Annotated in this window: 48 protein-coding genes and 2 pseudogenes; 16 read left to right on the top strand and 34 right to left on the bottom strand. The window is 73.1% G+C overall.

What is annotated here, in order from left to right:
* Positions 1-144: 144 nt before the first annotated feature.
* Positions 145-444 (bottom strand): antibiotic biosynthesis monooxygenase family protein, encoded by a 300-nt coding sequence (locus SZN_RS13645; RefSeq protein WP_007495292.1) that lies wholly within the window; start codon positions 442-444, stop codon positions 145-147.
* 290 nt (positions 445-734) lie between these two features.
* Between SZN_RS13645 and SZN_RS13640 the strand changes: the two genes are divergently transcribed.
* Together SZN_RS13640 and SZN_RS13635 are read left to right on the top strand one after the other, a co-directional pair.
* On the top strand, positions 735-1,109 hold the full coding sequence (locus tag SZN_RS13640) for a roadblock/LC7 domain-containing protein (RefSeq protein ID WP_043730436.1): 375 nt from the start codon (positions 735-737) through the stop codon (positions 1,107-1,109).
* Between the two features lie 206 nt (positions 1,110-1,315).
* On the top strand, positions 1,316-1,660 hold the full coding sequence (locus tag SZN_RS13635) for an ArsR/SmtB family transcription factor (RefSeq protein WP_007495286.1): 345 nt from the start codon (positions 1,316-1,318) through the stop codon (positions 1,658-1,660).
* Here the strand turns inward: SZN_RS13635 and SZN_RS13630 are convergent.
* The 9 genes and pseudogenes from SZN_RS13630 to SZN_RS13590 all read right to left on the bottom strand — a co-directional run.
* Positions 1,644-2,717 carry a glycoside hydrolase family 43 protein gene (locus tag SZN_RS13630; protein WP_007495284.1) on the bottom strand — a complete coding sequence of 358 codons (1,074 nt, stop codon included), beginning with the start codon at positions 2,715-2,717 and terminating at the stop codon, positions 1,644-1,646. The two genes, SZN_RS13635 and SZN_RS13630, sit on opposite strands and share 17 nt — an antisense overlap.
* A 175-nt stretch (positions 2,718-2,892) precedes the next feature.
* Positions 2,893-4,038 carry an AI-2E family transporter gene (locus SZN_RS13625; RefSeq protein WP_007495282.1) on the bottom strand — a complete coding sequence of 382 codons (1,146 nt, stop codon included), beginning with the start codon at positions 4,036-4,038 and terminating at the stop codon, positions 2,893-2,895.
* A gap of 142 nt (positions 4,039-4,180) precedes the next feature.
* Entirely contained in the window at positions 4,181-5,905 is a 1,725-nt protein-coding gene (locus SZN_RS13620) for an acyl-CoA dehydrogenase family protein (RefSeq protein WP_007495280.1), read from the bottom strand.
* 73 nt (positions 5,906-5,978) lie between these two features.
* Positions 5,979-6,536 (bottom strand): PadR family transcriptional regulator, encoded by a 558-nt coding sequence (locus tag SZN_RS13615; protein ID WP_007495278.1) that lies wholly within the window; start codon positions 6,534-6,536, stop codon positions 5,979-5,981.
* A 197-nt stretch (positions 6,537-6,733) separates the two neighbouring features.
* Complete coding sequence (locus SZN_RS13610; RefSeq protein ID WP_007495276.1) at positions 6,734-6,982, bottom strand: helix-turn-helix domain-containing protein; 249 nt, start codon at positions 6,980-6,982, stop codon at positions 6,734-6,736.
* Positions 6,982-7,467, bottom strand: a complete 486-nt coding sequence (locus SZN_RS13605; protein ID WP_007495275.1) for a DUF2975 domain-containing protein — start codon at positions 7,465-7,467, stop codon at positions 6,982-6,984. Before SZN_RS13605 ends, SZN_RS13610 begins: the two co-directional genes overlap by 1 nt.
* A 175-nt stretch (positions 7,468-7,642) precedes the next feature.
* Entirely contained in the window at positions 7,643-7,975 is a 333-nt protein-coding gene (locus tag SZN_RS13600) for a hypothetical protein (RefSeq protein WP_043730432.1), read from the bottom strand.
* 258 nt (positions 7,976-8,233) lie between these two features.
* Positions 8,234-9,175 carry an SDR family oxidoreductase gene (locus SZN_RS13595; RefSeq protein WP_007495271.1) on the bottom strand — a complete coding sequence of 314 codons (942 nt, stop codon included), beginning with the start codon at positions 9,173-9,175 and terminating at the stop codon, positions 8,234-8,236.
* A gap of 597 nt (positions 9,176-9,772) precedes the next feature.
* A pseudogene (locus SZN_RS13590) lies at positions 9,773-10,531 on the bottom strand (glycerol-3-phosphate dehydrogenase C-terminal domain-containing protein); the annotation flags it as partial.
* A gap of 37 nt (positions 10,532-10,568) precedes the next feature.
* Here SZN_RS13590 and SZN_RS43170 point away from each other — a divergent pair.
* The gene (locus tag SZN_RS43170; protein WP_279627018.1) at positions 10,569-10,697 is read left to right on the top strand and encodes a hypothetical protein; all 129 of its coding nucleotides are present in this window, start codon (positions 10,569-10,571) and stop codon (positions 10,695-10,697) included.
* Between the two features lie 96 nt (positions 10,698-10,793).
* Here SZN_RS43170 and SZN_RS13585 read toward each other — a convergent pair whose 3' ends face one another.
* From SZN_RS13585 to SZN_RS13575, 3 genes and pseudogenes are all read right to left on the bottom strand, one after another.
* Positions 10,794-11,225: an ATP-binding protein gene (locus SZN_RS13585; protein WP_007495265.1), complete on the bottom strand. Its 432-nt coding sequence runs from the start codon at positions 11,223-11,225 to the stop codon at positions 10,794-10,796.
* 118 nt (positions 11,226-11,343) lie between these two features.
* Positions 11,344-12,105, bottom strand: coding sequence for an ANTAR domain-containing protein (locus SZN_RS13580; RefSeq protein ID WP_007495263.1), 762 nt, complete (start codon positions 12,103-12,105; stop codon positions 11,344-11,346).
* Between the two features lie 369 nt (positions 12,106-12,474).
* Positions 12,475-12,807, bottom strand: a pseudogene (locus SZN_RS13575) (transposase); the annotation flags it as partial.
* Positions 12,808-13,107: 300 nt separating this feature from the next.
* On the opposite strand from SZN_RS13575, the gene SZN_RS13570 reads away from it, so the two are divergent.
* On the top strand, positions 13,108-13,797 hold the full coding sequence (locus tag SZN_RS13570; protein WP_043730429.1) for an SDR family oxidoreductase: 690 nt from the start codon (positions 13,108-13,110) through the stop codon (positions 13,795-13,797).
* Positions 13,798-13,876: 79 nt separating this feature from the next.
* On the opposite strand, the gene SZN_RS13565 is transcribed toward SZN_RS13570, so the two are convergent.
* The 6 genes from SZN_RS13565 to SZN_RS13545 all read right to left on the bottom strand — a co-directional run bounded on the left by SZN_RS13565 (position 13,877) and on the right by SZN_RS13545 (position 23,089).
* Positions 13,877-15,694, bottom strand: a complete 1,818-nt coding sequence (locus SZN_RS13565) for an ATP-binding cassette domain-containing protein (RefSeq protein ID WP_007495257.1) — start codon at positions 15,692-15,694, stop codon at positions 13,877-13,879.
* 68 nt (positions 15,695-15,762) lie between these two features.
* Positions 15,763-17,574 carry an ATP-binding cassette domain-containing protein gene (locus tag SZN_RS13560; RefSeq protein WP_050815055.1) on the bottom strand — a complete coding sequence of 604 codons (1,812 nt, stop codon included), beginning with the start codon at positions 17,572-17,574 and terminating at the stop codon, positions 15,763-15,765.
* 156 nt (positions 17,575-17,730) lie between these two features.
* Positions 17,731-17,856 (bottom strand): SapB/AmfS family lanthipeptide, encoded by a 126-nt coding sequence (locus SZN_RS39725; protein ID WP_007495253.1) that lies wholly within the window; start codon positions 17,854-17,856, stop codon positions 17,731-17,733.
* A 93-nt stretch (positions 17,857-17,949) separates the two neighbouring features.
* Positions 17,950-20,499, bottom strand: a complete 2,550-nt coding sequence (lanKC, locus tag SZN_RS13555) for a class III lanthionine synthetase LanKC (protein ID WP_007495251.1) — start codon at positions 20,497-20,499, stop codon at positions 17,950-17,952.
* 296 nt (positions 20,500-20,795) lie between these two features.
* Positions 20,796-22,232, bottom strand: a complete 1,437-nt coding sequence (locus tag SZN_RS13550; RefSeq protein WP_244313347.1) for a serine hydrolase domain-containing protein — start codon at positions 22,230-22,232, stop codon at positions 20,796-20,798.
* A gap of 326 nt (positions 22,233-22,558) precedes the next feature.
* Positions 22,559-23,089: a GNAT family N-acetyltransferase gene (locus tag SZN_RS13545; RefSeq protein WP_007495247.1), complete on the bottom strand. Its 531-nt coding sequence runs from the start codon at positions 23,087-23,089 to the stop codon at positions 22,559-22,561.
* Between the two features lie 507 nt (positions 23,090-23,596).
* On the opposite strand from SZN_RS13545, the gene SZN_RS13540 reads away from it, so the two are divergent.
* A complete protein-coding gene (locus tag SZN_RS13540) occupies positions 23,597-24,190 on the top strand; it encodes a DUF4291 domain-containing protein (protein WP_043730426.1) in 594 nt (197 codons plus the stop codon).
* A 348-nt stretch (positions 24,191-24,538) separates the two neighbouring features.
* Here the strand turns inward: SZN_RS13540 and SZN_RS13535 are convergent, their stop codons facing one another.
* From SZN_RS13535 to SZN_RS13485, 11 genes are all read right to left on the bottom strand, one after another.
* The gene (locus SZN_RS13535) at positions 24,539-25,861 is read right to left on the bottom strand and encodes a phosphatase PAP2 family protein (RefSeq protein WP_007495243.1); all 1,323 of its coding nucleotides are present in this window, start codon (positions 25,859-25,861) and stop codon (positions 24,539-24,541) included.
* Between the two features lie 242 nt (positions 25,862-26,103).
* Entirely contained in the window at positions 26,104-28,419 is a 2,316-nt protein-coding gene (locus SZN_RS13530) for an FdhF/YdeP family oxidoreductase (RefSeq protein WP_007495241.1), read from the bottom strand.
* 34 nt (positions 28,420-28,453) lie between these two features.
* Positions 28,454-28,972, bottom strand: coding sequence for an SRPBCC family protein (locus SZN_RS13525; RefSeq protein WP_007495239.1), 519 nt, complete (start codon positions 28,970-28,972; stop codon positions 28,454-28,456).
* 211 nt (positions 28,973-29,183) lie between these two features.
* Positions 29,184-29,387: a cold-shock protein gene (locus SZN_RS13520; protein WP_007495238.1), complete on the bottom strand. Its 204-nt coding sequence runs from the start codon at positions 29,385-29,387 to the stop codon at positions 29,184-29,186.
* Between the two features lie 601 nt (positions 29,388-29,988).
* Entirely contained in the window at positions 29,989-30,777 is a 789-nt protein-coding gene (locus SZN_RS13515) for an enoyl-CoA hydratase/isomerase family protein (RefSeq protein WP_007495236.1), read from the bottom strand.
* Positions 30,774-32,024: a cytochrome P450 gene (locus SZN_RS13510; RefSeq protein WP_007495234.1), complete on the bottom strand. Its 1,251-nt coding sequence runs from the start codon at positions 32,022-32,024 to the stop codon at positions 30,774-30,776. The genes SZN_RS13515 and SZN_RS13510 overlap by 4 nt, the downstream gene beginning before the upstream one ends.
* A 93-nt stretch (positions 32,025-32,117) precedes the next feature.
* Positions 32,118-33,485: a cytochrome P450 family protein gene (locus tag SZN_RS13505; protein WP_043730420.1), complete on the bottom strand. Its 1,368-nt coding sequence runs from the start codon at positions 33,483-33,485 to the stop codon at positions 32,118-32,120.
* Between the two features lie 11 nt (positions 33,486-33,496).
* Positions 33,497-34,057: a GTP-binding protein gene (locus SZN_RS13500; RefSeq protein WP_043730417.1), complete on the bottom strand. Its 561-nt coding sequence runs from the start codon at positions 34,055-34,057 to the stop codon at positions 33,497-33,499.
* 3 nt (positions 34,058-34,060) lie between these two features.
* Positions 34,061-34,447 carry a DUF742 domain-containing protein gene (locus SZN_RS13495; protein WP_007495230.1) on the bottom strand — a complete coding sequence of 129 codons (387 nt, stop codon included), beginning with the start codon at positions 34,445-34,447 and terminating at the stop codon, positions 34,061-34,063.
* Entirely contained in the window at positions 34,440-35,288 is an 849-nt protein-coding gene (locus SZN_RS13490) for a roadblock/LC7 domain-containing protein (RefSeq protein WP_007495229.1), read from the bottom strand. Before SZN_RS13490 ends, SZN_RS13495 begins: the two co-directional genes overlap by 8 nt.
* Positions 35,285-36,466, bottom strand: coding sequence for an ATP-binding protein (locus tag SZN_RS13485; RefSeq protein ID WP_043730414.1), 1,182 nt, complete (start codon positions 36,464-36,466; stop codon positions 35,285-35,287). The genes SZN_RS13490 and SZN_RS13485 overlap by 4 nt, the downstream gene beginning before the upstream one ends.
* 656 nt (positions 36,467-37,122) lie before the next feature.
* Here SZN_RS13485 and SZN_RS13480 point away from each other — a divergent pair.
* From SZN_RS13480 to SZN_RS13460, 5 genes are all read left to right on the top strand, one after another.
* A complete protein-coding gene (locus tag SZN_RS13480) occupies positions 37,123-38,199 on the top strand; it encodes a YihY/virulence factor BrkB family protein (RefSeq protein ID WP_007495227.1) in 1,077 nt (358 codons plus the stop codon).
* Positions 38,200-38,488: 289 nt separating this feature from the next.
* A complete protein-coding gene (locus SZN_RS13475; protein ID WP_007495226.1) occupies positions 38,489-39,445 on the top strand; it encodes a GlxA family transcriptional regulator in 957 nt (318 codons plus the stop codon).
* Between the two features lie 163 nt (positions 39,446-39,608).
* Positions 39,609-40,607 (top strand): type I glyceraldehyde-3-phosphate dehydrogenase, encoded by a 999-nt coding sequence (gap, locus tag SZN_RS13470; protein WP_007495225.1) that lies wholly within the window; start codon positions 39,609-39,611, stop codon positions 40,605-40,607.
* 293 nt (positions 40,608-40,900) lie between these two features.
* Positions 40,901-41,896 (top strand): phosphotransferase family protein, encoded by a 996-nt coding sequence (locus tag SZN_RS13465; protein WP_007495223.1) that lies wholly within the window; start codon positions 40,901-40,903, stop codon positions 41,894-41,896.
* Positions 41,897-41,993: 97 nt separating this feature from the next.
* Complete coding sequence (locus SZN_RS13460) at positions 41,994-42,812, top strand: SAM-dependent methyltransferase (protein WP_043730438.1); 819 nt, start codon at positions 41,994-41,996, stop codon at positions 42,810-42,812.
* A gap of 49 nt (positions 42,813-42,861) precedes the next feature.
* Here the strand turns inward: SZN_RS13460 and SZN_RS13455 are convergent, their stop codons facing one another.
* From SZN_RS13455 to SZN_RS13445, 3 genes are all read right to left on the bottom strand, one after another.
* Positions 42,862-43,185: a hypothetical protein gene (locus SZN_RS13455; RefSeq protein ID WP_007495219.1), complete on the bottom strand. Its 324-nt coding sequence runs from the start codon at positions 43,183-43,185 to the stop codon at positions 42,862-42,864.
* Between the two features lie 90 nt (positions 43,186-43,275).
* Complete coding sequence (locus tag SZN_RS13450) at positions 43,276-44,355, bottom strand: DUF6745 domain-containing protein (RefSeq protein WP_007495217.1); 1,080 nt, start codon at positions 44,353-44,355, stop codon at positions 43,276-43,278.
* Positions 44,356-44,454: 99 nt separating this feature from the next.
* The gene (locus SZN_RS13445; protein ID WP_007495215.1) at positions 44,455-44,781 is read right to left on the bottom strand and encodes a hypothetical protein; all 327 of its coding nucleotides are present in this window, start codon (positions 44,779-44,781) and stop codon (positions 44,455-44,457) included.
* Positions 44,782-44,952: 171 nt separating this feature from the next.
* Between SZN_RS13445 and SZN_RS13440 the strand changes: the two genes are divergently transcribed.
* The 5 genes from SZN_RS13440 to SZN_RS13420 are packed head-to-tail and all read left to right on the top strand — an operon-like array spanning position 44,953 to position 50,143.
* Positions 44,953-45,912: an STM4015 family protein gene (locus SZN_RS13440; RefSeq protein WP_007495213.1), complete on the top strand. Its 960-nt coding sequence runs from the start codon at positions 44,953-44,955 to the stop codon at positions 45,910-45,912.
* Complete coding sequence (locus tag SZN_RS13435) at positions 45,909-47,078, top strand: STM4014 family protein (protein ID WP_007495211.1); 1,170 nt, start codon at positions 45,909-45,911, stop codon at positions 47,076-47,078. Before SZN_RS13440 ends, SZN_RS13435 begins: the two co-directional genes overlap by 4 nt.
* A gap of 7 nt (positions 47,079-47,085) precedes the next feature.
* Entirely contained in the window at positions 47,086-47,901 is an 816-nt protein-coding gene (locus SZN_RS13430) for an STM4013/SEN3800 family hydrolase (RefSeq protein ID WP_208865794.1), read from the top strand.
* Positions 47,898-49,238 carry an STM4012 family radical SAM protein gene (locus tag SZN_RS13425; RefSeq protein WP_007495207.1) on the top strand — a complete coding sequence of 447 codons (1,341 nt, stop codon included), beginning with the start codon at positions 47,898-47,900 and terminating at the stop codon, positions 49,236-49,238. Before SZN_RS13430 ends, SZN_RS13425 begins: the two co-directional genes overlap by 4 nt.
* 11 nt (positions 49,239-49,249) lie before the next feature.
* Complete coding sequence (locus SZN_RS13420) at positions 49,250-50,143, top strand: STM4011 family radical SAM protein (protein ID WP_007495205.1); 894 nt, start codon at positions 49,250-49,252, stop codon at positions 50,141-50,143.
* A gap of 112 nt (positions 50,144-50,255) precedes the next feature.
* Here SZN_RS13420 and SZN_RS13415 read toward each other — a convergent pair whose 3' ends face one another.
* Positions 50,256-50,732, bottom strand: coding sequence for a DUF6194 family protein (locus tag SZN_RS13415; RefSeq protein WP_007495203.1), 477 nt, complete (start codon positions 50,730-50,732; stop codon positions 50,256-50,258).
* 47 nt (positions 50,733-50,779) lie between these two features.
* Here SZN_RS13415 and SZN_RS13410 point away from each other — a divergent pair.
* The coding region (locus SZN_RS13410) for a MerR family transcriptional regulator (protein WP_007495201.1) at positions 50,780-51,509 on the top strand (730 nt) is incomplete at its 3' end.

The following is a 51,509-nucleotide window of genomic DNA, read 5'->3' as shown; positions in this document are numbered from 1 at the left end:
GGGGTCGTGCACGCTCTGCCCTGCGCCCCCGCGCCGGGGGCGCGCGCCGCGGGTGCGCCGCCGGCCCGGGGCGGCACGCCCCGTGGCGGGGTCGGGCTGGCCGTCACCCAGTGAGCCCGGGTGGCCGTCCGGGGGGCGCCGGCTTCAGTTCTCCGGGAGGTCCGGTTCGGTGCCCTCCTCCGCGCTGACCAGTTCGGCGATCGCCGCGAAGAAGGCGGCGACTCCGGGCAGGTTGGCCCCCTTGGCGCGGGACGCGGCGAAGTCCTCGGCGCTGCGCCAGGTCACGATGTCGAGCCACTGGTCGTCCGGGAGCCGGACGAGGCGCGCGCCCAGGAATCCGGCGCGGTCGGTCTCGAAGTCGGCGAGCATGGCCGGCCGCGCACGCAACAGGTCGGCCACGCGGTCCGGTTCCACGCGGAACCGGGTGAGCTCGATCGTGGTCACAGCACCCTCCACAGGCAGAGTCACGGAAGACGACCTTAAGCCGTCCGGCGTCCTTCCCGGTCTGCGGAACTCGGGCGTGTCCCGGACCGGACCGCCCGGGGTGCAGTCAACTTCCTTGCGTGTAAGGGCATTTGTGGTCGCCCGAACGATCCGATCGCATCGCTGTCCGGTCGGCGTGAGTCAGTCGGCGCAAGTCGCCGCGGCCGGCGCGGCGGCGTGCGTACGGTCCGGAGACCGAGGCGGGCCAAAGACCATCAGCCCGCGGGCAACCGCATCCAAGGGGAGGCGCTGTGGCGAGTGTGGAAGTGTCGCTGAAGGACATGATGGCGGGGATCGAGGGAGCGGTGGGGGCCGCGGTCGTCGACTACACCAGCGGGATGGCGCTGGGCACGCTCGGCGGGGGCAAGGATCTGGATCTGAACGTGGCCGCCGCGGGCAACACCGACGTGATCCGGGCCAAGGTGCGCACCATGGAGCAGTTGGGCCTCAAGAGCCAGATCGAGGACATCCTCCTGACGCTGGATCACCAGTACCACGTGATCCGCCTGTTGAAGGGGCGCTCGGGAAACGGGCTGTTCCTCTATCTCGTGCTCGACAAGGCCAACGCGAACCTGGCGATGGCGCGGCACCAGCTCAGGCGGGTGGAGGAGGCCATCGAGATCTGACACGTGCCCGGCGGCCGGGATCACGTCTGCCCCTGATGTGAAGACTTCTTCAAGTCACCACATCTGCATGGTGCCGATGCGCGTCCCCGCCAGGTCCCGGGCGTGAAGGATCGGCTCTTGAAAGCGGTCCGCGGCGCGGCGGTGCCCGTCGGCGCCGCCGCGCCACCGCGACCGCGCTCCCACCCGTGCGACCAGGAGCGAGACCCATGCAGGCACCCCTCTACCAGGTCAAGGCAGAGTTCTTCCGCATGCTCGGCCACCCCGTACGCATCAGGGTGCTGGAACTCCTCCAGCACGGCCCGGTGTCCGTGCGCGACCTCCTGGCCGACATCGACATCGAGCCGTCCAGCCTGTCGCAGCAGCTGGCGGTGCTGCGGCGCTCGGGCATCGTGGTGTCCCTGCGGGAGGGCTCCACCGTCCGCTACGCCCTCGCCGGCGGGGACGTGGCCGAACTGCTGCGGGCCGCCCGCCGGATCCTCACCGAACTCCTGGCCGGTCGGAACCAGTTGCTCACCGAACTCCGGCAGGCGGACGCTACTCGAAGAACTTGAGGCTCCAGCCGGTGTTCGTGTTCGCGCCGGGCACGTTGGCGCGGCTGTAGGTGGTGTTGCCCCACCAGGCGAAGGTGCCGGTGTACCAGTAGCGGTTCGCCCAGGAGTACGGCGTCCCCTTGGGCACCGCGTGGAACATGGACGGGAACCTCGGTCCGGCGGGCGGGCTGGTGTTGATGTCGCCGTCGAGCAGGACGAAGGTGTGGTGGCCCGGACCGTTCACGTACAGGGTGGGGTCCCAACCGGCCATCATCGTCGCGCGGTCGGAGCCGAAGAGGCAGCCGTTGGACTTGTACCAGTCCCATACGTAGGTCGGGTCGCCGCCCGCACGCAGGCGCAGGTCGGCCATGCAGTACTGGTCGCTCCAGCTGCCGTTGGCGGAGTACACGATGTGCAGTTGCCCGTTCGGGTCCTTGATGGCTTCCGGGCCCTCGTTGATGAACGGGTTGCCCACCACCCGCTCCCAGCTCTCCCGGGGCTGGGAGATGACGTAGCGGGCGCCGGTGGGGGTGGTCGGGCTGCTCATGCGCGCGATGTACAGGTTCTGCTCGACGTTGGTGTCGCCGGCCCAGCCGGACCAGACGAACCAGCGCTGCCCGTTGAAGGTGAACAGGGTGCCGTCGATCGCCCACTTGTCGTCCGGCAGGGCGAGTCGGGTCTCGGCGGTGTATCCGCTGTCCGGGCTGGCCGAGCTGATCACGTACATGCGGTGGGCGGCGCCGCGGCCGGCCGCGAAGTAGACGTAGTAGCGGCCGCCGTCGCGGACGATCTCGGGAGCCCAGACCTCGCCGAGGTCGCGGGTGTCGGACCAGATCTGCCGGGCGGGCGCCGCCGCGAGGGCGTCGGTCGACGGCGCGGTCCGCACGGCGATGCCGCCCCCCGCCGACTGCACCGAGACATAGGTGCCGCCGACGCGCAGGACGCTGGGGTCCGCGGCCCGCAGACTCGTCTGTCCCGCCTCGGCCGGGGCGGCGGCGGACATCAGGGACAGCGCGGCGGCGACGATCGCGGCCAGGGCGAACGCGGTGGCGCCGTTGATGCGGCGGGACAGTTTCACGCGTCACCTCACACGACTTTTTACATCGATGGAAGAAGACCTCCTCGGCAGGATCGCCGTCAGCCGCGAACATGTCAACAATCCGGCGGGGGTGACGGTGCGGGGTGGCCCACGCGAGCGGGCCCGGACCGGCGGGGTGCGGCGGTGCCGGCCCGCTGCGTGCGGGGCCTTTCCGTCAGGTTCCCGGGATCGCGGCGCCGGTGGACGGTGCGTCGGCGGGCGGCGCGTCGGCGGGCGGGGTCGGCTCCGACTCCGGTTCCGGGTCGGTGAGTTGTTCGCGCAGGTAGTTCCAGACGACGGCGATCATCGCGGTGAGCGGCACGGCGAGGAGGCTGCCCACGATGCCGGCCAGGCTGCCGCCCAGGGTCACGGCCAGGAGGATCACCGCGCCGTGCAGGCCGAGTCCGCGGCTCTGGATCATGGGCTGGAACACGTTGCCCTCCAGTTGCTGCACCACCAGGATGACGCCGAGGACGATGAGCGCGTCCGTCGGCCCGTTCGACACCAGGGCGATGAGCACCGCGACGAATCCGGCGAACACGGCACCCACGATCGGGACGAACGCGGACACGAACGTCAGCACCATCAGCGGCAGCACCAGCGGGACGTCCAGGACCCACAGGCCGAGGCCGATGAAGACCGCGTCGAGGACACCGACGAGCGCCTGGGAGCGCATGAACGCGCCGAGCGTGACCCAGGTGCGCTTGGCCACCACGGGGATGTCGCGGGCGAGCCGGCCGGGCAGTTGACGGGCGAGCCACGGCAGGAAGCGCGGGCCGTCCTTGAGGAAGAAGAACATCAGGAACAGCGCCAGCACGGCCGTGACGAGACCGCCGACCATGGCGGCCAGCCCCGTCGCGACGGCGGTGACCACACTGCCGACGCTGTTCTGCACCCGGGCGGCAGCGGAGTCCAGCGCGGCCGTGACCTGGTCGTCGCCGATGTTCAAGGGCGGCCCGGCGGCCCATTCCCGGACCTTCTGGATGCCCTCGACGACACCGTCGCTCAGCTCCCCGGACTGGGACGCCATCGGCACCGCGATGAGCGCCACGACGCCGACGACGACCAGCAGGAACACCACGGTCACCGCGACGGCGGCGAGCGCGGCCGGCCACCCGCGTCTGCGCAGCGCGCGGGCGAGCGGCCAGGTCAGCGTGGTGAGGAACAGGGCGATGACCACGGGCCACACGACCGACCACATCCGCGCCAGCGCCCACAGGACAGCGGCCACGGCCACGGCCACCAGCAGCAACTGGGCCGATATGAGGGCGGACGAGGCCAGCGCGGTGCGCGCGCGGGCGGAACTCAACGTGTCTGGCATGCGGGTCACCCTATTGCTCCCCCGCCCCAGCCCCGACCTCGCGGGGACCGCGTCCTGCGCGCCGCGCGGACTCCCCCGGCGGCGCGTGCCCGATCCCGGGACGGGCGGCGGCCCGGTCCCGCCCGGCCGGTACCCGTCACCCTCAGGGCTTCATCTCGTACGCCCCCGACAGTGCCTCGACGCGCCGCCAGACGCGCTGCGAGCGGCCGGTGTCGACGACCGGGCGCCGGACCGCGCCGAGCGCCCAGTCCTGCTGCGCCTCGGTCGCGGAGTCCTTGCCGTGCAGTTCGACGGCGTGCGCGGAGAAGTCCCGGACGAGGACGGCGAAGAGTTCGTCCAGGACGTCCTCGTCGAGTCCGGTGAGCGCCGCCTGCTCCAGCACCAACTGGGCGTGGACCACGAGCGCGAAGAGCTGTCCGACGGCGAGGAGCAGGTCGAGGTCCTTGCTCTGCTCGTCGTCGGGGGCGGCGGTGCGGACGAGCACGCAGAGCGCGTCGGCCTGTTCCCGCAGGCGGGTGACGTTGGCGAGGTGCGCGTAGGCGTCGAAGGCCGGCCGCCAGTCGTGGAAGCGCACCGAGCCGAGGCCGCGGGCCGGGCCCTGGCGGAAGAGGAAGCCGTCGTCGGCCGCGTCGCGGCGGGCCGGTACGGGCTCGTAGGCCACCGGGTCGAGGAGGTGGCTGCGCAGGAACTTCAGGATCAGCGCCAGGTTGACGTGGACGGTGCCCTCCAGCTTCGGCAGTCCGCGGATCTCCACGGCCGCCTGGGCGAAGTAGTTGTCCTTCTCGAACCCCTTGGCGGCGATGACGTCCCACATCAGGTCGATGACCTTCTCGCCCTCGGTGGTCACCTTCATCTTGGTCATGGGGTTGAAGAGGAGGTAGCGGCGGTCGTCGGGGCCGGCGGTGCGGAAGTAGTCGACGGCCCGGTCGCTGAACAGCTTCATGCCGGCGAGCCGGACGTACGCGTCGGTCAACTCGCGCCGCACGTGCGGGAAGGCGGTGACGGGACGGCCGTAGAGGATGCGGTTCCGCGCATGGGTGACGGCCTCGTACATCGCGTGCTCGCAGATGCCGATCGAGGCCGTGCAGAGGTTGAACTTGCCGACGTTGACGGTGTTGAGGGCGGCGTCGAAGGCGGCACGTCCGGTGTGCAGGACGTCGTCCCGGCCCACCGGGTAGTCCTCCAGGCGGAATTCGCTGACGAACTTCGAGGAGTCGACGACGTTCCTGACGAGGTGGTACGCCGGGTGGCGGCTGTCGGCGGCGAAGAAGACGTAGCCGTCGGGGCCCTCCACGTCGGTGCGGCGGCCGAAGACGGAGACCAGCCCTGCGGCGTTGCCGTTGCCGATGTAGTACTTGGAGCCGGTGGCCCGGAAGCCGCCCGCGCCGTCCGGTTCCAGGAGCATGTCGGTGGAGTAGATGTCGGCGCCGTGGGCCTTCTCGGACAGGCCGAAGGCGAACACCTCGCCCTGGGAGAGCAGTTCGGCGGCGCGGGACCGGGCGGCGGGGTTGTCGCTCTGCCAGACGGGGCCGAGGCCGAGGATGGTGACCTGCCAGGCGTACCAGTAGTCGAGCCCGTAGAAGCCGAGGATCTCGTTGAGGGCGGCGATGCGGGCGGTGTCCCAGCGCTTGTCGCCCTCGCCCTCCCCCGCGGCGGAGGCGGGCGTGAGGAAGGTCGCGAAGAGTCCCTCCTCGGCGGCGAAGGCGAGGAAGTCGCCGAGCCAGGCCCGGGTGCGGTAGTCCTCGATCAGCCGGCGCCTGCCGCGCCCCTCGAACCAGTCGACGGTGGCCCGCAGCAGCCTGCGGGTCTCCGGGTCGAAGTGCACGGGGTCGTAGGTCCGCGGGTTGAGGAGCAGCGCGTCGGCCATGGGTGCCGCCTTTCGGCCGGAAGGGTGGGGTGCGTGGGTCCGGGCGTGGTCCCGGAAGGGCCCGCACGGCGGGTCAGTGACCGGTGCCGAAGCGGGCGAGGGTGGCGAGGACGTCGTCGAGCCAGGCGATCATCATGCGCTCGTAGGCGATGCCGCCGCGCAGCACGACGTGCTGGAGTTCGCGTTCGGCGTCCGGCGGACCGTCCGGCGCGGGAGTCCCGAAGTCCCTTGTCTCGCCCGCGAGATAGTGGGCCAGACGGTCGGTGTGCTCCTGCCGGTGCCGCTCGGCCTCGCGGATCAGCCCGGCCGGATCGCCGAAGGCCGCGCCCCGGACCTTGACCGCGAGATCGTGCCGCACGCTCTCGGGCCGGGTCGGTTCGCCGAGCCACCCGGAGAGCGCGTCGCGTCCCGGAGCGGCGACGGAGTACTCCTTCTTGTCCGGGCGGCCGTACTGCGGGACGTCGCGGACGTGGATCCAGCCGTCGCTCTCCATGCGCTTGAGCACGCGGTAGATCTGCTGGTGGGTGGCGGTCCAGAAGTACCCGATGGACCGCTCGAAGCGCCGGGCCAGCTCATAGCCGGAACCGGGCTTCTCCAGCAGCGAGACGAGGATCGCGTGTTCGAGCGCCATGTCCGTGATCCTGCTATGCACCTCGTTGCACAGCAACGGGGTCGCGGTGAGACACGGCTCACCCGAGATGCCGCGGGCCCGCAGGCCGACGCCCCGACGCGCCCGCGCCGCGCGCCCGGGGGCGACGGGGGCAGCGGGGCGGCGGGGCGGCGTCCCGGGCGATCCCGGGCGCCGTGACGGGAGAGAGAACCGCTCTCCTAAAGCGGGTGTCGCAGGGCGGCGGCCTCCGGCGCCGCGTCGTCCTCCGCCTCCCAGCGCAGCAGGTCGCCCGGCTGGCAGTCGAGCACTTCGCAGAGCGCGGCGAGTGTGGCGAATCGCACCGCCTTGGCACGGCCGTTCTTCAGGACGGCGAGGTTGGCGGGTGTGATGCCGACCCGCTCCGCCAGCTCCCCCACGGACATCTTCCGCCGGGCCAGCATCACGTCGATGTCGACCGCGATCGGCATCAGATCACCTCGTCCAACTCGGCCTGCATCCGGGACGCTTCGACGTCGCGCGCGACGGCCTGGGCGAGGAGCGTCCGCAGCACGAGCACGATGAGCGCGACCCCGAGGACGGCCAGTCCGATCCCGGCCATGATGACGGTGACGCCCGGGTCCTCGCGCTGCCCCGGTGCGTTGATCGCCGTGACGGCGAACCACAGCAGGGCCTCCGCCACGATGGCGCCGATCACGGCGTCCACGTACCGGAAGGCGGCGTGGGAGAACACCGTGCCGCGGCGCACCATCGCCACCAGCCGCCATACGCAGACCAACGCGACCTGGGCCGCCGCCATGCCGAGGACGGTGATCAGGCGCAGCGGGGTGAGCGGCAGCGAGCCGTCCTCCGGATCGGTGGCCAGCGCCCACACCATCGCGGCCTGCACGAGGACGGTGCCGGTGAGCACCACCGCGAGGACGGCGCGCAACGCGCCCACTGCCAGCTTTCCCATACGTCACCCTTCCATCGAGGCTCCTCGATCGAGCCACGATGGAAATCTATCGATTTTCGATAGATGGAGCAAGGGGAGCGGTGTCGGCGGGGCGCCATCCGCCGTCGGGCGGCGGCAGGCAGCGCGTGCCCTCCCGAGCACGGCCGCCGCCCTCCCCCCTCAGGCCGACCGGCCGCTACGCGATGGTCCAGCCGACACTGCCGACACCCGAGCTGAACCAGGCGCAGCTGCCGACCGACTCGCCGTAGGCGCCTGGGCGCAGGGTCACCCAGTCCCCGCTGACGTCCGGGGCGAGACCGCAGACGATGTCGGCGCGGAACCGGATCTCACCGCCGGTGTTGTTGGTGCATCCGACGATGCCCACGTTCGGGTCGACACCGTGGACCCGGCCCGAGCAGTCGACTCCGCCCGCCGCCGCGGCCGGTACGGCCATCCCGCCGACACTCAAGGCGGCCGCCGAGACCAGGGTGGCCAGTCCCGCGGCGAACATGTTCTTCCTACGGATCATTCTTCTACCCCTGAGAGTTTGCGCTCGGATGTGCAGGTGCTCACCTCAGTGAACGACGCGGGTGCCGCCGCGGGCACCTGCCATCTGTCAGGGGCGGGCACCTGCCATCTGTCAGGGGCGGTGGTCCCGGCCCGCCGGAGGGGAGTGGGACGCGGTCGGATGGGACCCGGTCTGCCGAGTCCGTCCCAGGCGCCGGCCGTGCGTCGGCGCGGGCGGGTCCGCAGGCCGCGGGTCCGCCGTGCCCCGGACACGCTCGGGCTATGTGGACGGACCCTCCTGCGGGGGCGTGGCGGCGGTGTACGCCTGCCAGTCGGCGCGCCCGCCCGCGCCCATCACCCCCGTGTGGGCGGCGAGTTCCGACGCGGAGGAGCGGCGCAGTTCCCGCCTGGCCACCCGGGTGACCAGGGTGGGGAACAGGGGCCTCAGCGGCTGGCACCAACGCAGCCATGGAGGGGCGTAGACGGAGTGGGCCCGTCGCCTGACTCCCGCGTCGAGCCAGGCGGCGACCTGGTCGGGGCTGTGCACGCGGCGGGCGAATCCCGGCTGACGGGCCCGCAGCGCCCGCAGCACCGGGTGATCGTCCATCCCGTCGATCATGTCGGTGCCGGTCCAGTGCACATAGGCGATGCCCACGCCGACGCCGTCCCCCTCGACCTCACCCCGCAGGGCCTGTGCGAAGGACTCGGCCCCGGCCTTGGACGCGCAGTAGGCGCTCATCAGCGGCGCCGACCCGAAGGCGGCCGTCGACGCGACCTGGAGGAAATAGCCCTGTGTGCGCAGGAGTTGGGGCAGGAAGGCGCGTGCGGTGTTGGCCGCGCCCAGGAGGTTGACGTCCACGACCCGCCGCCAGAGGTCGGCGTCGGTGGCGAGGAAGGGTCCCCCTGCCGCGACCCCGGCGTTGGCCACGACCACGGACACGTCTCCGAACCGGTCCGCGATCCGCTCGGCCGCGCGGTCGAGTGCGTCCTGGTCGGTGACGTCGGCCTCGATGCACAGGGTGGGCGCGGTGAACGCGGACGCCGCGGCACGCAGGGTCTGCGCCTCCCGGCCGAGCAGGGCGACCTGGAGGCCCGCCCCGGACAGGCGCCGCGCGAGCGCCTCGCCGATGCCCCGGGCCGCCCCGGTGACGACGGCGGTACGTCCGCTCAGTGGCGAGTCGGACGTGGCCGCGATCCCGGTCCGCGTGGCCGCGCTCTGCATGGCGTTCTCGCTCTCGGCTGCTCGACACTTGCTCGGCTCGCTCGACTCGCTCGGCTGGTCGCGTTCCCGCCCGCGTCTCGCGTGCTCCCCCGGAATCGGACGGGCGGGTTCGCGGGTGCCGCCGGATGCCCCCGACAACGCGCGTCCGGCGTACGGGTCCCGGCGCACACGCTTCCGTGTCCGTGTCCGTGTCCGTGTCCGTGTACGCGTTCGTGGCCGCGTCCGTGGCCCGCCGATCGTGGCTCCGCGGACAGTCACCATGGTGCCTCCGAACGGTGGCGCCCGCACGCGCGGCGAGCGGTCCGGGCCGCCGCCGACCGGCTCCCGTGGGTGAGCGGCACCGGCCCCGGCGGCGCGGCCGTCGGCGGCTCCGCCGGGGACCCGGTACTCGCCGCGCGCGGGCGTGGCCGGAGCAGACGCCGTCGGTGGGTGTGCCGGAGCAGTCGTACCCCGCGTCGAGCAGAGCCTGCCACCGGACACGGCACCCGACCCGCCGCACGGCGGTCGGCGGTCGGCGGTCGGCGGTCGGCGGAGCGCCGCCAGGGGCCGTCCCGCGGGTCAGGACCGCGGGTCAGGACTGTGGGTCAGGACTGTGGGTCAGGAAGCACCGGGGGCGGACCCGCGAAGGACGTCCTCGACGCGTCGGCGGATCTCCTCCGTCGCGAGGCCCCGGACCGTCAGCGTGGTGCGCCGGCGCAGGACGTCCTCGGCGGTCTCGGCCCATTCGTGGTCGCGGGCGTGGACGACCTGGGCCCAGATCTCGGGGGCGTCGGGATGGACGCGCTCGGCGAGGGCGGGGTCGCGCCGGGCCAGAAGGGCGACCTGGTAGGCGAGGGAGCCGTAGTGGGTCGCCAGGTGCCTGGCGGTGTCGGGGGCCATCCGCGGCCCTTGTCCGGTGTCGTCGGTGAGGAGGCTGCGCGTGACGGCCCGCGGGTTGGCCACACCGGGCAGCGGCAGCTCCCTGGGCAGGCGGGAGACCGGTTCGCAGCCCTCGCCCATCGGGTGTCCGGGCAGGGCCTCCAGCTTCGCCAGGACCGTACGGCCGATGTGGCGGAACGTCGTCCACTTGCCGCCCGCCACCGACAGCATGCCGCCCGGTCCCTCCGTGACGACCGTCTCGCGCCTGGCCTGCGCGGTGTGTCCGGGACCGCCGGGCAGCACCCGCAGTCCGGCGTACGCGTACGTGATGAGGTCGCGGGACAGCTGCTCGTCGCGGACGGAGACGGCCGCTTCCTCCAGGATCTGCGCGACGTCCTTCTCGGTGACGGCGACGTCGGCCGGGTCGCCCTCGTACACCTCGTCGGTCGTGCCGAGGAGCAGCATGTCCTCCCAGGGCAGGGCGAACGTGATGCGGTCTGCAGATAGCTCCCCTGCCGACGTCGCGGAGACGGTCGTGCGCGTCATCGACGCCGCCGTGGCACGGCAGTCCGCGCGGGAACTCCGCGAGGCCGGGAGCCGCGAGGCGTTGCGCGACGGCGCAGCCTTCTGCGAACTCGACGACCGCGTCACGGCGACCCCGTGAACACCCGGCGGTGCACACCCACCCTTCAACCGGTCTGCCGCGCCCGGCGCACGGTGAGCCGTGGACGCCGCGGGGCGCGAAGCGCACGCTTGCGGCTCACACCGTCCGCGCTCCGGCCCCGTCGCCGGTTTCCGGTGGTTCCGGGCGGAAGCAGGCCATCACCGTCTTGCCGTGCCGTTGGCACTTCATCTGCACGTCGTCGGCCAGCTTGCGCACGATGGAGACTCCGCGGCCGGAGACCTCGCCCGGTTCCGGTTCACGATGACGCGGCAGCGTGGGGTCGTCGTCGTGGACGCTCACATGGAGGCAGTCGCCGTCCCAGGTGAGGACCAGGTGCGCGTCGCTGTGGGCGTGAAGGTGCGCGTTGGTGACGAGTTCCGAGACGGCCAGCACGATGGAGTCCACCGTGTCCGGGTCGGAGGCGGCCCACGGCAGGGGTTCGAGGCGCCGCCGCGTCCACGCCCGCCCGGCGCGCACCCCCGCGGACACGGGGAAAGAGTGCGCCCATCCCATCGCCTTCACCGCCACTGCCCGACCCGCTTCCCGTGGTGCCATCCGCGCTCGTGGATGCAACGTGTACCCCCGCGCCTCCCTCACAGACATGGGAACGTCCGTCCGGCGGCACAGCTCGGGGCGGACGGCCGGGTCAGTCCGCCGGGTCGCCGGTGCCCGCCTCGGACTCGGCCACCGCCGTCGCGTGGATGGACTCCAGCGCGTCCAGGACCACTTCGTTGCGGTACCAGTTGATCCAGTTGCCCACCTGCGCTCCCAGGGTGTGCAGCGCGGCCAGCCGTGCCGCCTCGAACTCCCCGACGGCCCGCTCGTGATGGGAGGAGATCACACCCATGACGGTGCCGTGCGGGGCTGTCAGGGGGACGCTGTGGCAGGCCCGGCTCCCCGCCCGGAGGATCACCGCGCGCGCCCGTTCGTCGAACAGGTCCGACGCCGCGACGTCCTTGACGGTGATCTGCCGGTTCTCGTCCGCGGCGAGCGAGTAGGAGGTCACCTGGCCGCCCAGTTCCACGAAGGCGAAGTACTCCGTGAACTCCAGTCCGAGCCCGGTGTGGCGTTCGAGCCGCAGGAAGCCGTTCTCGGCGAGTTGCGCACTGGCCATCGGGCTCTGGGAGATCTGCATGACCCGGTGCATGGCCGCTTTGAGGACCCCGCTCTGGCCGAGCTTCCTGGCGGTCGTCTTGCCCAGCGCGTGCAGGGAGGGAGCGGGGGCGCGCGGGCGGGGCGGCACCCATCGCGGTGCGCCGGCGTCGGGTGCGGGCAGGTGGACGGCGACGTCGGCGAGCGTGTGCAGCTTGATGTTGAACTGCTGGGAGGCCCGGCGCAGCAGTCCGAACGCCTCCTGCGCCGACCCGAGCCGGTACCGGGTCAGCAGCAGTTCCTCGGCGCGGGCCACGCTGCTCCTGGCCAGCCGACGGTTCCGCTCCTCGATGGCAGACGGGTCTGTGCCCTCCGACGAAAACGGCAGGGGGAATTGAGGCGACGACTGAGCATCGCCCACGGGCACATCAGCCACCGGGCAGGTCCTTCACCTTGGGAAGCACGACAGACCCCGCGGAAGTGAGGGCGCACCGGGTACCGGTGGCTCACACTCCGCGGGCGTGCCTGCTTCCCAAGCACGGACACACCTTACAGGTCATTTCGTTTGGTGATCCTGCACCGGCGGCCGGGTGAACCGGCCGCCTCCGGGCGGTGAAGGGCGGTGCGCTCCGGTGGCCCGCGGGCTCGGCGCCGGCCGCCCGTGCCGTCAGCGGCCCCGGCCGGCCGCGCGCACGCTGACGGAGTGGATGGCGGTGCGCGACCACGCCAGTTCGTTCTGCCCGGCCAGCGTGTCGAGCAGGTGCTCCCAGACGTGGGCGTGCGACCACTCCGTGAAGCGGCGGAACGCCGTCACGCCGGACGGCCCGAAGACGGCGGGCAGTTGGTGCCAGGTGCAGCCCGACGTCGCCACGAACACGATGGCCGCCAGGACCTCGCGGTCACCGTAGGTCCGCCGGCGTCCTCCCCCCTGCGGACGTTCCGGCGCGGGCGGGACGACCCGTTGGAACGGCTCCCACAGGTCATCCGGCACCAGCCGTTCGACAAGCTTGCTCGCCATACCGGCAGCATCCCGCAAGTTCCCGCCAAACGAAATGAGGCGGGGCGCCTCGTGGGAGTGTTCGGCGCCGCCGCTGGGCGTGTCCCGGGTCCGGTCCCGGCCGCGCCGTGGGAGCGCGGGCGGGAGCCTCCGGTCGCGTACGGGCACGAGCACCGCGGCCGTCGCCGGTCCGCAGTCCTCCGCGACGAGCGGGCGACACCGCTCCCCCGGTCCGCTCGACTCCCCGCGCCTGCCGTCCCCTTCCGTGCGCCCCCCGCGCGACGGTTCGGACGGATCGTCGGATGGGGTAAGTATCAGTTTATGGGAGTCTTTCTGATAACAGGGGGCGGTTCCGGTATCGGAGCCGCCATGGCAGCTCATTTCGCCTCGCGCGGGCACGAGTTGTGGCTTCTGGCCCGGGACGAGTCCCGGGCCAGGGAGCTGCGGGCGCGCTTCCCGCGGAGCCGGACCGTCGTGGCGGACCTGGCCGAGCCGGGTGCGCTGGACGGCGCGCTGAAGGGGCAGGCGCTGCCCGCGCGGCTGGACTCGCTGCTGCATGTGGCCGGCGTGGCCGAGTCGGGGCGGATCGGGGACGTGGGCGCGGGAGTCTGGGAGCACACGCTGGCGGTCAACCTGATCGCCCCCGCGGAGCTCACCCGGCTGCTGCTGCCCGCTCTGCGGGCGGCGCGCGGGCACGTCGTCTTCGTCAACTCGGGGGCGGGGGTGTACGCGCCGCCCCGGCTGGGCGCGTACGCGGCGTCCAAGTTCGGGCTGAAGGCGCTGGCGGAGACGCTGCGCGCGGAGGAGCACGAGCACGGGGTGCGGGTGACCACGGTCTATCCGGGCGAGACCGACACGCCGATGCAGGTCCGGCTGCACGAGCAGTTCGGGCTGCCGTACCGGCCGGAGGCCCATATGAGTCCCGCCTCCGTGGCGGCCGCGGTCGTCACGGCGCTCGATCTGCCGCGGGACGCGACGATGAGCGATCTGATGCTGCGTCCCGGCTGCTGAACGGGGCACGGCGGGCGGCGTGTCCGCCGTCCGCCTCCCCGCCGCCCGCGCCTCCACCGCCGCTGCCGCCGGGTCCGTCCTAGCCGGGCCCGGCGGTACCGGTGTTCCACAGGCCCACGAGGTCGGCGTACAGGGGCACTTGCGCCAGGAGCGTGTCGTGCGTCCCGGTCCACGCCCGCTCTCCGTCCAGCAGGAGCACCTTGTCGGCGCGGCGGGCCAGGGAGATCCGGTGGGCCAGGGCGACGACGGTCCCGGGCCGCCGCCGGAACGCCTCCTCGATCCGCTCCTCCGCCTCGGCGTCGAGGTGCCGGGTCGCCTCGTCGAGGATGACGAGGGCGGCGCGGGACAGGTGGACCCGTGCGAGCGCGACGAGTTGGCGCTCTCCCGAGGACAGGGCGGCGGGGTCCACCCGGCCGTCGAGTCCGCCCAGCCGCCGTACCAGATCGTCCATGCCGAGTTCGCCGACGGTGTGGGCGACGCTCTCGTCCGGGGCGCCGGGGGCGAGTTGGCAGAGGTTCTCGCGCAGTGTCCCGGCGAACACGTACGGGTTCTGCGGGAGCAGGGCCCGCGCCCGGCACAGGTCGTCGCGGGCGATGCGGTCGAGGGGAACGCCGCCGAGGGTGATCCGTCCCGCGTCCGGGACGAGCATCCCGGCCAGCAGGTCGGCGGTCGTGGACTTGCCCACGCCGGACGGGCCGACGACGGCGAGCTGTTCGCCGTGGGCGAGGGAGAGTTCGAGGCCGTCGACGACGGGGTCGGCGTCCGGGCCGTACGCGAAGGTGACGCCCGAGACGACGACCGATCCGTCGTCCGGCGTCAGCGGGTGCGCGGGCGGCGGCGGGGTCCCGGGGTCGCGGGCCGCCCCGGCGAGCCGCTGGGCCGCCACCGACAGGCGGAGCCAGGAGGCGCCCACCCCCTGGACCATCAGCCGGACGGCGGGTTCGAGGGTGGTCAGCACATAGCCGAGGACGCCGACCACGTCGCCCGGGGTCATGCCGCGCTCCAGCAGGGCGGGCGCGGTGAGCACGACCAGCAGCAGGGGGCTGTGCGCGCCGAGCCCCACGACCAGCCGGCGCACCGCCGCGACGGTGGCCAGTTTGCGGGAGGCCAGCAGATGCGCCCGGACGGCCTGGAGCACCTCGCCCTCCGCGTGGTCGCGGGTGCCGGTGGCGACGATGTCGCGCAGCGCGCCGACGGTCTCCACGGCCCGCTGCGCGAGGGTCTCCTCCGCCTGGAAGGCCGCGTGCTGCCAACGCACCGTCACGGACGCCAGTACGGCGAACACGCCCAGCGCCAGCACCAGCGGTACCGCGACGAGGGGCACGGCGGCCGGGGCGATGACGGCGGTCCCGACGACGACGGCCCCCACCGTCAGCACGAACTGCCAGACCAGCATGAGCTGTCCGGCCAGCGCGTCCCGTACCACCTCCACCTGCCGGGTGAGTTGGGCTACGGCCACCGCGTCGACGCCGTCGCGCCGGGCGCCGGGTGCGACGGCCCGGCGCAGCGTGCCGCGGACGACGTCGCCGAGGAGCCGGTCGCGCAGCGGCTCCACGATCTCGGCGAGCCAGGGGTAGGTCTGCCGGCCGGCCCAGGCTCCGGCGAGGGCGCACAGGGCGAACAGGACGAGGTAGAGGGCCGCCGTGCGGGGGCTCCGGGCCAGGAAGCCGTCGTCGACGGCGAGGGCCAGGGCCTTCCCGGAGACAAGGGCGGGGGCGGCCGACAGCATCGTCCACCAGGCGAGCCGCAGCGCCGGTCCGCGGCTCGCGGAGAGGCTGCCGCGGACCAGGCGCAGCGCCGCGGCACCGGCGGCGAGCGGGGCCGTGGCCGTCGCCGGCGGGTGGGGTCGCGTGCCGGTGGCGGGCTCGGGTCGGGGGGCCGCGGTGCTGCTGGCCATGCGTGCCTGTCCTTTCGTCCGAGTCGTCGGAGTCGTTGGAGTCGTTGGAGTCGTTGGAGTCGTTGGAGTCATCCGGGGTGCGCGTCCCGGCGTACGGGTTCGTGCGCCGGCGCCGTCCGCGTGCTCTCCCCCGTGCCGGTGAAGAGGCGGCGGTAGGCGGGGATCCGCCACAGTTCGCGGTGGGGGGCCACGGCCCGGACGCGTCCCCGATCCAGCCAGGCGACCGCGTCCGCCCTGGCCGCGGTGGAGGTGCGGTGGGTCACGACCAGGCGGGTGCGGGTGCCGTGGGAGAGGTCCATGGCCCGCTGGACGGACGCCTCGGTGGCGGTGTCGAGACTGGAGGTGGCGTCGTCGAGGACGAGCAGCCGGCAGTCGCGGGCCAGCGCGCGGGCGAGTCCGAGCCGCTGGCGCTGGCCTCCCGACAGGGGCGCGTCGGCGAGGGGGGTGTCGTATCCGGCGGGCAGGCGTCGCACGAACGGGTCCGCCTGCGCCGCGCGCGCGGCCCGTCGTGCCGCGGCTGCGGGGACGGGCCGGGCGGCGGCCGTGAGGGCGTCGAGGACGGTGGCCCCGGTCAGCGCGGGGTCGGCGAACGCGTAGGAGACGGCCGTGCGCAGCCCGGCGGGGTGGATCTCGTCCAGGGGGACGCCGTCGAGCAGGACGAGGCCCTGCTCCGGGAGCAGCAGTCCGCCGGCGATGGCCGCCAGCACGGATCCGCCGGAACCGGAACTGCCCACCAGCGCCGTCAAGGACCCGGCGGGCAGGACGAGGTCCAGCCGGTCGAGGACGGTGCGGCCGGAGCGGCGTACGGTGACCCCGCGGATCTCGACGCGTCCGGGCCCCGGCGGCAGCTCGCGCAGGCCGACGGGTGCGAGGGGGGCGGCGAGGATCTCGGAGACCCTGGCCTGCCCCGCGCGGGCGCGGGCGAGGTCCAGGAGGCTCTGGGCGGCGCCGAATCCGCCGAGTCCGAGCATGGTGTAGCCGAGTGCGGCGACGAGTTCGCCGGTGCTCAGCGCGCCCGCGGCCAGCCGCTGTCCGGCGACGGCGAGGACGGCGATCTGGGTCGCGGGGGCGAGCAGGCCGGTGGACCAGGCGACGCGGCGCTGACTGTCCCACAACGCGCGTCCGTGCAGGGAGAGTTCGGGCACCGGGCGCAGGACGCGGTCGATCTCCTGCTCGACGGTCCCGGCGGCCGCGACGGTGCGGCTGCCGGCCAGGGCGTCCAGGAGCCGGGCGGCCACGTCGGCCTGTGCGCTCTGGTAGCCCGTGCCGCGGCGGACGGTGCGGCGCACATGGCGGCGCAGCAGCAGCCAGCCGGTCGGCGCGGTGACCAGGAAGGCCGCGGCCAGTTCGGGGGCGAGCAGTCCGAGGGCGGCCACGGCCGCTGCGGCCATGGCGAGTTGGGCGACGGCGTAGACCACCGCCTGGCCGGCCAGGCCCGCTTCGGCGGCGCCCGCGGTGAGCCGGGCGACGAGGTCGCCGGTCGCGGTCCGCCGTACGGGGTGGGGTCCCGCGGCCAGGGTGTGCCGTACCAGGTCGGTGCGCAGCCGGGCCGTCTTCTCGGCCGTGGCGCGCGGTCCGGTGTACTGGGCGGCGGCCTCCGCGGCCGTGAGGAGCGCGAGCACCGCGGCCAGGGGTACGGCTCCCGCGGCGCCGCCGCCCGCGAGGGCCCGGTCGACGGCGCGTGAGACGGCGGCGGGCAGGAGCAGGGAGGCCAGCGAGCCGGCCGCGAGGGACAGGGCCAGCGCGGTGGGCCACCACAGGCGGAGTACGGTGGTCGCCGGGCCGTGCCGCGGTGTCGCCGGGGTCCGCCCGGCGGCGGTCGGGCCGCCGTGCCCGTGCACTCCGCCCGGCGGCGGCTGTGGTCGGTGGTCCTGTCCCATGCGGGGCTCCTGCGGGAGGTGGACGGGCGATCGGGGCGGCCGGGCACATGAGCGCCGGCCCGGGCTCTATCCCAGCCCGGGCCGGCTCTGTTCATCCCGGCGTCAGGTCACCCCGGCGCCGGAGGGTGGAGCGCACACACGCCCCGGGTGTGCCCGCTAGAGGCACAGCAGGGTGCTGACGGTGCTGTTGGTGCAGTTCACCACGGAGAGGGAGCTGATCACCGACATGTACTCGGTGGTCTCCTCGGGCGTCTCCAGGGCCTGCAGGTTGAGAACGGACATGGTGCACTCCTGTCACTTCGGGTGGTGCTTCTGCTTCCCGGCGGTCGCCGGAAACTCATGGCTGCGAACGGTGTCGCAGGGGGGCGCGTCGGGTCAGGACGCCCGCAGGTCCGACAGCGGCGCGTGTGCCGCGTCGTGCGTGCCGGGCCAGAAGGGCAGGACCGGGGTCCCGTCGAAGACCGCGCCCAGGGTGAGGAGGATGCCGGCGGAACCGGTGGCCAGGTCCATGGAGAGCCTCAGCAACTGCTCGCCGGGGAAGGCCACATGGCCCTCGTAGGGGATCAGGTGCCAGGCCAGTCGCTGGATGTGGCGCCGGATCACCTCGTCGTGGCGTGCGGTGTCCTCCTGGAGGAGGTGCAGCAGCCAGACCAGTCCGGCGCGTCCGTTGAAGAGGCTGGGCTGGACGATGAACTCCGGTACGGCGGCGGCGGCGATGCGCTCCAGGCTCTGCCGCAGTTCCGGGTCGGGCCGGTGCCCGAGGTAGGTGTGCAGGACGGCGGCGATGCCCGCGCTGCCGGTCTCCAGGTAGGGCAGCACCCGGCTGCCGTCGTCGACCTGGAGCGTGCCGTCCTCGGCCAGGACGCAGCGGTCCAGGTCGCGGCGCAGGGCGAGTTCGGCGAGGTCGAGGAGGTCGCGGTCACCGGTGGTGTCGTACAGGCGCAGGAAGAGCAGGGCCGCTCCGGTGGCGCCGTGCATCAGTCCGGTGCGTGCGGCGGCCGGCGGTCCGTCGCCGCCGGCGGGTGCCCGCAGCCGGTCGGCGAGGCGCGCGGCGCTGTCCACCGCGGCGGCGTGGAGGGCGGAGTCACCCGTGGAGGCGGCGAAGTGCAGCAGGGTGAGCCCGATGCCGGGCAGTCCGGTGGCGAGGTCGCTGCCCTGGGTGTCCGGCGGGTCCTTGAGCAGATGGTCGAGGAGGTTGTGCGCGTGCCGGGGGTGGCCGAGGCGGTCCAGGGTGAGGGCGACGCCGTGTGAGCCGGTGTAGAGGCCCGGCCGGCGGGGTTCGCGGCCCACGGCGTCCACCAGCCACCGGACATGGCCGGGGTCGACGGGGGCGCCGGTGCAGTGCAGGGCCCACAGGACGCCCGCGGCGCCGTAGGCGAGGCCGAGTCCGTCGTGGGTGAACTGGCTGGGGTCGCCCGGGAAGAGCCGGTCGGTGCGCTCGGGTGTGGCGCAGGCCATGACGGCGGCGACCATCGAGTCCCGCAGGGCGGGCCAGTGCGCGCGGTCGCCGCTGAGCAGGGCGGCGAGCGGGTCGTGCGCGGGGAGCGGCTCCGGTGGCGGGCCGGGCAGGGCGAAGCGGGCCGCCGCCGCGCCGGCCAGTTGCCGCCGTTTGTCCGGGTCCAGGGACGTCAGCTGCATGAGCGGCATGAAGATCCACAGGCGCAGGGCGTCGAGTGCGTGCAGGTCGATCGCGAAGCCGTGCAGGTCGGCGGGGGCGGCGAAGCCGGCGGCGCCGAGTCCGGGTCTGACGAACTCGTCGGCGGGCGAGGCGAGTTCGAAGTCGATGAAGCAGACCCGCCCGTCGGGCCGGACGATCAGGTTGCGGGGGTGGAGGTCCCCGAAGACCACGCCGCGCTCGTGGATGGAGCGCAGACCTTCCTCGATGCTCTCCAGGACCGCGAGCGCCTCGGTTCTGTAGCGGTCGACGTCCGCCTGGCCGGGGTCGGGATGGACCAGTGGGTAGCGTCTGCCGAACCACCGGTTGAGCGGCTCGCCCTCGATGAACTCCTGGACCAGGAAGTGGTGTTCCCAGGCGGTGAAGTAGTCGAGTGCGGCGGGTACGGCGGACAGGCCCTCCAGCCGGTGCAGGATGTCGCGTTCCTTGCCGAGCCGGTGGACCGCGTCGTCGCCGCGCTGGTCGAGCCCGGCGTGCGGGCGGGCCTCCTTGAGGACCACTTCCGCTCCCCCGCCGGCGGGTCGGCCGACGTAGATGCCGCCGCCGTTGGAGAAGTGCAGGGCCCGCTCGACGGAGTAGCGGAGCTCGTCCGCGCCGGCTCCCGCCCGGTCGGCCAGCGCCTGGGCCAGCACCGCCGGTACGGGGGCCCAGTCGGGCACCTCGAACACCGCGCGCCGCACGTCCGGGCGCAGCCGGCCCGAGGGTTCCCGCAGGGCCAGGACGAGCTCGCCGCTCTCCGACCGGCAGAACCGCTCGACGAAGGCGCCGTAGCGCAGGAACAGCGGTCCCTCGCGCCAGCGCAGATCGCTGAGGATGTACGGTCCCCGCTGTCCCGCGAGCGCGGTGTCGAGGTCGTCGAGACATCGCTCCAGTGCGGGCTCGTCGGCGGGGTAGAGCGTCATGAACTTCCCGCTCGAACCCCGCGACGCGTACTTCGCGTTCTGGGTCTGTACGAGGGCCGGGCTGCGCAGGAACTTGAACGCGACGCGGTTGTCGTAGCAGTAGGCGCAGACCACGGAAAGGATCTCCTCGGCGTTGTCCATGCACGCCGAGACGTGGATCTTCCAGCCCTGGTCGGGCAGTTCCACACCCGCCGGCTGCCGTCCGACCCACACGTCCTTGGACTGACCGGCCCAGCCGGCGGGTATGGCGGCGCCGGCCGCGTCGAACTCCTCCGTCGTGGCCCATCGGACGGGCGAGTCGTAGAAGACCGGGTCGGCATACGAAAACGCCTCGTAGCGCATGTCCATAAGGCCCCCCATCGCGGTGAATCAGCATTCCCGGACGGATTGCAGTGGCAACGCCAAACCGTTTCATCGATTCGGCGTGGTGTTACCCTGCACCGCTTTCGTCCACGAAGCGAAGGTAGCGCAGGCCGGACTTCGGCTGGCAGGGCGCACTCAGCGCTCTTGACTGGCGCGCGAAGCCCCGGCGCACGGAAAATACGCCACCCTGTACACCCGCATATGAGTTCGACCGGGGGTGGTAGGTGTAATTCCGATAATGCGACTTTGAAGGGCGGCCAATGCCGGTGCCGGCGTCGCTCCTACGCGACGTCCGGCCGGGTCATCAGCGGCGCCCGCAGATGCAGTTCCAGGCTGGGCCCGGTGAGGGGCGTGGTGCTCCAGGTCGCCCGCGCCGTCGCCGTGTCGGCGTCGACGACGAGCCGGACCCGGTGCGGAGTGGTGATCACATAGAGGTCGGCCACGAACGTGCCGCCCTGCCAGGCCCCGGCCGAGACGACGGGCCGGCCGAGCGGGGCGCTCTCCGTCCACTCGCCGTGGCCCACGACGACGTCGGGGATCGACGTGAACCGCACGAACCACCCGGCGCCGCGGGGCTCGACGACGACGGTCGTGCCGTCGGGGAGGGCCGACTCGGCGACGGAGCCGTCGAGCCGCGCGACGACACCGCGCTCCGGACCGGCCGTGCCGCGCACCGGGTGCAGCGACAGTCCGCGGAGCCGGTCGGCGAGGATCTCGTCGTCCCGCGAGCTCCCCGTGTGCCCCAGTCCGGGGAGCAGGCACTCCCACAGGGCGTCGAGCACGGCCTGCCTGTCGTACTGGCCGGTCACCGCGACCACCAGTGCGTGCGAGGGCACCACCACGCACTGCTGGCCGAAGGCGCCCTGACCGTGGTAGCCGTGCCGCGACATCCAGAACTGGTAGCCGTAACCGCACGAGAAATCGGCGTCGTCCGTTCCGTCCCCGGAGGGAACGCAGTCCGCGTGCCGCGCGGTGGCCAGCTCCACCCATGCGCGCGGGACGAGCCGCCGGTCGCCCCACATGCCGCCGCGCAGCAGCAGTTCGCCGAACGCCGCCACGGCCTCCGTGGTCAGGTGCAGGCCGTGGAATCCGAACGCGGCGCCGCCGGACACCCGGTCCCACTCGGCGTGGTCGACGCCCATCGGCCCGAAGAGGCGCTCGTCGAGGAACTCGGGCAGACCGCGGCCGGTGACCCGCTCCAGCATCCGCGCCAGGACGTACGTGGTGGAGTTGTCGTAGGTGTGCCGGGTCCCCTCCGGCGCGGTGAACGGCCCCCGCAGGAAGCCCTTCACCAGGTCACGGGGCTCGCGCCGCCACGCCTCGGCGAGACTGTCGTCCGGGTGCCCGGCCGTCATGGAGAGCAGATGGTGGACGGTGATCCGCCCGGCCTGCTCCGGGAGGCCGTCGGGCACCCGGTCGGGCAGCACGTCGACCACGCGGTCGTCCAGCGTGAGCAGCCCGTCGGCGATCGCGAGCCCCACCGCGATCGAGGTGAACGACTTCGTCAGGGAGTACAGCAGGTGGGGCCGGTCGGCCGTGTAGGGCGCCCACCAGCCTTCGGCGACGACATGACCGCGGTGCACGACCATGAGCGAGTGGCACTCGACGGACCCCGCCTCCAGCCGGTCCAGCAGGGCGGCGACCGCGCGGGACGACACGCCCGAGGCCGCCGGTGTGCTCCGGGGCAGCAGGAGGGGGCGGGCCCGACCACCGCTCACGGGAACGTCCGGCGTCGGCCGGCTGAGCGGACGTCCCGCCCGTGGGCGCAGGCGTCGGTTCCGGTGAACCGCTGCTCCGCGGTTCCGGGGAACGGGTGATCGTCCGCTCCGCGCACCGCTGTGCGACACAACTCGGGCACACGAGGCTCCTGTTCGCGATCCGGACCGGGGTGCCGGGGAACGCCAGTCTCCGGTGATCCTCGGTGCGCGGGCAACCGGATTCCCCGGGGGACGCCGGGCTCAGGCGTGGCAGCGGTTCCCGCGCGCCTGGCCGGCCCGTCGCCGTTCGCCGGTGCCGCTCCCCGGCCGTGTCCCGGCCGTGCGCGTCAGGACTCCGCGGCGATCTCGCCCCGCAGGACGGAGTAGAGGACCATGTCCCGCCAGGCACCGTCCCGGAAGCAGGCGCCCCGCAGGACGCCCTCGCGGGTGAATCCCGCCCATTCGAGCGCCTTCTGCTCGGCCACGTTCACCGACTCGGTACCGGCCTCGACCCGGTTCACCTGCGTGTGCGCGAACAAGTACTGCGCGAGCAGGCGCTGAGCCCGCTTGCCGTACCCCTTGCCGCGCTCCGCCGTCAGCAGCGAGATGCCGATGTTCCAGCACGGCGAGGCCGGGCCCTGGAGCACCTGATGCCACTGGACCTCGCCGACGAACCGGTCGTCGTCGCCCTGGCTGATGGCGAGCCGCCCGCCCTGAGCGGTCAGGAACCCCCGCTCCGCCCACTGCCTGCGGAGCTGCCCCGGATTGCGATGCCCGAAGAACCCCAGCTCACCGGCTTCCGCGGGGTCCTCGTGAAGCCGCTCGAACAGGGGGAGGTCCCTTTCGAGGACGGGGCGCAGTCGAACAATTTCAGCCATGATCCTGATTCTAGGCGTGGGCGGAGGACAGCCTTCCCGGGCCCCCGGGCCGCCGGCAGCCGGGCTCTGGGGAGGCATCGCTGCCCGTCGCCGCCAGGACACGCCGTCCCGGACCTCGGACGCGCACGGGCCGTCGGTACCCGCGCCACTTCCCCCGCTCTCCTGGCGCCCACGCGCCCACGCGCGCGTGTGGGCGATCCCGCGTCCTGGACGAGCGCGTCCGCCCCGCCGTCTCGCGCCCACGCGCGCGTGGGCGATCCCCGGCGTCCACGGCAACCCGATCGTCCCCGCTCCTCGCGCCCACGCGCGCGCAGCCCTCCGGGCAGGGGAGTCCCCGGCCGCCCTCGCCGAGCGCTCGCGCGCAGGGGCGTGACCGCGTCCGCACGGTCCCGCCCCGCAGCGTCTGCGCCGCGCGCACGCGCGCACGGGCGCAGCCCGCCGTGCCCTGCGGCCTCCCGCCGCGGATATTGGATGGCGCGCGTCCCGCCGGATGATCACCCTGGTCGTATGACCCGACCCCGATTCGAGATCAGAGCCCGGTACACGGACTCCACGGTCACCGTCTATCAGGCGTACACACCTGGTATCGGTAGGGCGGCTGCCCGGACGGGACGCTTTCCGGCGGAGTGGAAGCGGGACCGGATGACCTGGGTCAAGCCGTCGTTCCTGTGGATGATGTACCGCTGCGGCTGGGGCACCGAGGAGAACCAGGAGACGGTCCTCGCCGTCGACATCACGCGGGACGGCTTCGAGTGGGCGCTGCGGCGCGCCTGCCTGTCGCACTACGCGGAGGTCCTGCACGCCGACCGCGGCACATGGCGGGACCAGGTGCGGGAGGCTCCCGCGCGGGTGCAGTGGGACCCCGAACGCGACCTGCGTCTCCAGCCGCTCCCCCACCGGTCGTTGCAGCTCGGTCTCGTCGGCGAGGCCGCGCGTCTGTACGCCGACGAGTGGATCGTCTCCGTCACCGACGTCACGGCGCTGGCCCGGACGGTCCACGCCCATGTCCGCGATGGTGAACTGGACGCCGCCCGGGGCCTGTTGCCCGGCGAACGCCCCTACCCCGTGCGGGACGGCACGCTGGACCACCTCATGCGCTGAGGCGTGCCCGGCACCCGGCAGGCCCGGCGCGACGCGTGAGGGTGCAGGGGCGCGGACTCACCCACGGGCTGGCAGTACGTCCGCGGGCTCGAGGCACGTCGGCCTCGCGGCCCGATAGGGCCCGGTGCGGGTCGGTGCGGGGCGAAGACGTGCTCGGTCGGCCCGCGGATCACCACCAGGCTGCGCGGCGACCACCGCGCGCGGATCACGCCGAGGGGCGACGGCCGCCGTACCCCGTGAGGACGTCGCCGATGCGCTGCTCGTGCCGGCGGTGTCCGGCCGCGTCGCCGGATACGCGCCGGCCGGCCGCCCGACGGACCCGGGCCGCCCGGGTGCCGTGCCGTGCCGTCAGGCGGGTTCGGGCTGCGGTTCGGGACGGAGCGCCGGCTTGGTGCCCGCGTCCCAGGACCTGGTGGTCACGACGTAGGCGTAGATCACCGAGACCATCGCGAGGAGGAGCAGGGGGGCGGCGACGCGCGGGTGCAGCGCCAGCTCCATCGGCAGGTAGCGGTAGCTCACCAGGAGCGCGGCGAAGACCGCCGTGCCGTAGGCGACCAGCCGGGTTGCCCGCCGGTCCCAGCCGCGGGCCTGCGCGCGCACGGCTCCCTCCAGCGTGAGCGCGAAGACGACTCCGGCGATGAGGTCGACGCCGTAGTGGTATCCGAAGCCGAGTGTCGCGGCGAGCGTGGCGATCAGCCAGAACGTACCGGCGTGGCGCAGGAACCTGGAGGCCCGGCGGGTGTGGATGAAGATCACGGTGGCCCACGCCGTGTGCAGGCTGGGCATGGCGTTGCGCGGGGTGATCCCGTCGTAGGGCATCGAGTACGGCGTGCTGATCGCCGGGGCTGTGTGGGGCCACAGGTTGGCCAGCGCCCATTCCACGCCTCCGGTGCCGGAGGCGCCGGGTCCGTAGGCGAAGACGGGCCCGACCACCGGGAAGATCATGTAGAAGGCCGGTCCGACCATGCCGATGACCAGGAAGGTCCGCACCAGGTGGTGGCGCGGGAACCGCCGCTCGACCACGACGTTGCGCAGTTGGTAGAGCGCGACGACGACCGCGGCGACGGCGAGTTGGGCGTAGACGATCGCGATGATCCAGGTGACGACGGGGCCGCTGGCCTCCAGGAGCCGGCCTGCCAGCCAGGGCGGGTTGCCCAGCGCCTGGTCGGCGGTCGCCACGTACGGGTCGACGACCATGGGGCGGGTCTTCGCCGTGATGAGCAGCCAGGTGTCGCCGGCCTTGCGCCCGGTCATCAGCAGCATCCCGAGCCCGACTCCCTTGAGGAGCAGGGCGCGTTCCTCGCCGGAGCGGCGGGTGAACGCGATCACCGCGCAGCCGAGGATGACCCAGAGGGCGCCACTGCCGAAGAAGTACCCGTCGCGCACCTCCGGACCCGCGCCGGTCGCCAGGCGCGTCAGCGCGAACACGGCGTCGATGCCGAGCGCGGTCCCGGCGGCGATGAACCGCTGCCGCCAGGTGAGCACCACCATCGTCAGGGCCAGACCGGCGTACAGCGGCCCGGGTTTGGGGGCGTACACCAGGTCCTTGACCTGGCTGGTCAGCGGACCGGACACGCCGGAGCGGCGCGCGGTCACCTCCAGGGCGGCGAGGAAGGCGACAACGGCCACGACCGCCGTCACCCACAGCGCCGTGCGCGGCCGGCGCCGCACTGCGGGCGGGAGCGTGCCCCGTATTCGCGAGATCACCCGCGACGAAATCGATGTCAACTGCCCGGCCGATGTGTCAGGCGCCCCACCACGCCACCCGGCGCCTGCGACGGCACGGTCCCCTGGTGAGACGGAAGAGGATCAACGCTAGCGCGATCATACTATCGGAGCATTCCAGCGGATTTCCGCCGGGTACCGGAGCGGGACCCCGCCCCCTCCCGAAGAGCCGCCGCAACGGGTCCCCTTCAGGTCCCGCGGCTGTCCGGCGGGGAGTCCGCCCTCGCCTCCAGGCGCACCACGATCGACTTGGACGTCGGCTGGTTGCTCTCGTCCGCCACGCTCCCCAGGGGCACCAGCACGTTGGTCTCCGGGTAGTAGGCGGCGGCGCAGCCGCGGGCGGTCGGGTACGGGACCACGCGGAAGTCCTCGGCGCGGCGTTCGACGCCGTCCGTCCAGACGCCGACCAGGTCGACACCGCGCCCGTCGGCCAGGCCCAGTTCCGCCACGTCGTCGGGGTTGACCAGCACCACGCGGCGGCTGCCGTGGATGCCCCGGTAGCGGTCGTCGGACGTGTAGGGCACGGTGTTCCACTGGTCGTGCGAGCGCAGCGTCTGCAGCAGCAGATGCCCCTCGGGCACGTGCGGCGCCTCGCCGGTGTTGCGCGTGAACAGCGCCCTGCCGACGCCGTTGGAGTACACGCCCTCGTTGACGGGGTTCGTCAGCTGGATGCCGCCGGGGCGGGTGACGCGCTGGTTGTAGTCGTGCAGCCCCTTCACGATGCGGGAGATGTGGTCGCGGATCACGCCGTAGTCCGCCTCGAACCGCTCCCACGGGATGTCCGGCTTCCCGCCGAGGGCGCGGCGGGCGAGCCGGCACAGGATGGCGATCTCGCTGAGCAGCAGCGGGGAGGCCGGGCGCAGGCGCCCCTGGGAGGTGTGCACCTCGCTCATGGAGTTCTCCACGGTGACGAACTGCTCCCCGCTCGCCTGCACGTCCCGTTCGGTGCGGCCCAGGGTGGGCAGGATGAGCGCGGTCTCGCCGCACACCGTGTGGGACCGGTTGAGCTTGGTGGAGATGTGGGCGGTCGTCCGGCAGGAGCGCACGGCCTCCTCGGTGACGGCGCTGTCCGGGGCGGCCCGTACGAAGTTGCCCGCGAGGCCCAGGAAGAACCGGACGCGTCCGGCGCGCATCGCCTCGATGGTGCGCACCGAGTCCAGTCCGTGCGCGCGCGGCGGGTCGAAGCCGAACTCCTCGCGCAGGGCGTCGAGGAAGGAGTCCGGCATCTGCTCCCAGATGCCGACCGTGCGGTCGCCCTGGACGTTGCTGTGGCCGCGCACCGGGCAGGCGCCGGTGCCGGCCCGGCCGATGTTCCCCCGCAGCAGCAGGAAGTTGACGAACTCCCTGATGGTGGGGACGGCGTGCTTGTGCTGGGTGATGCCCATGGCCCAGCACACGACGACGCGCCGGCTGCGCAGCACGTCGTCGCGGACCTGCTCGATCTCCTGGCGGCTCAGTCCCGTCGCGGTGAGGATGCGGCTCCAGTCGACACCGCGGACGTGCGCGGCGAAGTCCTCGAAGCCTGCGGTGTCCTCGCGGATGAAGTCGTGGTCCAGCACCTCTCCGGGCCTGGCGTCCTCGGCTTCCAGGAGCAGCCGGTTGATCCCCTGGAAGAGGGCGAGGTCGCCGCCGTTGCGGATGTGCAGGAACCGGTCGGCGATCTGCGTGCCCCGCCCGATGACGCCGCTGGGCTTCTGCGGGTTCTTGAACCGCAGGAGTCCGGCCTCCGGCAGCGGGTTGACGGCGATGATCCGTGCGCCGTTGCGCTTGGCCTCCTCCAGGGCCGACAGCTGGCGCGGGTGGTTGGACCCGGGGTTCTGCCCGACCAGGAAGATCAGGTCGGCGTGGTGCAGGTCGTGCAGGCTGACGGTCCCCTTGCCCGTGCCCAGGGTCTCGTGCAGGGCGAAACCGCTCGATTCATGGCACATGTTGCTGCAGTCGGGCAGGTTGTTGGTGCCGAGGGCGCGGGCGAAGAGCTGGAGGACGAACGCCGCCTCGTTGCCGGCCCGGCCCGAGGTGTAGAACACCGCCTCGTCGGGGGTGTCGAGGCCGGCCAGTTCGCCGGCCATCAGAGCGAGGGCGTCGTTCCAGCTGATCGGCTCGTAGAAGTCGGAGCCCGGCCGCTTGACCACGGGTTCGGTCAGCCGGCCCTGCTGGTTCAGCCACGCGTCGGAGCGGCGGGCCAGCTCCGACACCGGGTGCGTACGGAAGAAGTCGGCGGTGACGCGGCGTGTGGTGGCCTCGTCGTTGATGTGCTTGGCACCGTTCTCGCAGTACTCGTTGCGGTGCCGGTGGCCCGGGGCCGGATCCGCCCAGGCGCAGCCGGGGCAGTCGATGCCGCCGACCTGGTTCATGGTGAGCAGCGTGGTGCCCGTGCGGCGGGCGGAGGTCTCCTCCAGGGAGTACTCCAGCGCGTGGGCGACCGCGGGCACTCCCGCGGCCCAGGTCCTGGGCGGGGTGACGGCCAGCTCGTCGTGCGGCTCCTCGCCGGGCGCCTTCTTCATCGGATCGCCTCTCGGTCGTGCGGTTCGCGGACGGTCACCCGACGGGCCAGTGCGGCACCCCGCTCTCGTGCCGTTCCGGCTCGGGGCGCTTCGGCCGGCCGCCGCGGATGGTGCCCCGCCAGGCGCCGCTCTCCGCCCCGAGCCCCTCGATGTACCGCTTGAAGCGCAGCAGCTCCCCGCGCACCACCCGGCCGGGCAGCGCCGGAACGGCCGCCAGGAGCCCGGCGCGGCCGGCCGGCGCGAGGTCCATCCGTACGGTGACCGCCGTACCGCCGTCGGCCGTGGGCTCGAACGTCACGCGGCCCCGGTGGGCCGGGCTCGCGCCGAGGCTGCGCCAGACCAGGTACGCGTCGGGCTCCTGCTCGGCGATCTCGGCCTGGAACTCGGTCCGCAGCGGGCCGAGGGCCACGGTCCACGAGGTGAGGGCGGGTGTGACCTGGTCCACGTGCCGCACGGTGCGCGTGAACCGGGGAAAGACCGTGAACTGGGTCCACTGGTTGTACGCGGTGCGCACCGGGACCGCGATCTCGACCGTCTCCTGGACTGTGCGCATGGTCCACCGATCAGCAGGCGCCGTCGCCGGGTGGCGCCGCACGCGCGCCGCGCCGTGCGCGTCTCCCAGCCTGTCTCCGGCCCACCGACTACCCCTCTCGCGGTGCGCCTAACGCGGTGCGGGGCCCCGCGGCGGGCCGCACGCGGAAACGGCGAGGGGCTGCCGCACGCTCGTGCGGCAGCCCCTTTCACGTGCTCGTGTGCGCGTCCGGTCAGCGGCGGACGATGTTCTGCGCCTGCGGACCCTTCTGGCCCTGGCCGATGTCGAAGGACACGTGCTCGCCCTCCGTGAGCTCGCGGAAACCGCTGCCCTGGATCTCGGAGTAGTGCGCGAAGACGTCGGGTCCTCCGCCGTCCTGCTCGATGAAGCCGAAGCCCTTTTCGGCGTTGAACCACTTCACGGTACCGCTGGCCATACTGGTCGATCCTTCGTTCATGCCGGAGGGCAGCCCTTGTCCGTCCTGCCCAGCTCTCCGCACGCGCGGAGGCCATCTCCCGTTCTACCCCGGGACGCGCGACCCACCCACTCGACGGGCCCGTCGGTTCGGCCGAGGGGGCCACAGTGATCGATCATCCGTGTGACGCGGGCCCGCGCAGCGAGGCAGACCGGCCGCACCGGACCAGCGGAGGGCGCTCTCGCGGCAGCGGTCGGCCACCGGCTCAAGACCCGCCGCCTCGGGCCCACCGCCTCACGTCCCCGCCGCACCGACCCCGGCAGTCCGGGTTTTGCCCCCACCACGCGTTCCACGGGCCGAACGTCCCGCACGGCGGACGACGCCCGGTGCCGGGGCCGTGACCGCGGGGCCCGCGGCCCGGAACACGCGGGCCCGCCGCCCCAGGGGCGGCGGGCCGGTCGTAGGTGACGGCGGACGGTTCCCGGCTCGGGCCGTAGAAGCGGGCCGGGGGCTCCTCCTGGGGCGCGTTTCGAAAGGAGCGTCGTCCCGCCCGCAGAGCGGGCCCGGCGGCGTCTGGTGCGTGCCGGGCACCGCAGGGCGGGCGGGACTTTCGAAACCCGCCCTAGCGTGGTTCCGGGCCGGGGGGCACGGCGAGCTGCGCGGCGAGCAGGTGGGAGTCGAGCAGGGACATGTCGGCGGTGCGGTCGGCGCGCGCGTACCCGGCCAGCATGCGCTTGGTCAGGACGAGGGCCTCGGGCCGGCGCCGGACGAGCGGCCCGACCCAGGCGGCGACCGCCCGGTCCAGTTCCCCGTACGGCACCGACTTGTGCAGGATGCCGAGGCGCACCGCGGCGGCGGCGTCGAACAGCTCGCAGGTGAGCATGAGTTCACGGATGCGAGCCGCGCCGGCCTCGGCGACGAGACGGCCCATGGCGCCGCCCCAGGCCGGTGGCAGGCCGAGGCCGACCTCGGGCATCCGGAACCGGCTCGTGTCCGCGGCGACGCGCAGGTCGCAGTAGGAGGCGAGCGCGAGACCGGCGCCGATCACCTTGCCGTGCAGGCGGGCGATCGTGACGGCGTGGGTGGTCTCCAGGCTCTGGCAGAGCCGGTGGGCCTTGTCTGCGATGCGGCGCAGGGCCGCGCCGCTGGGGTCCGCGGCCAGGGCCGAGGCGAACTCCCGGCGGTCGGCGCCCAGGCAGAAGTCCTCGCCCAGGGAGGACAGGACCAGGACGCGGACGTCGGGGCGCTCGTGGAGGTCGTCGAGGACGGCGATGAGTGCGTCGAGGGCGGCTGAGTCGAGGGTGTCGTCCGCCTGCGCGGGGTTGAGGCGGACGCGCAGCACCGGGCCGTCGTGTTCTACGGAGACGGCTTTGTGGGCACGGGAGTTGAAGGGAGCTGTGGTCTGCGTCATGCGAGGGCGACATCCAGGTTCTCCAGCCGTCTGAACGCCACCCGCGGCGCCCAGGAGGGGCGGCGCGCGAGGGTGAGGCGGGGCAGGCGACTGACCATGTGGTGGAGGAGGGTCTGTGCTTCCAGCCGGGCGAGCGGGGCGCCGAGGCAGTAGTGGATGCCGTTGCTGAAGGCGAGGTGGTCGGGTTTGGCGCGCTCGGGGTCGAAGCGGTCGGGATCGGGGTGGCGGGCCGGGTCGCGGTGTGCCGCGCCGACCATCAGGTGGACCATGGCGTCCTTGGCGACCTCGACCCCTTCCACGACGGTGTCGGCGGCGGCCACCCGGCTGATCACGTGGGTCGGCGGGTCGTGGCGGAGCGTCTCCTCGACGAAGGCGGGGACCAGGGCGGGATCCGCGCTCAGCAGGTCCCAGTGCAGCGGCTGCTCCAGAAGCCGCAGCGCCATGGTGGACAACAGGGTGGAGGTGGTCTCCAGTGCCGCCAGCAGCACGAACAGCGCGAGGAAATAGACGGCCCGGTCGGCCGCGTCCTGATCGGGTTCGAGGGCGTCGAAGGTGTGGATCCACAAGGAGACGGGATCGTCGCCGGGCCGGCGGCGGCGTTGGCGGACCAGTTCCATGAAGTAGGTCCGCAGCTCGGCGGTGGCGGCGTCGGAACGTGCCAACTGGCTTGCTGTGGGAAGCAGTTCCTGGGTGAAGACCTGCTCGTGGGTCAGCTCGCGCAGCCGCACGCGGTCCGCGGTGGGCAGGCCGAGCCACTCGCCGATCGCGGCGACCGGCAGCTCCTCGCTCACGGTTGGCACGAAGTCGGCCTCCCCCTCGCGCAGTTGCTCGCACAGGGAGTCGAGCAGTTCGTCCGTGGTGCGGCTGACGGTCCGGCCGACGCGCTCCAGTGCCGCGCGGCCGAACGTGCCGGCCGCCCTGCGTATTCGGGTGTGGTCCGGGGCGTTGAGGGCCGGCAGGGTGTTGCTCATCTCCTGCGAGGAGGGGGCGTTCCAGCGGGTGCGCGGGCCCTGCTTGGCTCGCCAGCGCTGGTCCGGTTCGAGCCATTCGCGCGAGCGCAGTATTCGGTCACACGTATCGAAACCGGTGATCAGTAACCCGCCCCAGGGGGCGGCGACGACCGGGCCCATGGCCCGCAGCTGTGCGTAGAAGGGAAAGGGATCGGCCTGCCCCTCCGCCGTCCGGAGACGGGCGAAGAGGCTTACGGCGGAACGACGGTCGAACGAAGTGCGTGCTTCCACCACCACGATGGCGGCTCCTTCCTGAGTGATCAGCCGCCATACGTACCCAAGTGGTCATTGAAGCATCCACTTGTGCAGTTCAGGTGAGGGTAACCTTCGTCACTCGCCTCCGAGCCAGGCGCGGAAGCGCGAGAACATGCCGCGGGGCTGTGCCGCCGGCTGGGGCGCGTGCTGCTGCGCGTGCACGGCGTGCGGGGCGGCCGTCGCGGTCTGCTGGCCCGCGGCCGGGCGGGCGCTCTCCGACGGGGCGGGCGTGGCCGCGCGGGGGGTGAACCGGACCGGCAGGGAGGCCAGGGAGCGGCTCCACGGCCCCTCGCCCCACTGGAGGTCCTTGAACGGCACGCGCATCTCCAGATCGGGCAGCCCGGTCAGGAGGGACTCGACGGCGCTCACCGCGATCATGAAGGCGGGGTCCTTGGCGGGGCACGCGTGCGGTCCGGCGCCGAACGCCAAGTGGGCCTTGGCGCTGAGCTGTTCGCGGTGCTGGGCCAGCTTGGGGTCGGTGTTGGCGGCGGCGAAGGAGATCAGGACGGGGTCGCCCGCCTTGAGGACCCTGGCACCCAACTGGACGTCGTGGACCGGGTAGTGGCCCGCGTAGTTGGCGATGGGCGCGAAGTTCCACAGGGTCTGGGCGATGGCGTCCTCGACCGGCAGCGCGGCCTGGGCGTCCTCGCCCAGGTAGAGCGCGGCGCTGGTGGCCACGGCGGCGGCCAGGGGGGCGGTGCCGCCGGAGAGCAGCGTGACGAGCTGGTGGAGCACTTCCTCGTCGGTGAGCCGCGCGGGGTGCTGCATCAGCTTCGTCGTCAGGTCGTCGCCGGGCTGGCGGTGCTTGAGGGCGATGAGTTCGGAGAGCGCCGTCCCCAGCACCTCGTCGGCACCGGCCGCACCCTGGAAGATGCCGCTGATGCCGGCGATGACCCGGTCACCGAGTTCGGGCGGGCAGCCGAAGAGGTCGCTGAAGACGAGCAGCGGCAGCGGCATGGCGTAGGAGGCCATGAGTTCGGCCTGGCCGAACGGCTCGCTGCTGAACTGGCTGATGAGGTAGTCCGCCGACTGCTGGACCTTGCGGCGCAGTTGGAGCTCGTCGATGGTGGCGAGACTGTCGACGACGGCCTGGCGCAGCCGGGCGTGCGCCGCACCGTCGCTGAAGAGGGCGTTGGGCCGGTAGCCCATCATCGGCACGGCCGGGCTGTCCGCGGGGACGCGGCCCTCGTTCAGGGCGTTCCAGCGGCGCGAGTCGCGCACGAAGGACGCCGGGTTCTGCAGGATGTAGAGCGCGGCGTCGTAGCTGGTGACCAGTTCGACCTGCACGGAGGGCGCGACGTCGACGGGGGCGCTCGGGCCGAGGGAGCGCAGGTAGGTGTAGGTCGCCTCGGGGTCGGCGGCGAACTGGGGTCCGTACATGGGGGTGTTGCCATGCGCGGGGCATCCGGCCGGTATGCCGTGCATGTCATGTGGTGGTTGCATGGCGGGGGCTCCTAGTCGAGCAGGGACATGAGGTGCTGCACGAGGGCGATGAGCGCCTGGACGGCGGAGTTCTGGTCGCGGACGTCGCAGGGCACGACGGGGGTGTCCGGGTGCAGGTTCAACGCCTCGCGGACTTCGTCCAGGGGGTAGGTGGTGGCGCCCTCGAAGTGGTTCACGCCGACGGCGTAGGTCAGGCCGAATCGCTCGACCAGGTCCAGGACGGGGAAGGACTCGTCCAGCCGCTGGGGGTCGACGATGAGGAGCGCGCCGAGCGCTCCCTTGGAGAGTTCCTCCCACATCTCCTTGAAGCGCTCCTGGCCGGGCGTTCCGAAGATGTAGAGGACCAACTCCTCGCTGAGGGTGAGCCGGCCGAAGTCCATCGCGACGGTGGTGGTCGTCTTCTCCGGCGTGCGCGACAGGTCGTCGTAGCCCACGCTGGCTTCGGTGATCTCCTCCTCGGTCTGGAGGGGCTCGATCTCGGAGATGTTGCCGATGTAGGTGGTCTTTCCGACGCCGAAGGGCCCTACGACGAGGACTTTCACAGAGCGCACGTCGTCTGCATCCAAGTACACGGGTTATGCTCCGATGTTCTTCAGGCCCTTGAGGACGGCAGTGAGCAGGTCTCTGTCTTTGCTGTCGGCCCGCGGCGCGGGCTTTCTGACGAGGACGAGACCGCTCTCCTCCAGCTGGGAGAGGAGGATGCGCACGATGCCCAGCGGCAGGTGCGTGCGACCGGCGATCTCGGCCACGGCCAGCATGCGGTTGGCGACCAGCTCCATGATCGCCTGCTCCTCGGGAGCGAGCGTGCGCGCCGCGGCTTCGGGGTCCCTGTGCGCGGTCACCAGGGCGGTGTGCTCGTACTGCCGGTCCGGGGGCAGGGCACGGCCGTTGGTGATCACGAAGAACGGGACTAACGCGGACGTCAGTTCCACTTCCGGTTCCCGGTCGTGTGCGTCAGACATCGCTGTGCGCCTCCTGCCTCGGAATCCGCTCCTCGCTCAGGCGGGGCACCACCTCGCCCAGTCGCGTGGTGAACTCCTCGATGTCGGTGTCGTGTTCGGCGGCCGCGGCAAGCAGCCGGCCGTGGTTTCCCGCGATCAGGAAGATCCAGCCGTGCTCGAACTCGATGACCGTCTGCCGCCATCCGGCCGCGTCGTGCACGCCCGCGAACTGTGACGTCACGCGGCTGTAGGCGTGAATGCCCATCATGGCGGCGGAGATGGTGTCGACGAGATCGCGGTTGATCCCCGTCGTCGCTCCCAGGGGCAGCCCCTCCGCTCCCAGCAGCACGGCGTGCCGTGCGCCGTGGACCGTGGAGGTGACCTCGTCCAGGTCGGCGAGCACCGTCCCGGCCCGGCCGCCCGAGCCCGCCGCCCCCGCCGCACCGCTCCCCCGCTGGGACAGCTCGTCGGTCTCGACCCGCGGCGGGGTGGCCAGGTTGTTGCCCAGCCGGGCGACGAGCCGGTGCATCCGGAAGGAGATCTGGTCCATGTCGACGTCGAGATCCGCCGCCGCGGCCAGGTAGGCCCCCTGTCCCGCCCCGATCAGGAAGATCCAGCCCTGGGAGAACTCGATGATCGTCTGCCGCCACTGCGGGTCCTGCACCGGTTCGATGAAGCGGGCCGCGGCGCGGCTGAGTGCCTGCATGCCCGCCATGGCGGCCGAAATGGTCCTCAGGTCATCGTCGACGAGACCCTCTGTTGCCCCCCGCGAGATGCCGTCAGCGGAAAGCAGGACAGCGTGCCGTGCCTTGGGCACGTTGGTCACGATGTCGTCGAGCATCCACGACAGGTCGGTGGTCATGCGTCTTCGGACCCTTCCATGGACGCGGAATCGAACGTGCGGCCAGAGATCGTGCCTCGCTGCAACGCGCCGAGCGCACCGCGGCGGCGCCCGGAGACGCTGGTGGTGCCGCTCTCCTGGGCGGTACGCGGCTGCGGCTGCTGGTCGTCGGAGGCGGTGGCCCGCGACGCGCGCTTGGGCAGCCCGTGCACCGTGCGGGGTCGCGTCGGCGGCGACTGGTCGTCACGCACGATGCTCACCGGCGCGGGGGCCTCCCTGACGGGGGCGGCCTGCTCCTCTGTCCACAGCTCCTCCGGCAGCAGGACGACGGCGCGCACGCCGCCGTAGCGGGACACTCCCGTGACGTCGACCCGGAACCCGTACTGCCGGGCCAGGAGACCGATCAGCGGGAAGCCGAACTTGGGCTGGGTGCCGAGCTGCGACAGGCGCGGGACGAAGTCGCCGGACAGCAGGGCGGCGGCCCGCTGGCGCTCCTCGTCGTTCATGCCGACACCGGCGTCGTCGATGACGATGCACAGGTTCTTCTGGATTCGCTGGAACGTCACCTCGATCGGCGCGTCCTGCTGCGAGAAGCTGGCCGCGTTGTCGAGCAGTTCGGCCACCGCGAGGGCGACGGGCGAGACGGCGGACGCCTTCAGCGCGAAGCCGGTCTGCTCCATGATCTCGACACGGCGGAAGTTGCGGATCTGCGACTGCGCGTTGCGGACCACGTCGTACACGCTGCCGGGCCGGTTGCGGCGGCCGGCGGGCGCTCCGCAGAGCACGGCGATGCCCTGGGCCTTGCGCTGCATCTGCGCGTTGGCGTGGGTGACTTCGAGCAGTTCGGCGAGCACGGGGTGGTTGCCGTACTTGCCCTGAACGCCCTCCAGGACCGTCATCTGCTCGGCGGCCAGGCTCTGCAGGAAGCGGGCGGAGCCCTTCAGCACCGCCTTGGTGCTCTCCTCCGCCGCCTCCTCGGCCTGCCGGATCGTCGCGTCGAACTGGTGCTTGTACCGCGCCAACTCGCCCTGGACCGCAGATAGGTGGCCTTGCGCGATGGTGAGATCTGCCTTCAGCGACTCCTCAGCCTGGTGCTTCTTTCTGCCCAGGGCTCTGTTGCGGACGACGAGTGCCACGAGTGCCGCGACGGCTGTCGCCGTCACCGCAACCAGACACCACGTAAGCGCGTCTCGAGACATGGAAACCTTTCCCGGCGCATGAAATGCGGACGTAGACGGATACTCCCCCGCGAGTACGCACCCGCGACAAACCATGCCGCCCGCCCAAGCGCTGTGGCGGCCTGGCGGACGGACCTCAAGTCAGCGCCTGAAGTGAGTGGATCAAGGTCGCAGATGCGGGGATGCTATCACCGGCGAGACGGCCTCAAAGCGCCGCGCCACCGTTCCTCCGCAAGCTCAACACGCCTGTAACGCAAGGACATTGACTACCTGTCAGGAAGGTGTCTTCACGGGGGAGGCGACGTGCGGGGCGGCGCCGCCGACCAGTGGCACCCGGTGGGCACGTCGGCGGCGAGCAGTCTGTCCCGCTTCCTCCGGAGCCGTCGGCTGATGTGTCCGTCGGGCCGGATGCGCGGGTCCACAGCGACTCCTTCGCGGGTGGCGTCGTAGAGGCGACCGCTCCCCCGCACACGGTATGACACCGTGTCAGTCCCCGAAAGTCCGATGATCGTAACAGGTCTTCCGCCTCGTGCGGACGGGCGGGTGGCGGGCCGCGCGGGCACGCTCCGCCCCCTCGCCCCCTCCGCGGCCGGCCCGTCACGGACCCCTCCCGCGCCCCCGGCGGCTCCGGCGCAGGCCGCAGGCGTGGACCGGCCGCGGCGGGTTACCCGGCGGACATGGCGAAGCTGCATCTTCCAGGGCACGAGGAACGGCACGGCACGGACAAGGCCGCGGAACACACGCCTCCGGATCCCGTGGACGCCGGGCCGGACCGGAGCACGCAGGATGCGGAACCGCAGTCACTCACCGAACTGCCCCGGAAGGCGTGGGGCGAGGTCCTGAAGGGCTCGCTGCGCGAGTTCCAGGACGACGAGCTGACCGACCGGGCGGCGGCGCTCACCTACTACGGCGTCCTGTCCCTCTTCCCCGCCCTGCTCGTGCTGGTCTCCCTGCTCGGCCTCGCGGGCCGGTCCGCCACCGACACGGTGCTCTCCACCATCCGGCGCTTCGCCCCCGGTTCGGTCCGCGACATCCTGACCCGCGCCGTGGAGCAGCTCCAGGGCAACGCGGGCACCGGCTCGGTCATGGCCGTCGCCGGCCTCGTGCTGGCGGTCTGGACGGCGTCCGGCTACGTCGCGGGCTTCATCCGGACGGCCAACGCCGTCTACGACATGCCCGAGGGCAGGCCCCTGTGGAAGGTGCTGCCGGTCCGCGTCGGCGTCACGGCGGCGCTGATGGTCCTGGCCGCGGCCAGCGCCCTGATCGTGGTCTTCACCGGCACCCTGGCCCAGCGCGCCGGTGAGGAGATCGGGATCGGCGACACCGCGCTGACGGTCTGGTCGATCGCGAAGTGGCCCGTCCTGGTCCTGCTCGTCACCGTCATGATCGCGATCTTGTACTGGGCCACTCCGAACGCCAGGGTCAAGGGGTTCCGGTGGATCACCCCGGGCAGCGTCCTGGCCCTGGTGATCTGGCTGCTCGCCTCCGGCGGCTTCGCCTTCTACGTGGCCAACTTCGCCTCGTACAACAAGACCTACGGCACGATGGCCGGCGTCATCGTCTTCCTCGTGTGGCTGTGGATCAGCAACCTCGCGATACTGCTGGGCCTGGAGTTCGACGCCGAGACCGCACGCCAGCGGGCCATAGCCGGGGGGCATCCTCCGGAGGCCGAGCCCTACACCCGGCCCCGTGACACGAGCACATGGGACGAGGACGACGTACGGCGGCTGGAGCGGGAGGAACCGCCCGGCTGAGACACGCCGCCGACGTGCCCGGCCGGGCGGTCGGCCGCGGTCCGGCCCAGGCGTCGCTCCGGCGGGCCGCGACGAGCAGGCGGTACGGACGCGCAGTCGCCCAGCGCCCACATCGCGCGGTGCTTCTCCCTCACGGGATCGGGCGCGGGAGCGCTGTGCCCGGCGGCGCGGGAGCGCGCGAGGCAGCCCGGTCTGCGCCGCGGACGTGGGCGGGGCGCGGCGGCCGACGCCCGCGACCTGCGCGAGGCGCCTTGAGAGGTGCGTCGGCACCGGCACGTACCCTCTCCCTGTGTCAGCCACCCGTCTGCGGCGCGTCGCCGTGCTCGTGCTCGAAGGGGCGAAGCCGCTCGATGTCGGCATCCCGGCGCAGGTGTTCACGACCCGCGCGAGCATGCCGTACGAAGTGCGCGTCTGCGGGGCGGCACGCGGGCTCGTGACGGGCGGCGACGGCCTGTCGTACGCGGTCGACCACGGGCTGGAGGCGCTCCGGTGGGCCGACGTGGTCTTCGTCCCCGGGTACCGGCACCCGGACCGCGACGATCCGCCGCGGGCCGTCGTGGCGGCGCTGGTCGGCGCGCACGGACGGGGCGCGCGGCTCGCCGCGATCTCGACCGGCGCCTTCGCGCTCGCGGCGACGGGACTGCTCGACGGCCGCCGCGCCACGACGCACTGGCACTACACCCGGGCGCTCGCGGCCCGGCACCCGCTCGTCCAGGTCGACGAGAACGTGCTCTTCGTGGACGAGGGCAGCGTCCTCACCTCGGCGGGCGCCGCCTCCGGGATCGACCTGTGCCTGCACATCCTGCGCGGCGACCTCGGCGTGGCCGCGTCCAACCACGCCGCCCGGCGCCTGGTCGCGGCGCCCTACCGCAGCGGGGGCCAGGCCCAGTACGTGCCGCGCAGCGTCCCCGAACCGCTCGGCGAACGGTTCGCCACCACCCGGGAGTGGGCGCTGCACCGGCTCGGCGAGCCCCTGACCCTGGACGTGCTGGCCCACAGGGCGGGCGTCTCCGCGCGGACGTTCTCCCGGCGCTTCGTCGAGGAGACCGGCTACACCCCGATGCAGTGGGTGATGCGCGCCCGTGTCGACGTCGCGCGCGAGCTGCTCGAACGCTCGCAGCGCAGTGTCGAGCAGATCGCGGACGACGTCGGGCTCGGCACCGGGGCGAACCTGCGCCTGCACTTCCAGCGCATCCTCGGCACCACGCCGAGCGAGTACCGGCGGACCTTCACCCGGGGCGAGTGACCCGCCCCGCCCCGTCCAGCCCCCGCCCCGCCCGTGGCCAGATCCCGGGCGGGCATCCCCTGCGGGTCCTCGTGGCGAGATCCTTGTGAACCGTGGCGATCCCGCCACTGTCGGCGGCGCCGGAGCCGAGCGAGCCTGGTGGGGAAGGAAAGGGACCTCACTCATGACTCGCATCGCCATCAACGGATTCGGCCGCATCGGACGCAATGTGCTCCGTGCCCTGCTGGAGCGCGACAGCGCCCTGGAAGTCGTCGCCATCAACGATCTGACGGAGCCCGCCACGCTGGCCCGCCTCCTGGCCTACGACAGCACGGCCGGCAGGCTCGGCCGTCCGGTCGGCGTCGACGGGGACGTCCTCGTCGTCGACGGCCGCCGGATCAAGGTGCTGGCCGAGCGGGAACCGGCGCGGCTGCCGTGGGCCGAGCTCCGGGTGGACATCGTGCTGGAGGCCACCGGCCGCTTCACCTCGGCGAAGGCCGCCCGCGCGCACCTCGACGCCGGCGCGCGCAAGGTGCTCGTCAGCGCCCCGTCCGACGGCGCCGACGTGACGCTCGCCTTCGGGGTCAACACCGACGCCTACGACGCCGACCTGCACACGATCGTCTCGAACGCCTCGTGCACCACGAACGCGCTCGCCCCGCTGGCCAAGGTGCTCGACGACCTGGCCGGCATCGAGCACGGGTTCATGACGACGGTGCACGCCTACACGCAGGAGCAGAACCTCCAGGACGGTCCGCACCGCGACGCCCGTCGCGCCCGCGCCGCCGGCGTCAACATCGTGCCCACCACGACCGGCGCCGCCAAGGCGATCGGCCTGGTGCTGCCGAACCTGGACGGCAGGCTGTCCGGCGACTCGATCCGCGTGCCGGTGCCGGTGGGCTCGATCGTCGAGCTCAACACGACGGTGAGCCGCGACGTGACGCGCGAGGACGTGCTGGCCGCGTACCGTGCCGCGGCGGACGGGCCGCTCGCGGGTGTCCTGGAGTACTCGGACGACCCGCTCGTGTCGTCGGACATCACGGGCAACCCCGCCTCGTCGATCTTCGACTCGGCTCTCACCCGCGTCGACGGCCGGCATGTGAAGGTGGTCGCCTGGTACGACAACGAGTGGGGCTTCTCGAACCGCGTGATCGACACGCTGGAGCTCCTCTCCGCCCGCTGACCGGACACCCCGGGGCGCCGGTCCTGGACCACCCGGTCCCGCCCCGGGGACCCGCGTCCCGGGGCGGCCCCCGCTCCCGGCTTCCCGGCCTCTCCCGCTCCCGCGCTCCCGCGCTCCCCCGCGTCAGGATCTACCGTGAACAGGCCGCGCCCCGCGCCCACCGCTACGGGGCGTGCCGTTGACGGCCGGCCTCGGTCACGGGTTCGGGTGCGGCGTCGGTCGTGAGCGCGGATCACGGGGACGTCGCGGAAAACGCCTTGGCGCCGACCGCCGCGGGATGATGGGGTGCCACGGTGATCAGTCAGGACGACGCCGGGGTCGTCGGGCCGCGGACGCTGGCCTGGGTGAGCCGTCACCTGGAGGCCGGCGAACGGGTGCTCGGGGCCGAGGCCCTGCACGGCGGCATCACGGCCGAGATGCGCAGGCTGACCATCGGCACACGGGGCGGCGGGACCCGGCAGCTCGTGCTGCGGAGCTTCGTCGCGCCGATGTTCGCGGCACGGGCCGGGGAACTGCTCGACCGCGAGGCCCGCACGCTCGCCCTGCTCGCGGGGACCGCCGTGCGGGCACCGGAAGCGGTCGCCGTCGATCCGGACGCCGCGCAGTGCGCGTACCCGTCACTCCTGATGACCTGCCTCCCGGGCCGGACGGTCCTCGACGACGAGGGACTGGCGTCGCGCATGCCCCTGCTGGCTCGCCGCCTCGTGACGATCCACGCCGTGCGTCCGGCCGAGCGGCAGCGGACGTATGAGGCGTGGACGACCGCCGACGCGGTCGTCGCCCCCCGCGGCGCGGCCACGGCCGCGTGGGCCGCGGCGGCCGACGTGATCCGCCGGCCCGCGCCGCCCTGGCAAGGACGTTTCCTGCACCGGGACTTCCACCCCGGCAACGTCCTGTTCGACGGGCCCGCTCCAAGCCCCGCGGCCCGCGCGGGCACCGTCGCGCCGGGTCACGCGGCACCCCGGATCAGCGGGGTCGTCGACTGGGTGGAGACCTGCTGGGGTCCCGCCGACCTCGATGTCGCGCACTGCTCCACCAATCTCGCGCTGCTGCACGACCCGTCGTGGGGGCCGCGGTTCGCCGACGCCTACGAGGAGGCGGGCGGGGTGCTGGCAGGAACCGCGGGCGAGCGGCTGTACTGGCGGCTGCTCGACGCGCTGGCGTTCGCGGGCGATGCGCGGCGGGTGGCCCGGCCGTGGCAGGAGGCGGGGCGGACGGAGCTGACGGCGCGGGCCGTGGAGGCGCGCCTCGACGCCTACGTCGGGCTCCTGCTGGACACCCTGGGCTGAGCCACGAGGCGGCGCCCACCGGCGAGTTCGACGCGATTTCGCCCTCATCGGCGAACCCGCTGGCCGACGCGGAGCGCCCCGGGTGAAGATGGTCGCCATGAGGGACGAAGGCATCTCGATCGACTCCACCAAGCCCAGCATCGCGCGGGTCTACGACTATCTCCTCGGCGGCAAGGACAACTACGCCGTGGACCGGGCGATCGGCGACGTGTTCATTCGGGACCTCCCCGGCTCGGTGGCGATCGCCTTCGCGAACCGCGCGGCTCTGACCCGGGCCGTCACGGAGATCGTGACGACCACCGGCGTACGGCAGTTCATAGACCTGGGCAGCGGCCTGCCGACCGCCGACAACGTCCACCAGGTCGCCCAGCGGCACGCGCCGGAGTCCCGTGTGGTCTACGTCGACACCGACCCCCAGGTGCTGGTCCACGGCCGGGCCCTGCTGGAGGAGAACGACCGCACCCGGGTCGTGGCCGCCGACGTCCGCGAGCCCGAAGCCGTCCACCACCATCCGGAGACCCGGGAACTGATCGACTTCGAGCGCCCGGTGGCCGTCATGCTCAGCGCCATCCTTCACCATGTGAACGACGAGGAGGACCCGGCGCGGATCGTGCGCTACTGGCGCGACCAGGTGCCGTCCGGGAGCCACTTCTTCGTCAGTCACTTCCGTTCCGGTGACAACGACCAGACCCGCGAGGCGGAGAAGGTGCTCCAGCAGACCTTCGGCCGCGGCCGGTGGCGCACCGACGAGGAGATCGAGGGCCTGCTGGACGGCCTGGAGATCCTCGAACCCGGCATCGTCCCCGCCTCGCTGTGGCGGGCCGAGGCGCCCGGCAACCACTGGAACAGCGGCAGCCCCCGTGAACTCACCGTCTGGGAGCACCTGATCACGGCCGGCCTGGCCCGCAAGCCCTGACCGCCCGGCCCGGCCCCCGTCCCGGGCGTCCCGTCCCCTCCCCGTCCCGTCACAGGCCCCCGACGTCGCCTGCCGCCCTGCGTACCGAGTCGAGCGCGTCGACCACCGCGTTCTGCCGCTTCGCGCGCGCCGCGCGCTCCTCGGGCACCAGGCGTGCGGCGGTCCGCGTCGCGTAGGCGTCCGGATCGCCGAAGGCCGCCCTCGGGTGCTCCCCCGTCTCCGCGCAGTGGGTGGTGACCTCCTTGACGGCGCGCAGGACGACTTCGCGGTCCACTCCGGGCTGGAGGGCCAGCCGTACCTGGAAGCGGGCCATCCACTTCTCGCGGTCCTTCTCCTGCGCCTCGTCCGTCGTCAGATCCTTCTTCTTCGCCATGTGCTCTCCCGCGTGATCGGCAAGCGTCCTTCGTCAAAGGGGACGTCGGGACGCGGCCGGCGGTTCATCGAGGAGCCCGTGCGCGGGCCCTCACGTCTGTGCCGAGGGCGCGTACCCCTCGGCCTGCAGCCCGAAGGTCCACGCCACGCCCTCCCGCGCGGTCCGGGTCGCGGGCGGTACCCGGAGCCAGTACGTGCGGTGCGTCCCGTCCGGTTCGGGCGTGGAGTTGACGACCTCCACCATCACCACGGGCTCGTCGCCGACCAGGTCGATCCGCCACAGGATGCCCGTCTCGTCCTGGTGGAGGGGCCGGGCGCCGGAGTCGGCGAGGTAGCGGTCGTAGCCGTAGTACTCCAGCATCACGCGCCGCAGTTCGGCGTTGTCCTCGGCGCGGATGCGCTCCGGGGTGAGCGTGGGCAGTTCGGCGATGAAGGCCGCCGGGACGGGCATCCCGCGCCAGGCGTGCAGGGCGAACCCGTCGGGGTAGGCGAGGGCGGGGCCGCCGCCGTGGTCGAGCCGGCCCGCCTCGTCGCGGTGCAGGGCGACGGGCCGCTCGGACAGGACCGCGAGACGGGCGTAGGGCCACCACCAGCCGGCGCCGGCGCAGACCGCCGTCAGCGCGTCGAGCGGGCCGTCGTCGCCGGGGAACGCGGCGAGCCACGGCGCGTCGTGCTGTCCGAGGACGGCGTCCAGGAGGATCACCCGGATCTCGGCGGCCTCCTTGCCGGTGTCCCCGCCCGCGAGGTCCTCGACGACGCCCGAGCGGATGCGGTCCACGAGTGCGTGGGTGGCCTCCCACAGCCGTCCGCCGGTCGCCGCCCAGTGCGCGGACCAGCCCGCCGCGCCCAACTCCGTGCGCAGCGAGCGCCGCTGCCGCGCCCAGGGAGCGCTGCGCACCGCGTCGCGGACGCTCGGGCCGCGCTCGGCCCCGGCCTCCCGGACGAGGGTGACGGCCTCGCGCGGCGAGCCCGCCCACACCACGCGCTCCGGTTCGGGCAGTCCCGCCAGCCGGTAGGCGCGTCGTACGCCGTCCTCGGCGGCCGCGCGGTCGGCGGGGCCGGTCGCCGCCGCCCACGTGCGCCAGCGTGCCAGCTCGCCCGACGAGTCGGCCGCCGCCTCGGCCCCCTCGTGCGCCCCGCCGTTATCGATCCCGATCTCGGTCGTGCTCATGTGCCCTTCCGCCCCTCGCCGTTCCGTGCGTGTTCTCCGCGCTTTTCCGTGCGCGTCCGACGTGTGTGCCCCGCGTGCGCTTTCAGTCCGCGCGCGTGTTCAGTCCGCGACGATCCGCACCGAGCCGGGCACGTACTCCCGCTGGCGGATCACGCGGAACCAGCCCTTCGGCAGCGGGATCACCGCGTGCTCCTCGTGCACCACCCGGCCGCCCTGCGGCAGATGCAGCAGCAGGGGGCCGAACGGTCCCGGCTCGCGGATCAGTTCCCCCGGGCCGACGACCGCGTGGGCGTGGCCGGTGACCTCGCCCAGCGCCAGCACGAGCCGGCCCCGGCCGTCGCGCCGCTCCCTCGGGGCGTGCTCCACATGGGCCGGCACCGCCTCCTGCGCCACCGGCACGATCAGCACGTCTCCCTGTCGGTACATGGCTGTCCCCTCACCGCCGGGTGCGCTCCTCGCACCGGCCTCATGACCACGACCGTAGGCGGCACCACTGACAACGGCCCCTGTCCCGACCCGGCCCACCGCGTTGTCAGTGGGTGTTGGTAGAACTGCGGCATCACAGACCGCACACTCTTCCTCCTCGGGAGCGGCAGCATGACCATCGGTGACCACCTCGACTCGTTCCACGGGCTGCCCGTCCACACGTTTCCGGTGCCGGGCGCCCCGACCGACGACCTGCCCGAGCCGGACTCCGTCGCCTGGCGGATCACCAGCGACGTGTACGACGCCGACGAGGACTGGCCGGTGGCGTTCGCCCGGTTCAGCGCCGCCGTCGACACCACCCGGGTGAAGGCGCTCGTCGTCGGAGCCTGGCAGGAGGCGTACGAGACCGACCCCTCCGGCGTCATCGAGGCGCTGCTGGCCGCCCGGGACCGCTTCCCCGCGCTGCGGGCGGTGTTCCTGGGCGACATCGTGATGGAGGAGTGCGAGATCTCCTGGATCAACCAGACCGACGTCTCCCCCCTCCTCGCCGGTTTCGAGGCGCTGGAGGAGTTCGGCGTCCGCGGCGGTACCGGGCTGGAGTTCACGGCGCTGCGCCACGGCGCGCTGCGCAAGCTGGTCGTGGAGACGGGCGGGCTGCCGGTCGGCGCGGTGCGCGGGATCGGCGCGAGCGACCTGCCCGCGCTGGAGCACCTGGACCTCTGGCTGGGCACGCCCGACTACGGCGGCGACAGCGAGGCCGCGGACCTGGAGGCGATCCTGTCGGGCGCGCGCCTGCCGCGGCTGCGTCATCTGGCCCTGCGCAACAGCGAGATGCAGGACGCGGTGGCGGCGGCCGTCGCGGCGGCTCCCGTGGTGGACCGCCTGGAGGTGCTGGACCTGTCGATGGGCGTGCTCACCGACGAGGGTGCGGGCGCGCTGCTGAGCGGCCAGCCGCTCACCCACCTCAAGAAGCTGGACCTGCACCACCACTACCTGAGCGCGGCCGTGGAGGAGCGGGTCCGCCAGACCCTGGAGGCCGCCGGCGTCCAGGTCGATCTCGACCGCGACGACGCGGAGGAGGACACCGAGGACGACGGCACCGTCTGGCGCTACGTCGCCGTGGGCGAGTGAGCACACCGTCCACGGCCCGGCCGGTCTCTCCGCACACCGGGCCGCGGTTCGCGGTGGTCGGCAACCCGGAGAACCGGCGGGTGTCCCTCTTCGCGGACGCGGTGCGCGCGGCCGGCCTGCCCGGCCCGCGCGTCGTCGCCTGGCGGGACGTCCTGCGCGAGGGGGGAGCCTGCTTCGCCGCGGACGAGATCGTGCGGATCGACTCCCCCGGCGAGAACAGCGAGGTCGACCGGCTCCTGCGGGGCGACGCGGAACCCACCCTCGTCGAGGGCTCCGCCCGGTGGTACGCAGGCTTCACCGCCGCGCTGCGCACCCTGCGCGGCGGTGTCCGCCTCGACGACCCCGGGGAGCTGGCCGTGCTGTTCGACAAGCGCGCCTGCCACGGCGTCCTCGCCCGCGCGGCTGTGCCCGTGCCCGCCTCCCCCACCTCGGGCCCGGACGGCGCGGCGGTGCGCGGCTGGGACGACGTACGCACCCTGATGCGCGAGCACCGGATGCCGCGGCTGTTCGTCAAGCCCGCGCACGGGTCGTCGGCGTCGGGGGTCCTCGCCGTGGAGTCGGGCGGCGCAGGCCGGATCCGGGCCACCACGTCCGTCGAGATCGCCCCGGGCGGAGCCCTGCACAACTCCCTGCGGGTGCGCCGCTACGACCGGGAGCGGGACATCGCCGCCGTCGTCGACGCGCTCGCGCCCGACGGGCTGCACCTGGAGCGCTGGGTGCCGAAGGCGTCCCAGCGGGGCCGGGCCGCGGACCTGCGCGTGGTCGTGGTGGACGGCCGGGCCACGCACGCGGTGGTCCGCACCAGCCGTACGCCGCTGACCAATCTGCACCTGGGCGGCAGCCGCGGCGACCTGGCCGCCGTCCGGGACGCCGTCGTCGCGGCGGGCGGGCGCTGGCCCGACCTGCTGGAGGTGTGCGAGCGGGCCGCGTCCTGCTTCCCGGGCACACTGTGCGTCGGTGTGGACCTGCTGCCCGCGGTGGGCTGGCGCAGGGTCTTCGTCGGCGAGGTCAACGCCTTCGGCGACCTGCTGCCCGGCCTGACCGGGCTGCCGGGCAGCGGCGCGGAGGACCGGGACACCTACGCCGCGCAGGTGGCCGCCGCCCTGCGCACACCGGCCGCGGCCGGCCTGCTCCCTCCGCACAGAACGGGAACACCCCATGCCTGAACCCGACATGAACGAGGTCGTCGGGGACCACGACATCCTGCTGGTCACCCTCGACACGCTGCGCCACGACGTGGCCGTCGAGCTGGCGGCCGAGGGGCGCATTCCGAACCTGGCCCGCCGTCTGCCGGGCGGCCGCTGGGAGAAGCGCCATGCGCCGGGCAGCTTCACCTACGCCTCGCACCAGGCGATCTTCGCGGGTTTCCTGCCGACCCCGGCCGAACCGGGGCCGCACCCGCGGCTGTTCGCGGCGAGCTTCGCCGGCAGCGAGACGACGGCGGAGCGGACCTTCGTGTACGAGAGCCCCGACTTCGTCTCCGGGCTCGCCGGGGCGGGCTACCGGACCGTGTGCATCGGGGGCGTCGGCTTCTTCAACAAGCAGGGCCCGCTGGGCGGCGTACTGCCGGGTCTCTTCCAGGAGTCGCACTGGGAGCCGGAGTTCGGGGTCACCTCGCCGCGGTCGTTCGAGAACCAGGTCGCCCGCGCCGAGGAGGTCGTCGCCGCCCTGCCCGCGGAGCGCAGGCTGTTCCTGTTCGTCAACGTCTCCGCCCTGCACCAGCCCAACTGGTTCCATCTGCCGGGTGCGACGCGTGAGGCGGGTGACACCCGGCAGACGCACGCCGCGGCGCTGGAGTACGTCGACCGGCACATCGGGCGGCTGTTCGCCGCCATGAGTTCCAGGCGCCGCTGCTTCGCGGTCGTCTGCTCCGACCACGGGACCGCCTACGGCGACGACGGCTACACCGGCCACCGCCTCGGCCACCCCTCGGTGTGGACCGTGCCCTACGCCCACTTCTTCCTCGATCCCGGCAAGGCCCAGCGATGACGACCGCCCAGCTCACCAGCCCCTACCAGCACTACGTCTACGCCTACCCGCACAAGACCGCCTACCGGCCGCTGTCCGGCCGGCCCGCGCTGCGGTCCCTGTGGGCGGCGCAGGACAAGAGCGCCCTCGCCCTCTATCTGCACATACCGTTCTGCGAGGTCCGCTGCGGCTTCTGCAACCTCTTCACCCGCATCGGTGCGCCGGACGGTCTGACCGGCGCCTATCTGGACGCGCTGGAACGGCAGGCCGTCGCGGTGCGGGAGGCGCTCGGCGAGGACGGGCCGGTGCGGTTCGCCACCGCGGCGTTCGGCGGCGGCACCCCCACCTTCCTGACCGCACCCGAACTTGAACGCCTGTGCGACATCGCCGAGCGGCGCATGGGTGCCGACCTGCGCGCGGTGCCGCTGTCCGTGGAGTCCTCGCCCGCGACGGCGACCGCGGACCGGCTCGCCGTCCTGGCCGAGCGCGGCACCACCCGGCTGAGCCTGGGCGTGCAGAGTTTCGTCGACTCCGAGGCGCGGGCCGCCGTACGGCCGCAGCGGCGCGCCGACGTAGAGTCCGCGCTCGCCCGGATCCGCGACACCGCCATCCCGGTGCTGAACATCGACCTCATCTACGGCATCGACGGCCAGACCGAGCGGAGCTGGCTGGCCTCCCTGGACGCCGCCCTGGCCTGGCGGCCCGAGGAGTTGTACCTCTATCCCCTCTACGTCCGGCCCCTGACCGGTCTCGACCGCCACCGGGCGGCCGCGGACGGTCCCGATCCGGCCTGGGACGCGCAGCGGCTGAGCCTGTACCGGGCGGGCCGCGACCATCTCCTGGCCCACGGCTACGGCCAGCAGTCGATGCGGATGTTCCGCCGCGCCGACGCCCCGCCGCAGGGCGCCGACGACTACGCCTGCCAGAGCGACGGCATGATCGGCCTGGGCTGCGGCGCCCGCTCCTACACGTCCGGCCTGCACTACTCCTTCGACTACGCCGTCGGCATGCACGAGATCCGCGGCATCATCGACGACTACGTCGCCACGTCCGACTTCGCCCGCGCCGAGGTCGGCTACGCAGTGGACGCGCACGAGGCCCGCCGCCGCCATCTGCTGCAGTCCCTCCTCCAGGCGGAGGGACTGCCCGTGGCCGACTACCGGGCACGGTTCGGGACCGCGCCCCTCGACGACTTCGGTCCGGAGCTGGGCCGGATGGCCGACCGGGGCTGGCTCACGCAGGCCGACCCGGCCCGCCTGCGGCTGACCGCGGAGGGACTGGCCCACTCCGACGCCGTCGGACCGGACCTGTTCTCCCCCGCCGTGCGGGCCGCCATGGCCGCCTACGAGCGCAAGTGAGGGGCCCCGCCATGGATCTGACCGTCCTCTACCGCGGCCCGCTCGCCTCCTGCGACTACGACTGCCCCTACTGCCCGTTCGCGAAGCGGCGCGACACCACCGCCCAGCTCCGCGCCGACCGCGCCGCGCTGGAGCGCTTCGCCCGGTGGGCCGCCGGCAGCGAGGACCGGCTGTCCCTGCTGTTCACCCCGTGGGGCGAGGGCCTGGTCCGCTCCTGGTACCGGCGCACCCTGGCCGAGTTGTCGCATCTGCCGCACATCCGGCGGGTCGCCGTCCAGACCAACCTCAGCTGCCGCACCGACTGGCTCGCCGAGGCCGACCCGGACACCCTCGCCCTGTGGTGCACCTACCACCCGGGGCAGACGCCGTACGACCGCTTCCTGGCCAAGTGCCGCGACCTGGCGGACCGCGGCGTCCGCCACAGCGTCGGCGTGGTCGGCCTGGCCGAACACCTGGAACTCGCCCGCCGTCTGCGCGCCGACCTGCCGTCGCACGTGTACCTGTGGATCAACGCCGCCGAGGGTCACACCTACGAGGACGGCGAGGCCGACGCGTGGACGGCGCTCGACCCCCTCTTCCCCTACAGCCGCCACCCCCACGCGAGCGCCGGACTCCCCTGCCGTACCGGCGAGTCGGTCATCTCCGTCGACGGCGAGGGCACGGTCCGCCGCTGCCACTTCGTCCCGGCCGAACTCGGCAACCTCTACGACGGCTCGTACCGCGCGGCCCTGCGGCCCCGTGCCTGCCCCCTGGCGGTCTGCGACTGCCACATCGGCTACGTCCATCTGGAGACCCTCCCCCTGTACGACGTCTACGCGGGGGGCGTGCTCGAACGCATCCCCGCGGCCACACCGCCGGTCCGCGCCCTGCCCTTCGTGCCCGCGGCGGACGTCGGGGCACCGTGAGGGACGGCGCGCCGTGTGAGTGCCGCAAAGTGCGCCGCAGGGCTCGTGCCCTGCCGGGGCCAAACGCCCGCACGGCCGACGGGGAGGACGCGGTCGCCCTTCCGGCGGCGTCTCAGTCGGTGCGGCCGGTCCGGCGTTCCGCCCCGCGTTCGTGCCGGGCGCGCGCCGCCTCGTGCGCACTGCGGAGCAGCCGCAGGACCAGGTCGGTGGTGCGCGGGCCGGGATCGACGACGCAGATCCAGCCGAGCGCGCCGTAGACGGGGTGCGGCAGCACCGTGTCGGCGGCCGTGTGGTCGACGGGGCCGTCGTCGGCACGCCTCGGCGGTCCGACGAGCTCCTCGGCCCGCGTGCGGCCGACGTGGATGTTCACGCGCCAGCGCCCCGGGGGGTCCAGGTCACTGGCGCTGTCGTAGGGGTGGTCCTTGGTGACGGCCGTGGCGTACGGCTGGGTCTTCTCCAGCATCCGGCCGTCCGGGGCGTAGTAGCAGAACGCGTCCCCCCAGGCGATCTCGGGCAGGCCCCCGCCGGCTTCGGGCACCAGCACGAACGCACCGTCGAAGCCGCGCACCGTCGCGATGATCTGTTCCATACTCATGGTTCAAGCATCACCTTCAAGTGCTGATGTGGGGTTCGCCGATGTACGAGCCGGGGAGCGAGGCGTCACCCGTGCCGCTGAGGACCGCCGATGTCGCCAGGGCCTCGGGCTACTCGGTGCAGCAGGTGCGCGACCTGGAGCGGCTGGGGGTGACTCCGCCCGCCGCACGGTCGGGCAACGGCTACCGCTCCTACACCGGCCGCCATGTGCTGGCCCTGCGCGCCTACCGGGGGACCGCGGCGGCCGCGGGACCGGTCGCGGCGCGGCGCCTGCTGCCGGACCTGTGGGAGAAGCCGCTCGCGGCGGCGGCCTCGGCCGTCAACGAGTTGCACGTGCGGCTCGCCCGGGAGCGTGACGAGGCACTGCGCGCACAGGAGGCACTGCGCGCGATCCGCGCCGAGGCGGGCGGACGGGCGGCGCGGCGGGACGGCGACACGATGACGATCACCGAGCTCGCCGGCGCCCTGGCCGTCCGCCCCTCGACCCTGCGGTTCTGGGAGGAGGAAGGGCTTGTGACGCCGGAGCGGGTCACGTCGCTGCGAGCACGGCGGTACGGCCCGTCCGCGGTCGGAGCGGCCCGGATCGTCGCCGCGCTGCGGAACGCGGGTTACCGCATCCCCGAGGTGCGCGAGGTGATGGGCTCGCTCGACCGGCGCGAGGGCCTGGAGGCGACCGGGCGCGTCCTGGCCGAGCGGCTCGACAGGATCGCGGACCGGACCGTGGCGCTGTTGCGGGCGGGAGCGGACCTGGCCGCCGTCATCACCGCACGTC

The organism is Streptomyces zinciresistens K42 (assembly GCF_000225525.1).
Classification (GTDB): Bacteria; Actinomycetota; Actinomycetes; order Streptomycetales; family Streptomycetaceae; genus Streptomyces; species Streptomyces zinciresistens.
Note: the sequence above shows the minus strand (reverse complement) of the source record. Positions and strands in the feature narration are given on the sequence as shown.

Coding starts and splice junctions, on each gene's coding strand:
- SZN_RS13560 (WP_050815055.1), bottom strand. CDS start 17,574: ATGGGACAGGACCACCGACCACAGCCGCCGCCGGGCGGAGTGCACGGG.
- SZN_RS13490 (WP_007495229.1), bottom strand. CDS start 35,288: ATGACCACCGACCTGTCGTGGATGCTCGACGACATCGTGACCAACGTG.
- SZN_RS13415 (WP_007495203.1), bottom strand. CDS start 50,732: ATGGAACAGATCATCGCGACGGTGCGCGGCTTCGACGGTGCGTTCGTG.
- SZN_RS13515 (WP_007495236.1), bottom strand. CDS start 30,777: ATGACGCAGACCACAGCTCCCTTCAACTCCCGTGCCCACAAAGCCGTC.
- SZN_RS13495 (WP_007495230.1), bottom strand. CDS start 34,447: ATGTCTGACGCACACGACCGGGAACCGGAAGTGGAACTGACGTCCGCG.
- SZN_RS13445 (WP_007495215.1), bottom strand. CDS start 44,781: ATGTACCGACAGGGAGACGTGCTGATCGTGCCGGTGGCGCAGGAGGCG.
- SZN_RS13565 (WP_007495257.1), bottom strand. CDS start 15,694: ATGGCCAGCAGCACCGCGGCCCCCCGACCCGAGCCCGCCACCGGCACG.
- SZN_RS13505 (WP_043730420.1), bottom strand. CDS start 33,485: ATGCAACCACCACATGACATGCACGGCATACCGGCCGGATGCCCCGCG.
- lanKC (WP_007495251.1), bottom strand. CDS start 20,499: ATGGACATGCGCTACGAGGCGTTTTCGTATGCCGACCCGGTCTTCTAC.
- SZN_RS13600 (WP_043730432.1), bottom strand. CDS start 7,975: ATGATCCGTAGGAAGAACATGTTCGCCGCGGGACTGGCCACCCTGGTC.
- SZN_RS13620 (WP_007495280.1), bottom strand. CDS start 5,905: ATGGCCGACGCGCTGCTCCTCAACCCGCGGACCTACGACCCCGTGCAC.
- SZN_RS13430 (WP_208865794.1), top strand. CDS start 47,086: ATGAACGAGGTCGTCGGGGACCACGACATCCTGCTGGTCACCCTCGAC.
- gap (WP_007495225.1), top strand. CDS start 39,609: ATGACTCGCATCGCCATCAACGGATTCGGCCGCATCGGACGCAATGTG.
- SZN_RS13520 (WP_007495238.1), bottom strand. CDS start 29,387: ATGGCCAGCGGTACCGTGAAGTGGTTCAACGCCGAAAAGGGCTTCGGC.
- SZN_RS13455 (WP_007495219.1), bottom strand. CDS start 43,185: ATGGCGAAGAAGAAGGATCTGACGACGGACGAGGCGCAGGAGAAGGAC.
- SZN_RS13545 (WP_007495247.1), bottom strand. CDS start 23,089: ATGGCTGAAATTGTTCGACTGCGCCCCGTCCTCGAAAGGGACCTCCCC.
- SZN_RS13420 (WP_007495205.1), top strand. CDS start 49,250: ATGGATCTGACCGTCCTCTACCGCGGCCCGCTCGCCTCCTGCGACTAC.
- SZN_RS39725 (WP_007495253.1), bottom strand. CDS start 17,856: ATGTCCGTTCTCAACCTGCAGGCCCTGGAGACGCCCGAGGAGACCACC.
- SZN_RS13570 (WP_043730429.1), top strand. CDS start 13,108: ATGGGAGTCTTTCTGATAACAGGGGGCGGTTCCGGTATCGGAGCCGCC.
- SZN_RS13595 (WP_007495271.1), bottom strand. CDS start 9,175: ATGCAGAGCGCGGCCACGCGGACCGGGATCGCGGCCACGTCCGACTCG.
- SZN_RS13450 (WP_007495217.1), bottom strand. CDS start 44,355: ATGAGCACGACCGAGATCGGGATCGATAACGGCGGGGCGCACGAGGGG.
- SZN_RS13635 (WP_007495286.1), top strand. CDS start 1,316: ATGCAGGCACCCCTCTACCAGGTCAAGGCAGAGTTCTTCCGCATGCTC.
- SZN_RS13440 (WP_007495213.1), top strand. CDS start 44,953: ATGACCATCGGTGACCACCTCGACTCGTTCCACGGGCTGCCCGTCCAC.
- SZN_RS13530 (WP_007495241.1), bottom strand. CDS start 28,419: ATGAAGAAGGCGCCCGGCGAGGAGCCGCACGACGAGCTGGCCGTCACC.
- SZN_RS13540 (WP_043730426.1), top strand. CDS start 23,597: ATGACCCGACCCCGATTCGAGATCAGAGCCCGGTACACGGACTCCACG.
- SZN_RS13625 (WP_007495282.1), bottom strand. CDS start 4,038: ATGCCAGACACGTTGAGTTCCGCCCGCGCGCGCACCGCGCTGGCCTCG.
- SZN_RS13615 (WP_007495278.1), bottom strand. CDS start 6,536: ATGGCGCTCGAACACGCGATCCTCGTCTCGCTGCTGGAGAAGCCCGGT.
- SZN_RS13610 (WP_007495276.1), bottom strand. CDS start 6,982: ATGCCGATCGCGGTCGACATCGACGTGATGCTGGCCCGGCGGAAGATG.
- SZN_RS13525 (WP_007495239.1), bottom strand. CDS start 28,972: ATGCGCACAGTCCAGGAGACGGTCGAGATCGCGGTCCCGGTGCGCACC.
- SZN_RS13460 (WP_043730438.1), top strand. CDS start 41,994: ATGAGGGACGAAGGCATCTCGATCGACTCCACCAAGCCCAGCATCGCG.
- SZN_RS13425 (WP_007495207.1), top strand. CDS start 47,898: ATGACGACCGCCCAGCTCACCAGCCCCTACCAGCACTACGTCTACGCC.
- SZN_RS13480 (WP_007495227.1), top strand. CDS start 37,123: ATGGCGAAGCTGCATCTTCCAGGGCACGAGGAACGGCACGGCACGGAC.
- SZN_RS13605 (WP_007495275.1), bottom strand. CDS start 7,467: ATGGGAAAGCTGGCAGTGGGCGCGTTGCGCGCCGTCCTCGCGGTGGTG.
- SZN_RS13485 (WP_043730414.1), bottom strand. CDS start 36,466: ATGTCTCGAGACGCGCTTACGTGGTGTCTGGTTGCGGTGACGGCGACA.